Source organism: Maridesulfovibrio zosterae DSM 11974 (assembly GCF_000425265.1).
GTDB classification, from domain to species: domain Bacteria; phylum Desulfobacterota; class Desulfovibrionia; order Desulfovibrionales; family Desulfovibrionaceae; genus Maridesulfovibrio; species Maridesulfovibrio zosterae.
In genome coordinates, this window is record NZ_AUDC01000011.1 from 230,687 (window position 1) to 288,357 (window position 57,671).

Below are 57,671 nucleotides of genomic sequence, written 5' to 3' on the forward strand. Positions count from 1 at the left end.
TACGTGCAACATTATTCCCCATTCCCTTCTCCATGGGACCGCCGAAAAGAACAGGGCGCATTCCTCTACCTAACAGTTCAGAGCAAAGGCTGGCCCAGAAATCAATGGTCGGGCGTTTAGATTCTTCGCTTGCACCTAGAAACAATCCAATCCTATTATCTGTAGATTGCAGAGTCCTCGGCTGCGGCCAACGGGTCTTCCCTATACGGCTTAAAGGAATACAATCCAAAGCATTTAAATCAGCCCAGTGAAACCGGTTATGGCGATTATTCTCCACCACGCTTGCACGATAAAGCTGCCAATCTCCCAAAATATGAGTAACGCCGTTATCACTGGAAGCTGCCCCCAGTTTAGCCCCGGCTTCAAGCTCTCCGGCAAGCGCTGCGGCCTGGCTGCGAATACTGAGATTAATTATAAGTTCATACTTATGCTGTCTTAAAACGCCCAGACCTTCCCATGGAAAATATACTACTTTCGGGCTGACCGGCATAAGCGGCCTGAAAAACTTTTCTTCGGCCACAACCCATATAGGATGGCCCGGATAAGTTCTTTCCAGCCAGAGAAAAAGCGGAAATGAAAGAATTAAATCTCCCATACGCTGCATTTGAAGTACCAGAATCGGACGTTTTGACATGAACTGCACTCTACAGGAATATTATATGAAATTCTATGCTCGCACTTGACCAGTTATTCTTTTATGTTCACTATCATATACTTTAAAAAACCTAAGCAAAAATAATATGAAAAAACAATCTGCACAAATGACTTCTCCAAGGGCATGGATAGTATGGGCAATTGCTACAATGTACTTCTTTTACGACTACGTTCAGCAGGTTGCTCCCGGAGCAATGGAAAAAGAACTAACTATTCATTTTCACGCAAATGCAGCCAGTATCGGTTTTATTGCTTCAGTTTATTTCTACTCATATGCCTTAATGCAAATCCCAATTGGAATAATGGCAGACAGGTTCGGCCCGCACCGACCTCTTGCCATAGCAGCAATAATATCAAGTTGCGCAGGAGCCATTTTTACTTTCACTTCCACCCCTGTCGAAGCCATTACGATACGTATTCTCCTAGGTGCAGCCACAGGATTTTCTTTTGTCTCCTGCCTTAAACTGGTGGATAACTGGTTCCCTCCGCAAAAATTTGCCACCATGGTAGGGTTAACAAATATTGTAGGCATGAGCGGAGCTGTTATCGGCGAGGCCCCGTTGACTGAAGCTGTTTCTGTAATCGGCTGGAAATATACCATGTTAGGTATTGCGGGATTCGGTGCATTAATTGTTATATTAATTTTTACATTTATCAAAGACAGACCAGCTGGGATTAATCAAAAAAAAGATACAACCAAAAATATTTCAGGAATAAAGGAAACATTATCTGTCCTCAAAAATATTCTGCATAATCCTCACGCATGGTTTAATGCAGGCTATGCCGCAACAATTAATATGGTTTACACTGGATTTGGAGCTTTATGGGGCACGGTATACATTGCACAATTATATAAAATATCGACAACAGATGCTGCATTTGTAGTTTCTATGCTATTTATCGGAGCTATTCCTGGAAGTTTCTTCTTCGGCTGGTTCTCTGACAAAATAGGTAAAAGAGGTTTTCCTATGATCATAGCCTCAACCGGTGGACTGGCCTGTATGTCAGCCGTTGTATATATCCCAGAAATTCCAATGCCTGTCATGTACCCATTAATGTTTATCCTCGGATTTTCCTGTGCCGGAAATGTAGTCGCCTATGCATACGGAAATGATATCAGCCCAGAAGGAGCTGACGGAATCTCACTTGGATTTGTAAATACTTTCCTGATCGGAGGAAGCGCATTGGCACAACCGGTGATAGGATGGCTGCTTGAAAAGAGTTCACATGAAGCAATTTCATTCACCATCCCTGAATTCAGATACAGTTTCACAGTACTGGTGGCAGCAAAAGCTATCGCACTCATTGCGGCTGTGATAGTTACGAAAAAAGAATCTAAATAAAAGATACCACCTGTCGATGGCAGGTGGTATCTTTTATTAATTTAATCCTGAGGCTTATGATCACACTTGGTAACCGGATAATGAGCCGTTATACCGTCTGCTCTGAGATCATCGTCAGAACGGAGGAACAACTTTCTAAGCCCGAGTCTGATATCTTCAAATATAAGATAAAAGGCAGGCACCAGCAACAAAGTTATCATCGTAGCAAAAACAATCCCGAACCCGAGCGAAACGGCCATGGGGATAAGGAACTTAGCCTGCCGTGAAGTCTCCATAATCATTGGAGCCAGCCCACCGAATGTGGTCAGAGTTGTTAACAGGATCGGCCTGAAACGAGCTGTTCCAGCCTCTAAAACAGCATCATACGCGCAATGCCCCTTACGCCGTTGAATGTTGGTATAGTCAATAAAAACAAGAGAATCGTTAACAACAACCCCGCTAAGAGCAACAATACCAAACAGGCTCATCAGGCTTAAGCTGTAACCAAGCATAATATGACCTATAACAGCACCGACAATTCCGAATGGAATACAGATCATTACAATGATAGGCTGAAAATAGCTTTTAAACGGAATTGCCAGGAGAGCATAAATAACCAGCATTGCTATAAGCAAACCTGAGATAAGACTTTTTGTACTTTCCTGCAGATCAGACTGCTTACCCTCAAGAGAGTATCCCAAACCGGGATAATTAGCCTGAAGTTTAGGAATAATGTTCGCAACTACATCAGCTACTATTTTTGCAGTTTCTTTTCTGGGCGTAACATCAGCTGATACAGATACAACCCGGCGCCCGTCACGACGATCAATAGTAGTATATGCTCTGCCTTCCTTGATACGTACCACTTCCCGCAAAGGCACGTTAGTTCCATCAGGAGTACGAATCATCATCTCTTCAAAATCATATCTTGAGACACGCTCAGCTTCCGGAAGACGAACCATGACCTTAATTTCATTTCGTCCGCGCTGCTGCCTTACAACTTCTGCCCCGTAATATGAGTTACGAATCTGATTGGCCACACTACGAGAAGTCAACCCGAGACTTCTTCCTGCCGGTAATAATTCAAAGTCCAACTGACGCTTACCCGGAGAATAACCTGAATCAATATCTTTAACTTTGGGATATGAACGCAATGCCTCGGCAAGTTCTGCTGAAGCATGTTTCAAAATTTCAATATTGCTATGGCTGAGTTCTATTTCTATAGAACCACCTGAACCGGGGCCCCCTTTATCCGATTCGAATAAAACAGAATCGGCACCGGGAATAGGACCAAGATTTCTCCGCCACTGCTTAACAAATTCATCAGTTGAAATCGGACGTACATCAGCATCAGTTAAAAAGACCTGAACCTTAAGCACATGACTACCGCTGGTTCCACGCCTTCCAGACCCTCCTATACTTGAATGGATACCCTCTACAAGTTTATCACCACCATTTTCAGCAGCAACTTTATTTGCAGCTACAACAACCCTTTCCTGTACTCCCATGGTTACTTCTTTAGCTGTACCATATGGAAGATCAACAGTCAGATAAGCATAATCTGACTCAATTTTGGGAAATAGCGTGAATCCCAGACGACCACTTTTGATATAAGCAAACGAAATTATCAAACAGGCAAAGCCAAGAGACACAGTCAAATATTTCCAAGTTACTGCCCGATCAAGAAAAGGACGGTAGAACTTATTAATAAATACGAGCAGACCACTTGAAATCTTCTGCTGGTATTTCAAGATATAGCCCATAATTTTTCCAGGCTTACGTTCGCTTCCATGTCCAAGGTGTGCCGGAAGAACAAAAAGACTTTCTACCAATGAAATAAAGAATACACTTATTACAACCATCGGAATGATCTTGAAAATTTTCCCCATCACTCCCGGTATAAAAAATAAGGGCATAAATGCTACAATATTTGTCAACACACTGAAAACGACAGGCATGGCAATGGTCTTAGCCCCCTCACAGGCGGCATCTATCCAGCTCATCCCCTGTTGTCGCATGGTATAAACATTTTCTCCCACAACAATTGCATCATCTACAACAATACCAAGAGAAATGATAAAAGCGAACATTGATATCATATTCACACTTGCCCCTGCCGGAGCAAGAATCAACATTCCACCAAGAAAAGAAATAGGAATCCCCATGGCAACCCAGAATGCCAGACGGGGTTCAAGAAAAAGAGCCAAAACAATGAACACCAGCCCCAGTCCCATGTAGCCGTTTTTAAGGAGTAACTCCATACGCTGTCTGTAAATATCAGAAGAGTCATTACGAACCGCCACGTTAACCCCGTCAGGCAAAGCTGCATTTATAACTTTGAGCTTGGCATGAACGGCGTCAGAAACACTGATCGGTGTTTGATCTCCAATACGGAATACATTTAAACGAACTGCCGGATAACCATTATATAATGAGATGTAATCATCATCCTGAAAATCTTCTTTTACATTAGCAATATCTTCCAAAAGAACCTGAGTGCCGTCACTTCCAGTCACAATAGGAATACGCGCAAATTCCCGTGCATAGTCACGGCGTTCTTTAAAACGGACCAGAATCTCCCCACCTTCAGTTTTAATGCCACCACCGGGAAGTTCTACAGAAGTTTTAGCCAGTTCATCAGCGACATCAGAAAGCGTGAGCCCATAGGCTCTAAGTTTATCCTGCGGAATCTCAATTGAAACTTGCAATCCACTTACATCGGAAAGTTCTACCTGAGTAATGCCAGCAGTGTTGATCAGTTCTTCACGCACCTGCTCAGCTAATTTACGTAGTGTGAGAGTGGTTTCATCTCCATAAACCATTAAAGCCAGAACTTGGCGTTTACGTGAAGAAATACTGACTCTAGGGTCCTCAGCCTCTTCCGGAAATGAGGTAATCCTGTCCACTTCTGACTTAATATCCTGACTGAGACGCTGGAGGTCATACCCCTCTTCAGCTTCTACAACAACAGAACCGGAACCTTCAGATGCAGAACTGGTAACTTCTTTAACACCATCAAGGCCCATAACAGCATCTTCAATAGCCAGAACAATACCCTGCTCAACTTCTTCCGGACTGGCCCCGGAATAAGAAACACTCACGGTAACTGTATCCATTGTAAATTCAGGAAAAACCTCCTGCTTGATATTAAAGGCCATCACCAGACCACCTACAAGCAGAATGAACATCAACAAGTTGGAAGCTACTGGATTTCCGGCCATCCAAGCCATAGCACCAGTTTGTTTCTTATGATCAGCCATTGCTTTCCACCTTCTTTGCCGATCTTACATTTTCGCGCAGATTCATTCCCTGCAATGGAGCAGAAATATCTGTGATCACAAGCTTTTCACCAGCGGCAATTCCTTTTGCAAGATAAACGTAATCCTGATCACGCCATACAGGTTCAATTTTCCTGATATCCAAAGTTCCATTATCAAGCATAATCCAGATCGTATTATTATCGCGAACTGCACTTCGGGGGATGGCTACTGCGTTTTTCAGTATACCGGAATCAATGGAGACATTAACATAGCTGCCCAGCAGCAATGGATTAGCATTACCACCATGAAGGTTTAAAGGATCTTTAACAGAAATAATGACCCGAGCCATACGACCTTTGGATTCCAGTGAAGGTAATAAACGTAGCACCTGCCCTTCCCTTTCATGCGAATCTTCAGCAATCCCAGTAAAAATACGGGCCTTGGAGCCGATAAATCCATTTTTAGCAGTTGGAATTTTAATATGGGTTAACCTGTCGACCGGAACTGAAACCATAACCCAGAATTCGTCAGTGCCGACCAACGTTGCAATGGATTCGTTAAGACTCAATTGTGCGCCAAGATCAGCATCCTTGCTGACAACCATACATGCAAAAGGGGTCTTCACCCTTGTACGGGCAAGATCAGTACGGGCCTGCTTCAACTTAGCTTTGGCAGATGCAAGGTCTGCTTCAGCTTTTTGTAAGTGAGGCTTCCGCAAGGCAAGCTCAGCTTCCTGACTTGTCCCGCCTGATGATTTTTTAAGAAGCTTCCATTCTCGTCCGGCAACTCGCTGATGCCCGCTCTCTACTTTAAGATTATACTCAGCATCAGTGACAACAGCTGCCTGTTCCTTCACAGCCAGTTCATAATCAAGAGGATCGATGCGCAATATTTCGGCACCTTTTTCAAAATATCCACCGGGAATAAATGTGTCACTAACAGAAATAACCCGTCCACTTACTTGCGGCTCAAGGGATATTTCACGTGCAGCTTCAACTGTCCCCATAACCGGAGTCCAGATTTGATAATCACCGGTATTCAACTTCGCGACATTAATTAATGGAGCTGAAGCTACCGGGGCCTTTTTACGGGCTACTGGTTTGTTTTGAATAAGTGCTTTTGCGCCGATAACAGCCATAATAAGAATCAGCAAAGGCACAATGCCTTTAAGGCCTATCTGCTTTACGTAATACATAACTTTTTTTGTCATATCTAAATTCCCTCTTTTGCAGGAACAATTTTCTTTTCAAAGTTCCCAGCCGCTTCAATCACTTTCTCATCTTCACTTTCAGGCTTAAGTTCATCCGTAGCCACTAATGAATCAGTCCATGATCCTCCAAGAGCGCGATACAGAGAAACTCGATAGTCAAAAAGATTCATCTCATCTTCAGCAATGCTAATCTCAAGGGTCTGAACACTTACCAGTGCATTTAACACCGGAAGATAGTCATCTAGCCCCTGGATATAGCGGGAACCAGCTTCGCTTAAATTAATTTTTGCGGCCTCAAGCTGATTCTTGCGCGCCTTGATGTATTCACGCTGCCATTTTTCCTGCACCAGAGAATCCTGAACTTCCTTGAATGCAGTATATACGGCTTCTTTATAGTTAAGCAGCCGTTCATCAACCACCGCCCTGGTTCGTTCAACTTCCGCCTTGCGAGCAAAACCATCAAAAATAGGTCCAACAACTGATGCAGCAAGAGATGTCATCCATCCGGAAAAAATATTCGCAAGTTGAGCACTTGATAATGCAGCTTCAGCACTAAGACTTACGGTTGGAAGCCGGTCAGCACGGGCAGCTGTTACAGCCCAGTCAGAAGATTGCAGCTTAAGTCCTGCCGCACGCACATCCGGACGGTTGGCTAACAAATCAAGAGGGATACCTAATCCGGGCATTTTCGGCATTACTGGAAAATCTGCAGTAAGAACGGCTACGCTTCCAGCCGGACGCCCTAAAAGGTGGGCTAATTCATGAAGTAAAATCTGCTCTCTGGATTCAACAGGAGGGATCAAGGCTTTAGTACGGGCAACAGCCTCCCGCTGCTGATAAACATCAAGAGCGGTTGCAAGAGAGTTACGGAAGCGCAGCTCAATAAGTTCAAGATAAGTTTCGTTCGTCTCAAGCTGCTTTTGCAAAATTACTTTTTTACGACGCTGAAGCTGAATTTCCAGCCAGCGTTTTACAACTTCAGAAGCAACAGTCATTGCCGCAGTATTAACATCTTCACGGGAAACCAGAAAATCCAGCTCACCGGAAGCGGACTCGGCTTCAATCTTACCCCAGAAATCTATTTCATATGAAGCAGCAAGTCCCAACTTATGGACATCGGTTGAAGTAGACCCTTTTTTACCTTCAGTTCCGTCATTACCGGACATAGAATCTGTATATGAAGCTTTACCATCCAGTTTAGGATAAAGATCAGCTCTAGATTTAACGGCTGTGGCCCGTAACTGACGAAGCTTTGCCCAAGCTATACGCACATCGAAATCAGCGATAACAGCCTCTTCAACAAGCTTATTAAGCTCCCTGTTTTCAAAAGCTTCCCACCATTTTCCAAGTTCACGGGAATTTTTTGAGTACAACTTGTAGTTCAGAGGTACTCCCATGGTCATTCCATCACGTGGATCTGGTTTGAAAGGAGAACATGCTGACAAGCTGAACATGGCCAACAGGCATACAGATATAAATTTTATTTTTTTTGCAGACATATATTTGATCTCCATTGCATTCCTTTTTTTATTCTAATACCTACAACCATTAAAAAGAGTATGCTTATGATGCTAAAAATTGTTAACAATTGTAAAAACTGTGTTTGTAGACTTTTAAGAACAGCTCCTCATAGGTAGAAGAAGTAAATGAAACAACAACTCCCCATACTGATCGTTGATGATGACACAAAGCTTAGAGAACTGCTTACTCAATATCTTGAAGGATATGGGTATTCTGTTAATCTCCTGCCTTCAGGCGATAAGATACTGGAAACAATAAATGAAAATCCTCCGGCAATAATTATTCTGGATATTATGATGCCGGGAAAAGACGGTCTTGAGGTACTGCGCGAACTTCGCCCGCATTCCAACATTCCAGTTATTATGCTAACGGCCAAAGGGGAAGACACAGATAGAATTGTTGGATTAGAACTGGGTGCTGATGACTATATTTCCAAACCATTTAATCCACGGGAACTATTGGCCCGAATTAAAGCAGTGCTGCGCCGGGCACAAGATAGCAAAAGAACAGCTATCAATAATTCCGGGCAGATAACAGTAGCAGGGATAGTTTTGCACTTGGCCCATCAACGTCTTGAAATTGATGGAGAATCACTTGAACTATCTTCAACCGAATTCAAATTGATAAAAGCACTAATGGAAAATCCAGCCAAACCACTCACCCGTGACGATCTTATGACATCTGTTTGGGGCAAAGATTTTAATGCTTTTGACCGGTCAATTGACGTTCACATCAGTAAGCTTCGAGCCCTTTTAAAACCATATCCGATGCATGAATCACGCATCAAAACTGTATGGGGAACCGGATATATGTTCGTGAGCGAAATATGAGAATAAGCCGTCTGTATCTCAAAATATTTCTTTCTTTTATGTTAGTTCTTATAGTTTCAGAATTAGCCGTTTTTGCTTTTCTCCAAATGTCATGGGCACAAAGCCCTATTGTTAAGCACATAAATATACAGATTATGGCTATAAAAAACCTGACTGAAATGGAACTTGGAGCAAAATACATTTCTGCAGAATATGAGAGCAAAACTCTAACCACTTTGTTGCAAACACTTGGAAAATCATTCCATGCTCAAATATGGATCACCGGCCCATATGGTGAAATTGTAGCCTCCTCTGACAAAATAAATCCCAATATATCTGCATACACAAGTGAAGAAGCAACAAAATCTTCTGAAGGAATATATATTTATAAAAAAAAGAAAAAAGGGGTTAAAAATATATATGCAGTATATACAGCTAACTTACCAGAGGGGTATCCTTTTACCTATCACCTTGTACATTCTATTCATAAATTTACTGATGAAATGTGGTTCCTCCGGGCTCAAATTATTGTAACCATTATTGCGGCAATATTCCTTATTCCGGTTACCAGACGTATGATCAGACCGATTAAACTTATGACCCATACAGCCTCTAAAATAGAACAGGGGAATCTGAGGCAGCGTGTTGAAATAAAAGGTAAAGATGAAATATCAGAACTTGCAAGGGCTTTTAATAACATGGCTGAAGGGCTTGAAAAAAGAGTAAAATCAAGCCGGGAGCTGACGGCCAATGTATCCCACGAACTTCGCAGCCCTCTGACGCGGATGAGAATCTCACTTGAAATGCTCAAAGAAAAGATTGAAAACAACCAAACCTCTGGCTGCAAAACTTTTGTACATGGAATGCAACTGGAAATAAGCCACATGGATGAACTAATCGGCAAAATAATTGAATTCTCTAAACTAGATTTGGAAAAGTCTCCGGCGATGAATGAGACTGCTGACCTAAAAGCCCTGATCAAAGACCTGCTTTTTCAATATGAGCACAGTGCCAGCCGGAATAAATTAAAAATTAACGAAGAACTTTCAGAAATAAAAATTTCCAATTGCAACCGAAATGGGCTACGCGTTATAATAGATAACATTCTTGGTAATGCTTACAAATATACTGAAAATAAAGGAACTGTTTCGATCAAACTTTCTTATTCTAAAAACATAGCTAGAATTGAAGTAATCAACACCCACGCCCCATTACCAAAAGAAGATCTTGAAGAAATATTTAACCCCTTCCACCGCCTGAAAGGACATGAAATTCCAGGTTCAGGTTTAGGACTCGCTGCGGCTCAAAAAATAACATTGATTCATAATGGAGCAATAAGGGCCGAGAACTCTGTAGATGGATTTAAAATTATTGTAGAATTACCGACAAATACAGGGGTAGTTTAAAATAAAAGACAATATGGGTACCATGCGAATATTATTGTTTATTATCATAGCCACTTTAAGCTTCACATCATCAACTGAAGCCCGTGAGATTATATATGCTGCGGGACTGAAAGGTACAAAAACAGGCTATGATAAATTAGTAAAAGAAAAAGGAGGAGATCCTTTCGCTATAAAAGATTACACATCTCACATTGCATCCCGTCCGGTAACTTCACTACTTATCATTCAGCAGGCACTTAAAATGGGTGGTATGGATGCTGAAATACGTTTTGCAAGTTATCCAAATATAGCAAGAAGTCTTGCCGAAGTAAAAAAAGGTAAAGTTTCAATTCTGGCGACAGATATGTGGGAAATGGACTTTGATGATTCTGTTTACAAAACTGATCCTTTTATACGCAAAGGTGATTTTGAAAAAGGAATCTACACGTATAAAGACTCTCCCCTCCTGAAGTCCAAGCCTGATCTGAAACAACTTTTACAATACTGTCCTTTGACAGAATCTTCATGGACTATAGACATCGATCTTTTAAAAATGATGGGATTTAAAAGAATCCAGACTGCACCTAAATATGATCTACTATTTAAAATGCTCAATAAAAGAAGAGCTGATTTTTTACTTCTAGAATTAAGTAGAAGTCCAGATTTTATATACAAAAAAAATGATGCGCCTGTAAAAGTTATCAAGGGAGTAAAAATTATTTTCCCGTACAGTAGGCATTTCATGGTTTCAAAAAGACACCCGGATGGAAAAAAAATATTTACAGCATTACAATGCGGGCTAAAAAAACTTAGGGAAGACGGAACGCTGGAGCGGGCTTTATACCAATCAGGAATTAAAGACAAAAGAATTAAAGACTGGAAAGTTATATACCAGTAACCAGTATACGACCGACTGGCAGATAATTTTAGTAATACTCAAAAGGTTAATGAATTTAAAAGCGAAGAAGGGAAACTTTTTTGCACATAAAGTTCCCCTTCTTAATATATGTAGGAGTGTTAAAAACTCTTAACTTTATTTATTTCCAGACCTTCATAAACTCAGCACTGCTTTTACCTTCATCAATGTGACGGATAAGAGCGGACCCGAATACGGCGCCATCCACAAGTCCTTCCAGAGATTCCAGTTGTGATGGATTTTTAAGCCCGAATCCCAGAGCCACCGGAATATCAAATATTTCCTGAGCCTGTTTGAGCCCTGCTTTAATTTCTTCGGGCAAACTGTCACGGTCACCAGTGGTTCCCAGAACTGATACATAGTAGCAGAAACCATTGCCATCTTTCGCATAAAGGTCCATACGCTCAGGTTTTGTATTCAGCCCCACCAGAGGAATCAATGCGATATCATACTTAGCAAGCAATTCTCTGAATTCAACCCCTTCTTCATAAGGCAAATCTGCTATAATCAGGCCGTTGACTCCTGCTTCACGAGCATCTTTAGCAAATTTTTCCAGACCATACTGCAATACCGGGTTGTAATATCCCATAAGCAGGATTCCAGCCCTGATTTTTGCACGGTGATCAGAAAGACCAGCCAGAATCCATTTTAAATCTATTCCGTCGGCTAGACATTTAAGCGATGCAGCTTCAACAACAGGTCCATCAGCAACAGGATCAGAAAAAGGCATACCGATTTCAATTACATCTGCGCCATTTTCGTCCAGTTCAAGTATTTCTTTCCAGAATTGTTCACGGTCAGGATATCCACCTGGTAAAAACGGAATCAAAGCGGTACGGCCCTGTGCTTTAGCTTCATTAATTTTATCTGCAAGTTTGGTAATACTCATTTTATATGACTCCACTATTTTGCGTGATTCGCAAGGTAATCTTCCAGAATATCCATATCCTTGTCACCACGACCGGACAGGTTGACTATAACATTTGCTTCTTTGGGGATAGATTTCCTGTTTTCAAGCACCCAGGCTACAGCATGAGAGCTTTCAAGTGCAGGCAGGATTCCTTCCTTTTTGCACAGCATCTGAAAAGCATTCATCGCCTGATGGTCATTTACAGTGCCATACTGAGCACGTCCGATATCATGCAGATGAACATGTTCAGGACCTACACCGGGGTAATCCAGCCCGGCAGCAATTGAATGAGATGGCAGGATCTGACCTTCCTCACTTTGGAGCAGCAAAGTGTTCATACCATGCAGTACACCGGGAGTTCCCAGATTAATGGGGGCTGAATTTGTACATCCCGGTTCACCTGTTCCTGCAGCTTCAACCCCGACAATTTTAACTGATGTTTCCTGAACAAACTCATGAAACATACCAATAGCATTGGAACCGCCGCCGACACAGGCAACAACCATGTAAGGAAGCTCACCTGTTTTTTCCTTGAACTGAGCTTTTGCTTCACGCCCGATAACAGACTGAAACTCTCTAACCAGCAATGGAAAAGGATGAGGTCCGGCAGCAGTACCGAAGCAATAATGAGTTGTCTGCTGTGCAGATATCCACTTACGCAAAGCGGCATTAATTGCATCTTTGAGCGTTTGTGTTCCAGACTCGACAGGTACGCATTTCGCTCCCAAAAGTTCCATTCGGCGTACGTTATGTGACTGGCGTTTTACGTCCAACGCCCCCATATAGATTTCACAATCTAGATCAAGCAGAGCAGCGGCAGTTGCGGTTGCGACACCGTGCTGCCCTGCACCGGTTTCTGCCAGAAGCATTGGTTTACCCATCATCTTGGTGAGCAGAGCCTGACCGACAGTATTGTTAACTTTATGTGCTCCGGTATGAGCAAGATCTTCACGTTTGAGCCAGAGATTGAAACCCAGCTCACGGGAAATATTCGCGCAATGAGTCAATGCAGTTGGGCGACCTACGAAATCTTTCAATAAACGAGTGAATTCCTGCTGAAACTCATTTGATTTCATTATTTTTTCCATGGCCTCTTCAAGCTCAAGCAACGGAGGCATAAGCAATTCAGGCACAAACTGACCGCCAAATTTTCCAAAATATCCTTTTTTCATGACTATTTCCTCATCTTATCTGAGCGGATACACCCAAATGCTGCGCTCAATTTATTATTATCTTTAATACCGGGAGCCGATTCAACACCAGAATTTAAATCAACTCCATACGGCTTTGCTGTGGCAAGTGCTTGTGCGAGATTATCATCAGAAAGACCTCCGGCAAGAAGCCACGGCATAGGTACTGTCACATTCTTAAAAACATCAAAATTAATGGATACACCGTGCCCGCCTCCTGAACTACCTGCATCAAACAACATATAGGAACAATATGGTGCAAAGCGATCAATATCATCCTGAAACTCTTTGAACGACTCATACCGTTGAGGCCAAAGAACCTTAATGACTCTCTCTCTACCGATCGTCTTACAGAATTCTTCATTCTGAGCACCATGCAACTGAGCAAAATCAAGAGCACCGTTATCCATTATTCTGGCAACTTCAGCTGCGCTCTGCTTTACGAAGACTCCAACTTTTTTTGCTGATTCAGTTTTAATTGACCGGACAAACATTTCGTCCACATTGCGCGGGCTTGATTGGTGAAAAATGAATCCCAGAAAATCAACCCCCAACTTTTCGCAGGCGTTGACATCTTCTGCTCTGGTCATTCCGCACACCTTCACCAGCAGACTCATGACTTTGCCCCCGCCACAAGATCAGCAAGCTTAGCCTGTGGATCTGGACTGGACATAATAGAAGTTCCAACCAGCACAGTGTCGTAGCCAAGTTTATTCATTTGCATACAGTCTTCAGGCTCATTGATTCCGCTTGCACAAATCCATATTTCACCATCATCCTTCTGCCTGATGAAATCTATGGAGCGATTCATGTCTATGCCCAAGGTATCAAGATCACGGTTGTTAATCTGAATGATTTTAGCCCCGGCATTCTTAGCACGTTTAAGATCAAGTTCATCAAAGGCTTCAACAACAGCTGCAAGGCCGCACTCGTGAGCCTTGTCGATCATCTCTTTTAATTTTGCGTCATCAGCAAACATTCGCACGATGACCAGCAATGCAGATGCAGGAGTTGCCAAAGTCTGAGTCACTTGCAAAGGATCAACAAGAAAATCCTTACGCAGCATGGGCAAACCACAAGATTTTATTTCGTCGAGATAACTTAAATCACCTTTAAAATAATTCTCCTCAGTCAGCACGGAAATAGCAGAAGCTCCTCCGGCAGCATACATACTCGCAACATCCGCAGCGCTCAGCCCTAGATTAATATCACCTTTAGAAGGAGAGGCCCGCTTATATTCAGCAATCACGTTCATGCCTTCGGTGTTTCTACGTATGGCATCAGCAAATGAAGGACGGTCGCCAGTGTATGGAGCTGGAAGCCTGCCTTCAGATTCCAGCCTATGGAGCATATCCACTTCTGCTTGTTTTGATTTACGAAACTTATCAAGCATGGCTTAATATTCCTTATCAACGCCCTTGGCGACCTTAACTTTTGCTTTCTCAATACCATCTGCCAAAGAAATTCCGTCCATAAGTGAAATTGCTGCGCCAAGATTAAGGGCAACCATATCAAGCATAGCCTGCGGAGCATTCCCGGAAAGAACCTTACGGATAGTTTTCAAAGCTTCTGGACGGTTTTTAACAGCTACGTCTTCAGGAGTTGCCGGTGCAAAACCATAATCAGCAGGATTAATTTTAACCTCGGATAATTTACCATTCTCAACCAGAACCGCATCATTTATTCCGAACGGAGTAAGTTCATCAAAATTACCAGCTCCATGCACAACGTACGCTTTATCAACATTTGTCAAAGCCAGAACTTCTGCCATGAGATACATGATTTCAGGCCGTCCTACTCCAAGAATCTGATGAGTAGGACGGGCCGGATTAAGAAGCGGCCCCATCAAATTAAATAAAGTAGGGATACCTAGCTCCTTACGTATTGGAGCAATTTTACCAAATGCGGGGTGATAATTCGGAGCAAAAAGGAACACAAATTTATCCCGTTCCAAAACTTCACGAGCTTCACCTGCTGCAGTTCCTAGTGAAATGCCTAAATCTTCCAGGACATCGGCGCTGCCGCATGATGATGATACAGCTCGGTTACCATGCTTAACCACAGCATAGCCCATATCAGCTAGATAAAGTGCTACTGCCGTTGAACAGTTAAAGCTATTTGAGCCGTCACCGCCTGTACCGCAAGTGTCAATACGCGCACTGTTCAAGCCTTTGATAAGTTTAGCTTCACGAAGAGCTGCGCGAACTCCGGCCGCAACTTCAGTTGCGGTTTCACCTTTAATACGCAGCCCCATGAGCAGAGCTCCGGCCTGAGATGAAGTCATCTCTCCTGAAAAAAGACTCTCAAAAACACAATCGGCCTGCTCAGTTGTCAGGTCGCGCCCAAAAGTCAATTCAGTCAATGCGTCTGTTATACTCTGAGACATTTTCATTCACCTGCTTCTTTATATAATGATATTGCTAAATATTTCCGTCCAAAAAGTTTTTCAAAAGTTTAGGTCCATCTGGAGTCAAAATAGACTCAGGATGAAACTGAACTCCGACCCACGGACGATCTTTATACCTGAGTCCCATAACTTCCTGCTGGTCTGTCCAGGCGGTGAGCTCCAGTAAATCAGGTGCTTCATCGACATTTACGACCAATGAATGGTAGCGGCAGACCTCAAATGGATCATCAAGGCCACTAAAAAGACCTTCACCTTTATGATATATGTCTGAAGTCTTACCATGCATAATCCGTCCGGCCCTGACCACTGATGCCCCGGCAAAATGACCTAAAGTCTGATGTCCAAGGCACACTCCGAACACAGGAATATCTTTTGGAAGTCTGGATAAGAATTCCAATGACAACCCTGCATTTTCAGGATTACTTGGACCAGGGGAAAGGCATACTCTTTTAAGCTTACCGGATTCAGCCAGTTCAAGAATTTCTTCACGGTCATTACGTAACACAAGTGGTTCTGCACCCAGTTGCTGAAATGCCTGCACAAGATTAAAAGTAAACGAATCAAAATTATCTACGAGTAAAAACATCTCCACCCTCCGACTGCAAAATTTCCCTTAAAACTCTGGCCTTGTTGTTGCATTCCAACCATTCCATTTCAAGATCAGAATCATAAACGATTCCGGCTCCGGCCTGCCAATGGCATTTACCGTCACGAATCCACATGGAGCGTATAGTTATTCCTGTATCAAGATTCACAGAGTCTTTATCCAGACCGATGAAACCGATGCAGCCGCCGTAAGGGCCACGCGGTACATCTTCGATCTCAGAGATAATTTCCATGGCCCTTATTTTAGGAGCACCGGAAAGTGTCCCTGCCGGAAAAGTAGCCTGCAGAACATCTAATGCATCATGATCATCACGCAGATCGGCCTCAACATAAGAAGTTATATGCATAACGTGACTGAAATATTCAATCTGCATGAATTTTTCCACAGATACACTGCCGGGTTTAGCAATACGTCCGAGATCATTACGTCCAAGGTCTACAAGCATAACATGTTCAGCACGTTCTTTTGGATCGGCCATTAACTCTTCGGCATACTTGCGGTCTCCTGCTGCATCTTTACCGCGCGGACGAGTTCCGGCGATGGGACGGACTTCCAATCTGCCTTTTTCGCAGCGAGCCATCATCTCAGGGGAAGAACCAAGCAAAATCTCTTCTCGACTGAATTTCATGTAAAACATGAACGGAGAAGGATTGGCCTGTCTCAATCTGCGATAAAGATCAAAAGAATCACCACTGAACGGAGCAGAAAAACGGGTGGAAAGGACCACCTGAATACACTCACCGTCAGCAATCAAATCTTTAACTTTCCGAACTCCGGACATATATTTTTCTTTACCGGGAACAGCTACAGGCTCCCCTACTTTGGTAGGTTCGCACTCTGCTCCGAAAACAGGCGGTGTAAATTGAGGAGTTGCGTCCTTATCCAATGAAAGAAAACAGCAGCTGTGTTTAAGGTGATCAAATAATACCACCCTGCCCGGTAATGCTAAACGTACTTCTGCATCTTCCGCCGGAAGCTTATCCTTAAGTTTAGGTTCAAGCATACCGGCAATGCCATACCCCATAGTCCCGTAAAGCCCGCGGGTAAGAGATGGCAGTTCTCCAACTTCAGGTTGAGGATTTATATGCAAAGCCTTCATGACCGCACGCATACCATCCAGAAAATCCATTCCTGAATATGTAGCCAGACCGGCCAGCCTTGAATCAGCACATTCTACCGAAAGCTTACCGCTGACGGGTGAAAGCTTGAGTCTGAAATCCCATGCAATCAGACTGTATCTGCCAAGCCGCCCGTCAACCTCGGCACTCTCCAAAAGAATACCCGGCGCATCACCCACAAGCCCTAAATACAGACTGATCGGGGTCTGCGTATCAGCCGGCAACCATTTGCCATACTGAGTAAGTTCGATTTTCATTTTTCTCTCCATGTTAGATAATGAGCATTTGCCTGACTTTCACAGTCCTCAAAGACAAAGCTATGGTAGCCAAATAAATTCATTCTGATATTAATTCATAAAAAAAGCCGCATCCTCAGGGAGAATGCGGCTTAATATTGCGTCAGATACACTTCTCCCTAGGTATTGCTTTCACGCCACCACCAAGAAGCACGATCTGCAAGCAGATCCATATCACCCGCTGCTGCGAGGGACAGAAAAGAACGGAAAAGACGGATAGCTTCGAGGCTGTACTGATTAGCATCAGAAATAGTCACGAAAAGATCACTGTCCTGAGTTACCATCTTACGTGCAGACTCAAGCCTGCGCTTAAAAGACGGAGTTACAAATTTATCAATATTGGAAATTTCTCTGGAGCAAGCCAGAAAAGCAATTGTAGAACTGAAATTAAGAGCCTGAATCATAGCCATAGCCTTGTCATGCTCTTCCACTGTGGATTCAAAAGCACCGAAATCAAGTCGTTCAAAAAAATCTTTCACGGCCAGAAGTGCAGGCTTATCCTCTTCACGTTCAGTAACAAGCGCTACCGTTGGGTTAAAATCAGTAGGAATTACAGGGCCGAATAAAGGATGGGTCCCTACTACCGGGCCATCATAAACACGTAGCATCTGCTGCAAAGGACGTCCTTTTACAGAACCTACATCAGATAAAATTGCGCCTTCTTTCATATGCGGAATAACTAATGGCAAAACTTCATCCATTACTGTTACTGGAATGCACAAAAGGACAAAATCGGTATGCGGTAACTGGCGTGCCATTTCAGCCTCATCAAGAGGCTGGTCAAAACGGTGTACCAGCAGCCCGGCACGTTCAGCTTTGAGCGCGAGAAACCCACCCATCTGTCCGCGTGAACCGATGACGGCTATGCTGTGTATTTTATTAAACCCGCACTCCATCTTAACAACCGTTTCCTTTAGTTACTTTTGCCCACTCATCCCAGAAACCTGGAAAAGACTTTGCTACACATCCGGGCTCTTCTGGAATTGCTTCAATACCCGCCATTGAAAAAATAGCTGTGCTCATAGCAAGACGGTGATCATCGTAAGTACTGAATACAATCCGCTCGCCCTTTCTAAGAGGTGCAGGAATTATAGTGATAAAATCTTCACCTATTTCAGCTTTACCACCTGCTCTCATGACTTCTGCAGCACTTGCTTCAAGTCTATCACACTCTTTGATACGAAGATGTGCCACGTTAGTAATAGTGGTAGGACTATCTGCAAAAGCTGCAGCAACAGCTACTGTCGGGACCAGATCAGGACAAAGCCCCATGTCGACTTCTACTCCGTGCAGCTTTGAGGGATATACCGTTACACTGTGGTCATCACTTTCAATCTTTGCACCCATGGATTGCAGGATGCTCATAATTGCACGATCACCCTGAAGTGACTTAGTGGACATACCTTCAATTTTAACAGGTTTATTGCCTACCGCTCCTGCTGCAAGAAAATATGAGGCGTTAGACCAGTCACCTTCAACGTAATATTCATCACGTACAAATTTGGAAGGTTTGACTACAAAACGAATTTCACCGGGAACAACCTTTTCGACCTTTCTCCAGTCTACTTTTCTCCACCCTCCGTCATGTTTAACCTGGACCTCAAAAGAAATTCTGAAATCTTCCATAACATTGAGAGTCAGGGCAACGTAAGGCCATGAAACTGCTTTTTTACCTGTTACATTTATGGTTGTTACCTCTTTAGCTAATGGAGCAGCTAAAAGCAAGCCGGAAAGATACTGACTGGATTCTTCAAGGGAAATATTCATTTCCTTGCCACTAAACTCATGAGCCTCCAGAGTAACAGGAGGATAGCCTTTCTTATCAGAAAAAGTAACTTTCACTCCCTGCGATTCGAGAGCACAGGTCAATGCACCGATAGGCCGATCATGCATACGGGGAGTTCCCTGCACCCGGAAAAGGCCTTTTCCAGCGCCGGCAATAGCCGTGATTAAACGGCAGGTGGTACCGGAATCACGCATCTCAAGAACGGCAGGTTCTTTATCCCCGCCCTTAGGTCCGCTATTCATACCTGTGACAGAAGTTGCTCCGGCATCAACGTTGAACTCAGCCCCCATTGTACTAAGGCAATCCATTGTCCGATTGATATCATTACTGTCCAGAGGATCAAGAACAACTGTCGTCCCTTCTGAAAGAGCGCCCGCAATAAGAGCTCTGTGAGACAGAGATTTGGATGAAGGAGCCTTAACAATTATACAATTATCAGAAGTCATTATATTCTATCCTGACTATTTTCAGTCGGTAAAAAACTTTATTTAAGGAAAATACTGAGATGATCAACACATCTATATATAATTAGAACGTACTGCCGTTCTGTGATCCTCCGGGATAACTACCGAGAATCTTGAATGTTAGGCAGCGAGATTTAAGGTCTTCAATGAGACTTTCATATTCTTCAGCCCTGAGATCACCTTGTAAATCTACAAAAAACATGTATTTCCATTTTTCACCTAGAAAGGGACGAGATTCCAGCTTGGTCATATTAATATCTTTGCCGTACAACTCATTCAAAACTGAAACAAGAGCACCGGGTCTATCCGGAGTGGTGAAAAGTATGGTTGTCTTATCTCTTTTCCCTTCTTTACCTGGCTTTGGTCCTATAATAAGAAAACGAGTCCAGTTATCAGAAAGATCCTCTATAGCCTCAGCTACGACGTGCAAACCAAAAATATTTGCAAGTTTAACGTGTCCCAGTGCGGCTATGGGTTCATCACTGTCAGCAACCATCTGGGCTGCCTGAGCAGTAGAGTCCACAGGCACAAGAGGTACACCTGGCAGGTTGGCGCGAAGCCATCCGGTACATTGCTCTAGAGCCTTGGAATGTGAATAGACAGTTTTAATCTCATCAAGTCCAACACCCTTACTGATGAGCCCGTGACTGATACGATGGTATAGCTCGGCCTGAATATAAACCGGATATCGCATGAAAAGATCAACATTCTGTCCAACCGTACCCTTGAGCGAATTTTCAAGAGGAATGATACCTAAATCGGCTTCCCCCTTGGATACAGCCACAAAAATATCTTCAAAATTATTTTTGGGGATCATGTCGGCCTGACGCCCCATATGCTGTAGCCCTGCAAAATATGAAAAGGTTCCTTCCGGGCCGAGATAGACTACTCTTTCAGGTCGTTGCAGTCTGCGTGAAGATGAAATAATTTCACGATATATGGCTTCAAGGTGTTCTGAAGGAAGAGGTCCTGGATTACGTCCGGTCAGCCCTTGAAGAACTTCCTGCTCACGGAAAGGCTTAAAAATCTGATCAGAAGAGCCTGCTTTTATTGCGCCGACTGACAACGATGCAGCAGCGCGCTTGTTAAGAAGTTCTAAAATTTCACTATCGAGGGAATCTATTTCTTCTCTCAGACTGCCTAAATTATTTTTGCTGGACTCTGACATTTTTTATTATTCCTCTACAATCTCTTCGCTGATGCGCATACCGAAATGGCGTCCGGCTTCATCAATACGGCAAAGAATTTCATCACCCTTTTTCAGGGTTACAACACTTACAGGCTCACCTTTACCGCTGACCACTCGAATTGTCTCGGCGTTCTGCAAAAAGACTTTACCTGAAACAGGACCATTATCTGTAGCAACTTCTGCAGTTATGAGCAGCATAGGCCGTACTTCAACCTTACTTCTACCAACAACAGCTATGGAAGTGTTGCCCTGTGCGTCCACAATCAGAACTTCAGCACCTGAAGACAACTCTTCAAGATATGTAGTTTTATCACCCGGCATCTGTACATACGCATGAACAGCACCAGCATTTACTCGAAAAGGACGGGCTGCAACATATGGATTTGACTCAGTCTCAGCATGTACCAAAAATGTAAAAGCACTGGAATTCCCAGTAAGCATACCCTGCCCTTTCTTGAGCATTGAAATCGTATCAACACAGACCCGGTGTCCAAGACCTGCGGATTCAATATCAGTAATTACCGCCTTTTGTAATTCCATTTTACCCTGACTAAGTTTCAGTTCTGCAACAATTGTCTTCAGGTCCGCAGCTCCCTCGGGAGTGACCACTATGGTATCAGCACCGCGCTCAAGAACTCCTGCAGCAAGTCTTGCCCTGTCTAGGGATTCGGCCTCAAGAGCAAGACTCTCAACCTGAGCAAGAATATTTTCAACAGGAATGATTTCCCATCCGGCAGCAAGACAAACGTCTTTGCCTTTCTGAGCAAGGTTTACTGCAATTTCTTCATCCGACTTTTCATTGATGGCAACTGTTGGAATATCTTCCGGTGTGAGAACTGTAACACGTCCCAAAGACTCTATGTCCTTCTTACGATCTGGAGTGGTGAGGACAGCGTCAACACCGGACTCAAGCGCCAGAGTCACAAGGTTTTTATCAAATGGGATTGCTTTGTATATAATCTTTTTCATTACGATTTCCTGATTTTACTATTCGCCGATGTATTTGAGGGCATCATCTACGGATACATCTTCATGAACAATTTTGTGCAGAGCTTGAACAAGTCTTACACGATTTTTGTGTTGAAAAACATTTCGTCCAACAGAAAGGCCTGCTCCGCCAGCAGTAATGGAATCGGAAACCATCTGCAAAAAATCTCGAGTGGAATCAAGCTTAGGACCGCCGGCAATAACAACCGGAATGCAACATCCGTCAACAACTTCACCAAATGTCTCAACATTTCCAGTATAAGAGACTTTAACGATGTCAGCGCCCAACTCTTCTCCCATCCTGGCACAGTGAGCAACGACTTCAGGATCAAATTCATCTTTAATTTTAGGACCACGAGCATAAACCATAGCCAGAACAGGAACACCCCAGCTGGTAGCGGCAGAAGCGACTTCACCTAGATCGGAAAGCATCTTGGATTCAGTCTCATCACCAAGATTTACATGAACGGAAACGGCATCAGCACCAAGACGGAGACCATCTTCAACAGTGCCGACCAGAGTTTTTGCATTTGGAGTGGGAGAAAGGGAGGTTGAAGCTGAAAGATGGACAATTAATCCGACGTCTCCGCCTTCTTCACGGTGAGAGCAGCGAACAAGGCCCTTATGCATGAGCACCGCATTTGCTCCGCCTTTCACCATGTCATTAACCGCTCTGCGCATGTTACGCAATCCCTTGAGAGGCCCGACACTAACACCATGATCCATAGGGACAATGATTGTTCTGCCGGTATTACGATTGATTATCCGCTCTATTCGTACACTTTTACCAATCTGCATTTTATTTCTCCATCTGGTTAGCCTCTGCTTGAGAGCTCCGCTTTCCTGTGGCGGCCTGGATAAAAGAAAAGGGCCGCCGGCGAGTCTTCGCCTGCGGCCCTTCGTAGAGGTCGTTTGCTTTATTTCGTTTTCTACTTTTTAAACGAGCAAACCTCCACCTGACCACAAGCGTGGGTGCACCAAAAATAAAAAAAGTAGAAAAAATATGAGAGGCCGGTGCCCAAGGTGTTAAATGTCTGCATGGGTTTTAATTAACCAAACTCGAAAAAAACTGTCAACAACTTTCTTTATTTTTTTACCATCATTAATATAATGGCCGATATTTGTTATTTTGCATACTATGTTTACGACACTTAATTTTATAAATTTTACCTTTTTGTAATTTAATACTGAAAAATATACGACAAAAAAGTACAATAATACAATTTTGTAATCGTATTTTTTAAGTCTTCTTAAAAATATCCTGCAATTTAAACAACTTACAATATTGGCACAGTCCGTGCTTAGGAAAACTTATCCTTGAAGCAATCAACACCCCTAAGGAGGACTGTATGACTACTAAACTTTCACTGGCGGGCCGTAAAATTCCGGCCCTTGTAACTCTCTTGCTCCTGGCAGCACCTACCGCAGCATTCGCTGGCGAAGAGTTCATGACTCAGACCCACGCCAATATTCTTTGGACACTTCTGGCAGCAATTCTCGTTATGTTCATGCAGGCTGGCTTTGCTTGCGTAGAAGCAGGTTTTACCAGAGCAAAGAGTGCCGGTAACATCCTGATGAAAAACTTTCTTGATTTCGCCCTTGGATCAATCATCTTTTACCTGTTCGGTTTCGGACTGATGTTCGGCCTTGATGCCGGCGGGTTTGTAGGAACTTCAGGTTTCTCACTTGCAGGCGTCGGTCTTACCGACCCTGACTCACAGTGGACTTTGACATTCTGGTTCTTTCAGTCTGTATTTGCCGCTACAGCAGCAACAATCGTATCCGGTGGTATTGCAGAACGCACAAAATTCAGTGGATATATAATCGTCACCTGTATAGTAACAGGTCTGATCTATCCTATTTCAGGACACTGGGCATGGGGATCTCTCTGGCTCGGCGATTCAGGTGCAGGCTGGCTTGAAGGCCTTGGATTCATGGACTTTGCAGGCTCAACAGTTGTCCACTCTGTTGGTGGATGGGTTGCTCTTGCAGGCGCAATGATGCTTGGACCCCGCATCGGTAAATATACCGCAGACGGCAAAGCAAAAGCTATCCCCGGCCACAACATTCCTTTAGCATCCCTCGGCGTATTCATTCTTTGGTTCGGTTGGTTCGGTTTCAACCCTGGCTCAACTACAACAGCTGACGGCTCAATCGGTCTTATCGCAGTAACTACAAGTCTCTCTGCATGTGGGGGAACAGCCGCAGCAATGTTCACCTCATGGTTTAAATACGGCAAACCGGATATTTCCATGACCTGTAACGGTGCGCTGGCAGGACTGGTAGGTATCACCGCCGGCTGTGCAACAGTAACACCTTCAGCATCAATCATCATCGGAATTATTGCAGGTATCCTCGTAGTACTCTCAATCGAATTTATTGATAAAATTCTCAAGATTGATGACCCGGTTGGTGCAGTTTCCGTTCACGGTATATGCGGAGCATGGGGAACACTTGCTTGTGGCCTATTCACAGCTCCCGCACTTAATGACGGAGCAGGCGGCCTCTTTTACGGCGGCGGATTCTCTCTTGTAACTCCACAGCTTATCGGTATCGCAGTATGCTTTGTCTGGGCTTTCGGTGCAGGTCTGATCGCATTCTCCATCGCTAAGGCAATACTTGGAATCAGAGTAACAGCTGAAGAAGAAATGAAAGGTCTCGATATTGCTGAACATGGCATGGAGTCCTATAACGGTTTCCAGATCTTCTCCAACGAATAATCGAACCATCACATAGAGAGGAACAATATAATGAAACTTATCATCGCATATGTCCGCCCCGAGTGCCTGACTCCGGTTAAACAGGCTCTCTACACAAAAGGCATTTACTCAGTATCAGTAACCAACATACTCGGCTCAGGAAGACAGGCAGGATTCACCGAAACATACCGTGGCGTAGTTATGGAAGTAAACCTGCTCAAAAAAATCCGCATTGAAATTGGTCTCTGCGAAGAAAAACTGGACTCAGCGCTGGAAGCAATTAAAACTGGTGCCCAGACAGGTAAAGAAGGTGACGGTGTCATCTTTGTTCAGGATCTCAACAGGACCATCAGAATCAGAACTGGTGAAGAAACACTATAACCCCAATCAGTGTATAAATGGCCGGCCATATCATCGGCAGAAATAGCCGGCCAAGGTTTGATGACCACCTCCATCAAGCCTAGCTCGGCCGGAAGGGACTTCCCACCCTTCCGGCCGTATTAATAAAATAAATTAATTTGATCAGTTGAAAACGGTTGCTCATATGAATACATCTCCTACGATCGCTATCCATGAAATAATAGAACGTGAATGTTTAATAACGGTCCTGCAGCCACTTGTATCCATGAACCGTAAATCCCTGATTGGTTTTGAAGCTCTTTCCAGAGCAGTTAACCCTTATACAGGCGAACTGATCCCCCCTGTAGAACTTTTCTCCATGTGCAAAGACCTCTGGACTTTAACCAGACTCGACAGAGCCTGTCGCAAAAAAGCTCTTGAAACTTTTGCCCCCATTTCCAAAAAAGACCGTACCCTGCTTTTATCTATCAACATTGATGCAGCAATAATAAACAGTGATACGATAGACTACGGATTGACCGGTAAAATGGCTGCAGAATGCGAAGTCTCAGTAAGCAATCTTATTTTAGAGATAATTGAATCAAAGGCAGGCAGTGATCTGACCCTGGAAAAATTTGTTGAAAATTCACGAAAACGCGGTTTTCTCATAGCACTTGATGATATTGGGACGGGCCATTCCAACTTAGATCGAATTCCTAAACTAAAGCCTGATATAATCAAAATAGACCGCTCATTGATTACTGATATCAACGAAAAGTTTCACAACCTTGAAGTAACACGTTCATTGGTAAATCTGGCAAAAAGCATAGGCTCTCTGCCACTTGCTGAAGGAGTAGAGACAACACAAGAGGCCTTAACGCTCATGAGCCTTGGGATAGATGTTTTTCAGGGATACTATTTTGGTAAACCAGTGTCTGCAGACATAGCGCTCGATACTGACATAGCACCAATACATTCACTGGCTTCCCGATTTAAAACTCATATGCTTGAGAAGCTCAACAGACAGAAAATTATGGAAAATTCGTACAAAAGAATGACCAGAAAACTGCGTGAAGCACTAATCGACGGATCAGAATGTACTGCTGATTTTATCCTTTCATCTTTTATTACAGAAAACTCAACTATTGAATGTGCCTACATTATCGATACAAACGGAATTCAAAGATCTGAAACAATTTGCAATCCTTTCAGACTTAAAAAAAGCAGAAGACTGATTTACCAGCCTGCCCCCATAGGCGCTGACCATTCACTTAAAGAGTACTACCTGACAATCAAATCAGGCAAAACATGGCATACAACAGACCCGTACATATCTCTTGCCTCAGGAAATCAGTGTGTAACTGTCTCCACCAAGCTTTACGATAGTCCCAAATCACCTATAGTATGCATAGACATAAGTACTTAAAAAATTTAATAATTAGATAAAAATTACAACATAAGTTTGATTGCAAGTAGATCTTTATTGGCTTAATATTCCCGACTAAACAAACTATTATTACGGATTCGGGATAGATGAACAAAGATACTCATGATGGATTATTTTTCGCAGCAGGCGCTTTTGTCATGTGGGGCCTGCTGCCTGTTTACTGGAAATCTCTAGAATCAGTTCCCCCTCTGGAACTTCTATGCAACAGGATCGTCTGGTCCATGTTTTTTGTAGCTGCACTGATCACATTCAAAACTCGCTGGTCAGAAGTAAGAACAGCGCTTAATGACAATAAAGGTAAATTACTCCTTGTAATCAGCAGCTGCCTGATTGGATGCAATTGGTATATTTACATTTGGGCAGTAAACAACGGACATGTGGTGGACACAAGCATGGGCTATTATATGACACCGCTCATGAATGCTCTTCTTGGCTGCATCTTCATGCGAGAAAAACTTAATAGAATACAAGTTATTGCTATATTAATCGCAGCATGCGGAGTTGCCTTTTCTATTTTTGATTATGGTAAAATTCCGACTATAGCGCTTACACTGGCAATATCTTTCGGACTGTACGGACTTGTTCGCAAAGTTATGAAAGTAGAATCCCTGCCGGGACTATTCGTGGAAACAGCAGTGCTGTTTCCACTTGCTGCAGGATATCTTATCTGGCTCGCAATTACAGGAGAGATCAGCTACCCTAAAGTCGGGCTCAATGAAAATATACTTCTCATAGGTGCCGGAGCTGCGACTTCACTGCCTCTTATTTTCTTTGCAAGCGGGGCGCGTAAACTCAGGTTGGTAACATTGGGAATGATGCAATATATTGCGCCAAGCCTTGCACTAATACTAGGAGTTTTTGTCTATGGAGAATCATTTAGCTGCACTAGATTTATAACGTTTGTTTTTATCTGGAGTGGTATTGCAATTTATATTGTCGATGGACTTCGAAGCAATGCCCAAATAAAGCATAACTTAAAACACTCTACTTAAACATTTATAATTTCTTTTTGAACAGGCATTAAATATCGAGCGTGAATACAAACAATACTTGGTTGGTTTATTCATCGGAGCCTCTCATGCATCACACAAAGCACGATTTTTTTTTCCTGACTAACTGGCTTCCATTTAAATTGGTGCTAGTAATACTGACAATTCTCATTGTAGCAGGAATTGCAGGCCATTTTCTCGACAGCGCAGCTATAAGTGATCAGAAAAAGATCTATAATCAGCAACAGGCTGATAACGCAAAGCTCGCAGCTACAGCCATAAGCGATAGGCTTATGACTATTTCTAAGATATCACAGGTTTTATCACAGTACTCACTGAAGGATTATATTGAAAACAACCGCTCATCCAGTTCGATTAATAAGCTGTTCAGAGTCACACAGGTTGAAGAAAAGTCCATAATTCTTCTAAGCCTCCATACAAGTCCTTTTACAGAAAAACTGACCTCCGACACCAGCTCTTCCAAGCTTTCGATTGCCCATAATATGGCAAAAGAATGGACCGCTAAATATTATTCAATATTATCGGGTATGCGCGAAGGTTTTATAACTCCTCCACCTAACATTACTGAGGAAACCAAGCTTATTGGTATGCTCATACCAATATGGATCGGCAAAAATTTTTCCGGTGTTCTGACCGTAGTAATAGACCTGGGACAACTTATCGATAGATACATGACTCCCATGCAGATAGGTAAATATGGTTCAAGTTTTATAGTTGATGGCTCAGGTACTGTTGTTTTTGACCAGGATGAAAAAATACTGGGAAAAAATGTGTTCGATCTACACCAAAACTTTCCTGACCTAATTCAACTCGATTCGTGGATGCTCCATGAAGGTTCTGGAAAAAGTAATTATACATATTATTCAGAGCACAAAGAGCAAATACTTAAAAAACTAATTGCGTGGGATACAATCAGACTCGGCACATTAAAACTTGTCGTTGCCATTTGTACACCTGAAGCAAAAATAACCAAAACAACCACATATGCACGTTCAGCCCAAATAGGTATAATGGTATTAATGGGTTTTACGATTTTTACTGCAATTTTCTTATTCTATTACTACCACTCGAAACAAATTTTAATTTCACAGAATAAAAAACTTAGCCTTAAAGACCAGATTTTTGAAGCAATAGCAGCAAATGTACCGGGAATAATTTATAAATATGAACTGACACCTCCTCATACATTACAATATGTAAGCCCTAAAATTAAACAAATCACCGGTATTGATCAGCAGGAATTTATTTCTGGAGGATTGCTCAAATACATTTCAATGGTCCACCCGGAAGACCGTAACAAGATAAAATCTAACATTGAAAAATCACTCAGCAAAAATGAATCTTTTACTGTTGAGTACCGACTTATGCAAAAAGATGGTTCAATTAGGTGGATATTTGAAAAAGGTACAAAACTTGTTGATCAAGACAGTGTTGTTGGTTTCATACTTGACATTACTGAACGTAAAAAAAGAGAATATGCATTATTCGATGCTGAAAATAAATACCGGAGTATTGTCAACAACGCCCCGTTAGGAATTTTCCAATCGACCCCAGAGGGTAAATTCATTAGCGCCAATCCACAAATGGCTTCTTATTACGGATATATATCTCCAGAAGAATTAATTTCCGAAGTATCAGATATTTCAAAGCAATGCTATGTTTCACCTGAAAGCAGAAAAAGACTTGATACAATTATTAATAAATTCGGACGCACTGATAGATTTGAGGCAGAACATATAAACAGTAAAGGATTCACTTTCTGGGCTTCTGAAACCATCACTGCTGTTTATGACGATGATGGTAAAATAATTCGTTATGAAGGTTTTTTAATCGACATATCAGAAAGCAAAGAACACGAAGAAACCCTGCGACGTCTGGCCATGTATGACAATCTAACAGGGCTCCCTAACAGAGTTCTATTTGATGACCGTATTAAACAGGCAATTGCACATGCAAAACGCACAAAACTGAAAGTAGCAATACTCTATGCGGACCTTGACAACTTTAAGCCTGTTAATGATGAGCTTGGTCATATTGCAGGAGATGCGGTATTAAAGGAGGTTGTTGGAAGATTTAAAAACTGTCTGCGTACAAGTGACACTGTTTCGCGCATAGGCGGCGATGAATTTATTTTTATTCTGCAAGATATTGCTTTAAATAATCAAATTGAGGCTGTAGCACACCGCATTATTGAATCCATGCGTTCTCCATTTTATCTGGCAGACAAAAACTACAGACTAGGAGTAAGTATAGGCATTACTGTTTTCCCTGACACCTGTAATGAAAAAGACGACCTGATTCGTATTGCGGATGAAGCAATGTACAGAGCTAAAGCAAATGGTAAAAATCAGTTTTCATACTGAAATGAACAAAATTTGATACCTTTCTAAATAATATTTTTTACTGCCTAAACTCTGTGCAGTGAAGCCTCAACAAGTTGTATTGACCCCCAGCGTTAATATGATAAAAATGATTATGGGTATAAATTTTAATTAATCTCAATTTCACTGTACTCTTGTGTATTATGGACAAGTATTTTTCAGCAATTCAGGAACATACACTTAAACCTTTCTTTTACTCACAATGTTGGAGAAAAAAAATGAATTTTCGTAAAGAACACGATTGCATCGGACCTAAACAAGTTCCCGAAGAAGCATTCTACGGAGCTCAGACCCAAAGGGCTTTTGAGAATTTTCATATTACCGGAATCCCCATTTCACACTATCCGCATATTATCTATGCACTTGCCAATATCAAAAAGGCTGCAGCAATTACCAATCAGGCTCTCGGTAAACTCGATGATAAAAAGACGGAAGCTATTATTTTCGCATGTGACGAACTTTTGGCCGGCAAATATCATGACCAATTCATTGTCGACATAATTCAAGGCGGCGCAGGAACATCCACTAATATGAATGCCAACGAAGTTATTGCCAACATTGGTCTTGAGAAAATGGGTTTCAAAAAAGGTGAATACGACAACCTGCACCCCAATATTCATGTAAATATGGCTCAGTCCACTAATGATGTTTATCCAACATGCCTGAGGTTGACCCTGATTTCAAAAATGAATCAACTGATTGATTCCATGGAATATTTACAAAAAAGTTTTGCCTCAAAAGGTGAAGAATTCAGTCATATACTGAAAATGGGTCGTACACAGCTTCAAGATGCTGTGCCAATGACACTGGGACAGGAATTCATTTCATACTCAGTTATGATAGGTGAAGATATTGAAAGAGTACGTGAGGCAAAAGAACTTATCTGCGAAATAAACATGGGGGGAACAGCTATTGGGACAGGTCTCAACGCCCCTCCCAGGTATGCACAGATGGTAACTGAAAAGCTTAAAGAAATTACTGGGTTAAACCTTATACTGGCACCTGACTTAGTTGAAGCAACTCAGGACACAGGAGCTTATGTTCAGCTTTCCGGAGTACTTAAGCGTGTTGCTGTTAAAATATCTAAAATATGTAATGACCTGCGCCTACTTTCATCAGGGCCACGCTGCGGACTGAATGAAATTAATTTACCACCCATGGCTCCCGGATCATCCATTATGCCAGGTAAAGTCAACCCGATAATTCCTGAAGTGGTCAACCAGATTGCTTTCACAGTTATAGGTAGTGACGTAACTGTCAGCATGGCAGCTGAGGCCGGACAACTTGAACTTAATGTCATGGAGCCTGTCATTGCAGCAAGCCTGCTCAATTCCCTGACCATTATGCAACGAGGTTTTCGAACCCTAGCTGACCGCTGTATTTCCGGAATTACTGCCAACGAAGATATATGCCGTGGCTATGTCGAAAATAGCATCGGCCTTGTTACTGCACTCAATCCATATATTGGATATGAAAAGTCAACACAAGTAGCGAACGAAGCTTTAAGAACCGGAGGTTCCGTTTACGACATAGTAATCGAGAAAGGATACATGTCTAAAGAAGAACTTGAGAAAGCTCTATCACCAGAAAACATGATACATTGTCACCCACTCAATCTTGGTGCCACATTGAAATAATTGCTAAGTTTAAAATATGTCCCTCCTAAAGCGACAATCAATAGTCATTAGGGGGGACATAGTCCAAGCAGAGTTAATCACGCATAGATATATTTTACTGAATAGAACTTTCATTCTCAAAAAGACCTTCCGTGTTATTTTAACAGGAGACGCTTATGACTCAGGAAAAATCAGCTTCTGCCATGTCTATGATGTTTGTAGTGGTTGGAAATATGCTTGGTGCAGGAATTCTTGCCTTGCCTGTTAATCTGTGTGCAGCAGGATTTTACCCATCTGTTGCTGCCACACTGCTCATGTGGGTACTTATGACTTACACTGCACTTATTTATTCAGAGCAGAAGAGTCTAACCACGAATGAACATGCCGACCTTCCAACCTTTTTCCAACAGGAACTGGGCGATGCATGGAAATGGGTAACCATCATCGCAAACATGATCATCCTTTATGGAGTTCTTGTCGCTTACCTGTGCGGTATCTCAACGATTATCATGAGCCTGCAGTCGGCTGTATCAAAACCGATAGTTACAATTATCTATTTTGCCATTGTGACTGGTATAACCGCATTCGGCATGAAGATGATGAATAAGTGTACTCCATACATGGTAACCATAATGTGGATTACTTTTGGAGCACTGGTCTTCATGGTTGTACCGGATGTCTCTGCAACAAATATTGATAATTTTGACTGGGCATATATCCCTTCTGGATTACCTGTTCTTCTTATGGCCTTTCATTTTCACAACATAATTCCCAGCATATGCCGTACACTCAACCATGATCGAAAAAAAATTCGTACTGCGATCATCGGTGGAACAACCATTGGTATGGTAATGAATATTGCATGGCTGCTGGTTGTCCTGGGAGCTCTTCCATTATCAGCTCCGGACACACATATAGATCTGATTACAGCTTTCGGAAGAAATGATCCGGCAACCATCCCTCTTGGAAAACTGCTCCAAACACCGGTATTCACGTATATTGCGTTAATTTTCGCATTAGTCGCTATGTCTACAGCTTTTATGGCTAACGGAACTGCACTTATGAGCTTTATACGCGACCTGACAGCAACGTATCTTGGAACCAAAAATAAACAACTGGTATGGTTATTCTCTTTCATTCCACCACTTTTGGTTGGGCTGATCTATCCAGATATATTCCTTGTTGCAATCAATCTAGTCGGTGGTGTCGGAGAGTGCATTATATTCGGTATTCTTCCCGGATTTATTGTCTGGAAATACTCTCCCAAAGGGTCTTTTCGACAGATGACAGGTATGATCCTCATTGTCTGCTTTGCATCTGTGCTGTTCATCGAGATGGGGCAGGAACTAGGACTACTGCACATCAGCCCAGATGTAGAATACTGGACTCACTATACTAAATAATTAGTTTTAATCTTCCCGCAGAAACAAAACCAATCAACTGCAAATAAAAATGGCGTCTACTTCGATCTTATAGATCAAAGCAGACGCCATCATTTTAATTTATATACACCGATAAATTAGTCATAGACTGTATAATGACAGACGTATTAATACTCAAGTTTGTTATTAACCTTCCACTCTCCGTATTCTTTTTTAAGATGAAAAAGTGCATTCTCGTGAACGTTAGTGGTACGCATATCATAAATGACTGTGTAATCCCCTTTCACCCAGAGTTCTACATCTGTAGGGGTTAATGTTCTAATACTGTAGCGAAGGCCTGCAGTAGAGACTACCGCATCATGATACTTCTGAAGCACCCCGCGAGTTTCCAGCAATGACCTGAAACTTTCAAACATAGCACTTTCACGCAAAAAATGTTCTGGAACAAACATCCGAGGATACTCTTCATTGATAGTAACAAAATTTCTATAAAATTTATCAAAGAAAACTTTTAACTCATTCAGAACAGCTTTCTTATGTTCAAGTTTGCTCATTTTTTCACTGAGAAACTTCTTTTCCTCAGCACTGAGCTTGCGTGGTATGTGATACTCAATCGATATGTCAGAAATCCCGACATTACGGGCAGTTCCATCAGAATAGACAGACCGAACAGATAAATTAATGCTGGTTGTTGGATATTCTTTTATCCGCAAGCCTTGTTTTTTTTCAATATCCTGAAGCTTAAATCCCTGCTGCTGCCCCCCAGAATATGAAATAGCAATATCTTTAGCACGATTATTAATCTTGAAATCTTTTCCGGTACCAATTCCATTTCTAATAACTAAAGAATCAATAATTACTTTTGCAGGAAAAGAAAATTTAATCCACTCGCCACGCCCGCCGTGATCACCATGATCAATCCATCCGGTAGTGTAATTACCGTCAGTCAACACACTTGAATTAAATGTTGCTGAGTTTGTCTGTGTTTGAAATGATGAAGTGCTAACATGAATAGTTTGAGCAAATGCTACTGCAGGAACAATCAAAAAAATAAAAATGATGAATATAAATTTTCTAAACATACTTTCTCCGACATACCTTTTTAATATAACCCTGTTTTAATCACGTAAGGACATAAACGGCAAGTGACGTTATCGTGCTGGAGAAACCTAAAAAAAGAATGCCCGCTTCCTTTATAGGAAACGGGCAAAAATGCAATAAAGACAGTCAGTCTTTTTACCAAGTCCTGTATAAGGACCTAATAGGTTAACTGACTACCAGCGGGGACGCGGAGCGCGGGGCTTCGCTTCGTTAACCTTAAGGTTACGACCGCCGAAATCTTTACCGTCCAGATTGTCGATAGCATCCATTGCGCCATTGTCTTCCATTTCAACAAAACCGAATCCGCGAGGACGACCGGTTTCTCTATCTTCGATGAGTTTAACAGAAATAACTTCACCGTAGGCTTCAAAAGCAGCGCGTACGTCTTCTTCAGAAGCAGACCAGGGCAGGTTACCGACATAGATGTTCTTGGACATTAAAATTCTCCTAATAATGTAATCTTCAGGCCGTTCATAATGAGTAAGACCCGATAAGGCTTTGGCACACATGCGCCAGGTATAAAAAAAAGGAGCAGTGTACAAGATGCACACAAAGCTCCTTGATAAACCTAATCTTAACCCAGCTCCTTCCCAGAGGCCGCTGGCGTAATGAAAGATACATTCCATCATTACGGGATTATTGTCAATAGAAATATTATAAAAATAAAAATATTTCTTTGAATCTCTACTCTATTGGTTAAGCGGACTTTACGACACTCCGTCTTCTGGATGAAGGCTTGCTTGATCTGCTTTTCTTATTATCAGAGCCACGACCTTTCGGGCCGCCAAAAGAACGTCTCTGCCCACTGCGGGGAGTAGACGGCTTACGCGCCGGTATTCCTTTTTTGGGAGCAGGAGTTCTATTAGGCTGATTGTAATTAAAGTCATCAAGTTCACGGTGCTCAACAACACTGCCAACTATTTTTTCAATTTCGCGCATAAGACGAATATCATCGCGGGTGACAAAACTGAAAGCACTTCCACTACGCCCAGCACGACCAGTACGGCCTATACGATGGGTATAAGTTTCAGCGGTATCAGGAACATCAAAATTAATGACATGAGTAATTCGATCACAGTCAATGCCTCTAGCAGCTATATCAGTTGCAACCATTACTTTAAAAGATCCGTCACGAAAGCCGTCCAGAGCTCTCTGACGCTGATTCTGACTCATATTACCCTGTAAGAAAGTTGCTTTATGACCGCGAAAATCCAGCTTGCGGGCAAGATTTTTAGCTTTATGCTTAGTACGGGTAAAAATAAGCACACTGTCATAATCAGTCTTATCCAGAACCTTTTCCAGCAAATCATTTTTCAGATGCTGTGCAACCGGATAAAAAACATGCTCAACACTTTTAGCAGGAGCAGTATTTGCAACTTGCACGGTGGTCGGATTGGATAAAATATTGTCTGCAAGTCTACGGATATCATCAGGCATAGTAGCAGAAAAAAGCAGATTCTGACGTCTTTTAGGCAAGCGAGACATAATTTTCCGGATATCAGGCAAAAAGCCCATATCCAACATACGGTCAGCTTCATCAAGAACCAGTGTATCAAGCTTATCAAACTTGATAACTCCTTGATTAAGCAAGTCAAGCAATCTGCCAGGGCAGGCAACAACTACAGATGAATGCTTTACAGCCCTGATCTGCGGAGTAGCACCTACGCCGCCAAAAACGGCAGCACAGCGAATCCCTGCTTCAACACCGAGAGACATAAAATTATCATGGATCTGTATAGCAAGTTCACGAGTTGGAGCAAGGACCAGAGTACGTACGGGACCCTGCCCTGAATATTTGCGCTCGAGCATACGCTGCATGATTGGTAGAGCAAATGCAGCAGTCTTGCCAGTTCCTGTCTGTGCAAGGCCCATTACATCATGGCCTTTCAATACTTCCGGGATGGCCTGAACTTGAATTGGAGTGGGCGTAGTATAGCCGCACGATTTGATTCCGGCCATTATGCGCCGATCAAAAGAAAATGTGTTAAAACTCACAAGATTTCCTATAGTATAAAGGGACAATATCTGACGGATGCGCGTGACGGCTACCGTGCTTCTCCGAACAGGATTCGGTACTTAAATAAATCTCTGGAACGAAATGATATGTCCAATCAACTAAAATAGGATTCTCGTGCGTCCAGTCACGCTGAGGTGGGGGTTAATTACTCATTAAATAATAAAAGTAAAGCAATAAATACAAAAAAAGGTCTATTTTGCTTTAACAAAATAGACCTTTTTTAACACTTCATAATCAAATCAGGCAGCCATATACACTAAAACATCATATTTCTAGATAGCTTAAGATCTATGACAAAGAAGAAGTTTAAATCAAAATGTATTTATCATACTTACCAATTCAAACTTGCATCACATACTTGATGTATATGCGTCATACGTCCAGCAAGACTAATAGCGATAGTGATTAGCTTTGTAGGGACCGTCAACATCAACACTGATATAATCAGCCTGTTCCTTAGAAAGAACATCAAGTTCAACGCCGAGACGCTCAAGGTGGAGTCTTGCAACTTCTTCATCAAGCTTCTTGGAAAGAATCATGACCTTAGGCTCGTAATCGTTTAAAGCAAGGTCGATCTGAGCAAGAGCCTGGTTAGTAAAACTGTTACTCATAACAAAACTTGGATGCCCGGTTGCGCAACCAAGGTTAACCAGACGACCTTCAGCAAGAACGATAACGGACTTGCCTGATTCCAGAACCCATTTATCAACCTGAGGTTTGATTTCGATTTTCTGAGCTTTAGGATTATCTTCAAGGTATCCCATTTCAATTTCATTATCAAAATGGCCAATGTTGCAGATAATTGCTTCATTTTTCATTCTTGAAATGTGCTGTCCTGCAATAACATGATAGTTACCGGTGCAGGTAACAAAAACATCACCACGTTCTACGGCGTTATCCATTGTGGTCACTTCAAAACCTTCCATCGCAGCCTGAAGAGCGCAGATAGGGTCAATTTCAGTAACGATAACACGAGCACCAAAACCACGCATGGACTGAGCACAACCTTTACCCACATCACCGTAACCGATAACTACAACAACTTTACCGGCGATCATTACGTCAGTTGCACGCTTGATACCGTCAGCAAGTGACTCACGGCAGCCGTAAAGGTTGTCAAACTTGGATTTGGTAACAGAGTCGTTAACGTTGATGGCGGGAAAGAGAAGCTCTCCGGCATCCTGCATCTGGTATAAACGATGTACACCGGTTGTTGTTTCTTCGGAAACACCACGTACTTTCTTGGCTATTTCAGTCCATTTATTAGGAGCTTCAGCAACAGAAAGTTTCAAACGATCAAGAACGCACTGAAATTCTTTGTTGTCAGTTTTTTCATCAAGAATGGAAGCATCAGCTTCGGCTTTTACACCATGATGAATAAGCAATGTAGCATCTCCACCATCATCAACAATAAGATCTGGGCCGGAACCGTCAGGCCATGTCAGAGCCTGCTCGGTGCACCACCAGTATTCCTCAAGAGACTCACCCTTCCATGCAAAAACCTTGGCAGATCCATTTTCAGCAATTGCTGCGGCGGCATGATCCTGAGTAGAAAAAATGTTACATGAAGCCCAGCGGATATCTGCACCCAGAGCGGACAGTGTTTCGATAAGCATTGCAGTCTGAATAGTCATGTGCAAAGAGCCCATAACTTTAAGACCCTTCAGGGGTTTTTCTTTACCGTATTTTTCACGGATAGCCATAAGACCTGGCATTTCACGCTCGGAAAGCTGCATTTCTTTATTACCCCAATCGGCAAGAGAAATATCAGCAACTTTGTAATCGAGTTTAGGATCTACTTTAAGCATTTAATCCTCCATTTTATGGACATCTGCCCACTATTTTTTTTCTGATATACATACAAGGACAGTCAGTCCTTCATTAACAGGAAAACTACGTATTTCGACGGCGCCGAGTCCGGCATCATCAATCCACCCGCGAAGCTCTTCTTCGGTAAAGCCAAGACGGCGGTCACCGTATTCAGTACGCATTTTTTCATTTGAATGCATGAGAAAGTCGGCAATAACGAGCTTCCCACCACTAGAAAGAGTCCTTGCAGCTTCTGCCACGGCCTTTTCAGGGCTTGGCAGATGATGCAGAACCATTGAAATTACAGCAAAGTCTGCTTCCCAATCCCGCAAAGGCAAATGAGTAAGCTCACCTATACGCAAGCTCACATCAGGATTACTACCGATGCGGCTTCCGGCAAGCTCCAGCATTTTGGGGGAACTGTCCACGCCGATCACGGATTTACATTTGCCAAGCATTTCGCCGATCAGAGAACCATTTCCACACCCTAGGTCAACACCGATACTGCACTTACCCACCGGATCGAGAAGAACTTCATTAAGATTAAAATTACCGAAAACATCACTTTGCAAACGTTCCCAGTCTTCAGCAATTTCATCAAAAAACTTACGAGTCTCAATATTTCGTTCGGCCAGTACTTCGGCGACTCTGCGCTTATCAGCATTAATCTCAGGTTCACTTTCTATGAGCCAGCTTATTGCTTCTGCAAAACGATTTCCGCTGCCAGAAACGGCTAAACGGTAAAAGTTCCAAAGTCCTTCACGACGAGATTCAAGCAATCCGCTTTCATGCAAAATTTTTAAATGTCGGGAAACTCGCGGCTGGGACATCCCCAAAACCTGCACAACTTCGCCAACATTAAGTTCGTTGTCACGGAGCATGGCAAGCAGCCTGATCCGAATCTCATCTGACAACGCCTTACTGAACTTTAAAATTTCCATCTAAAACCTCACCGACAAAACATAACGACATCTTTATATAACAATAAAAAAGACCTACCCACCATCCGTAAAACCGTCAAGCACTAACTATATTTTTGCTTACACATAGAAGTGAGATATAATACACAAGAATAGAAAAATTGATGTCGAAAAACTTTGCCAACCTGAAATTTAATGTATAGATTGTTTCGATCAAGATTGCGACAACTACATAATATTATATGGCAAGAAAACAAAAATATAATGGCCCTAAAAAAAGGGTCTTCCATCCCAGACAGAGAAAAGTACGCTCACTGAACGAAGCAATGGGCCAGTTTGTATCGGTTATGGATGGAGAGTATAAACTAATGATTCCAAGACTTTGGAAAGCATGGCCAGACCTTATGGGAGAACTTGCAGAGTTTGCAAAACCCCTTGGTCACCGTAAGACTACTCTCATTCTTGCTGCCGAAGATTCAGTGGCTGCTCAGGAGCTTTCATACTTTGCTCCAGAGATACTTGAAAGAATAAATTCCTTTTTTGGTAAAGAAGTCTTTGACAAGGTGCTATTTGAGCTGTTAAACGGCAGGGTTCCTTTGGACGGGTACGAATTAAACCGTACTGAGTTCAAAAGAGCCAAGATCAAAAAGCCCGGAAAACTGGGCGGGTTGAAAGACAAATTTGATCCAGAATCGGCGGTCGGCAGATGTTATCTGAAGTACGTCCGTCTGTTTGAAAAATCATAAAATTTCAAGGCCAAACGGCCCCAGGAGGATAACATGAGCGAAGAAAAAATTACACTTGAAGGTCTGCAACTGAAGAAGCCTCTCGACAAACTGACTGTCAAAGAGCTCCGCGATCTGTGCATCAACAAAATGCCCCTGATTTCAGGTGTATCCGGCATGGATAAAGAGACAATCATCTCCAACATCAAGGAATTCCTTGGAATTGAAGAAGAAGAAGGTGCAGTATCTCCTTACAAAGATCAGATTCTGACCATCAAAAAAAGCATCAAAGACATGCGTGTTGAAAAAGCAGCAATCGAGTCCCGCAAGGATCGCTCCATCATGCGCCGTAAAATCAACAAGCTGAAAAAACGCTCTCGTGCAATGGCAAAAGCTCTGTAATAACTTTATTTTTAAAATACTTAAAAATAGTTGTTGACAGAATGAGTCATTCCAAATAAACACTCTCTTCGTTGCTGGGACATCGTTCAATTGGCAGGACGACGGGTTCTGGTTCCGTTAATCAAGGTTCGAGTCCTTGTGTCCCAGCCAACAACAATATTTGAGAAGTGTCCCCATCGTCTAGCCTGGCCTAGGACACCTGCCTTTCACGCAGGCGACAGGGGTTCAAATCCCCTTGGGGACGCCACCAGCAAAATTAAGATTTAAAGTAACCAGCTTAAATCTTCTAATAACCGGCTTAGCCAACAGTGATTCAGGCCACTGAAGCAGGTTTCATATTAAAGATATTTTGATGCGTCCCCATCGTCTAGCCTGGCCCAGGACACCTGCCTTTCACGCAGGCGACAGGGGTTCAAATCCCCTTGGGGACGCCACGAAATTTCAAAGCCCGATTCGTAAGAATCGGGCTTTTTCGTTTTAGATGTAGCAATATAAATTTTAATATAGCAAAAAGACTGCAACTGCTTAACAATAGCTCTACCCCATCCCTTCAAAACAAAATCCCAGCATAGTAAGTGCAAATAACTGACGTGAACAATCTCTGTTTCCGCTTTGGTGCAGCTGCCATATCTGCTCTACCCCTTGACGGTTGAGAACTGACAGATACTTTGCATTTCGATCCAGCAATACAGAATGCAAATAATCCTTCCAATCAGTTCTTGCCAACGAACCGAATGGAATCTGAAATCCTTTTTTCGGCCTGTTCACTATAGATGAAGGTAAATACCGCAGGGCCATTTCCTTATGCACAATTTTTCGATGCCCAAGCTTTACACGATAATGCAGCGGCAGAGAATTAACAAACTTCATAAGCTGTAAATCCAACATAGGCACCCTTGCTTCAAGACTGACGGCCATGGTTATTTTATCTCCGTAAAGAAGCAGGTCGTCAGGAAGATTCATACGTGTATCAACCCGCATCATTCTTTCGGCTGAACTGATATTAAGTCCCTTCATAAAATCAAGCCAATATTGTATCCCTGACACAGCCAATCCCGAATCACTTTTCCCGACCAAGTTCATCCTTTCACTGGCAGTGAATAATGCTCTGGCCTCGCAAAAACGCCCGGCTTCATCAGCTATGCCCAGCATATTAGCACCACGATAAATAGAATCAGATAGCTTAGGAATATAATGTGCCAGCTTTGCTAACTTTCCGAGTTGGCCGGCAAATGGGATCTTATTACGCAGCAGCTCCGACTGATACAATAAATAGCCACCCCAAGGTTCATCGCTTCCCTGTCCGGTTAGAACAACGGTCACATCACGCCTTGCAAGTGCCGATAAATGCCACATTGCAAGCATAGATGTAGTGCCTAAAGGTTCTTCAACGCTACGAGCCACGGACTTCATGCAGTTCATAAGATTATTAGCACCCACACGAATATATTTATGATCAAGTCCTAACACTCTGGCAGTTTCAGCGGCATCATCTATCTCACACTCGGATACATTATTTTCAAAACCGACAGTAAACCCCTTAATACCGGGTTTATGCTGTACCGCCATTGCAGCAACCAGTGCAGAATCGATACCTCCAGATAATAATACACCTACCGGAACATCAGACAAAAGCTGACTTTTAACTGATCTTTCAAGGGTTTCTCTATATGCATCACAAGCATCACTCAGTGTTCCTTGAAAAAGTTCCTGCTGCTGCCGCAGATAACAGGAAATATCAGTTTTACAACTGCTGACATCATGAATCAGCACATGTCCGGGCTGCAATCTCATGATATTTTTATAAATAGTATTGGGCGACGGAACAAAACGCAGGGTCAAAAATGTTTGCAGTCCCTGCATATCAGGTTCAATTTTAAGTCCTGAAACGGCTGCCAGAGCTTTGATCTCTGAAGAAAAAGCTAAACCACCCTGCTCATGATAATAAACGGGTTTAACGCCATAAGGATCACGTACCAGATAGAGCTTACCTTCAACTTTATCTAATGCGGCAAAGGCAAACATGCCATCCAGTTGATCAAGAGTCTTCTGAACGCCAAAGCAGGCCAGACTTTCCACCAATGTTTCAGTATCAGAAGAACCTCTAAAATCGCCAGATAACTTTTTACGGAGGTCAAGATGATTGTATATTTCGCCGTTAAAGGTAAGCAACCAGCGACCATCACGACTGTACATGGGCTGAGCTCCGGCTGGAGATAAATCAAGAATTGAAAGACGGGTATGCCCGAGTTCAATAACTTTACCGTCAACCGAAACCGTTTCCAGTCCGTGCCCGTCCGGTCCTCGATGAGAAAGCAGATCTAAAGCAGAAGTTTCACGTACTGAACTTTTGCCAATTAAACCGATAATTCCGCACATGTTCTTACCTTACGTCCTTGCATAAATTATCAAGCCGTTTGCTCTGATACTGAAAAGGCATAATTCCCCAGCGTAGAAAATTCTTCCCCCAGCGGCGTCCCAGCGGATCAATACGACACCACCAGTTTTTCCCATCTGAAAATTTACAGCTGACGCTTTCTCTAAAAAGAACCGCCTCTTTTACACGCCCTTGATCAACCAGAATTCCTAAATACTCAGCCTGATCATAAATATCCCAGCGATAAAGGTCACGACGGACCTTATTCACAAAACGGCGACAAAGAAGTTTATCTTTATCTAGAAAATAATCATCAAGAAAATTAATTGCCCTCTCCAGACTGTCACCCAAAACAGTTTTCATTGAAGGGACAAGTTCAGCTGCCTTGGAAAGATTTTTGATAATAAAACAGGAATGAAAACAATCTAAAAAATTACCGGATTTGCTGTCGGCATAATAAAGCCAGCTTCCATCATCACGTTGCTGAGAAAGTACCCACGCTGCGAGCTGCCGGCAACGGTCTTCAGCTCGTGAAGCATGATCAGGATCGCCATAAGCATAGTGCATGGCATAGGCATACGCAGCATAAGTCTGAGCATTATTCACGATCCGTACTTCTTCTTCTGACGAATATGACAAAGCAAGCCGCTGGCCATCTGAAAACATTACCCTCAGAGACTCCATAAAAGACCAAGTCTTCAAGAACATACCCTCAGCCTTTTCCGACACAGTATCATCACAGGTAAGCTGTAGCAAAGCTTCCATTACATAAGGGGTATGAGTGATATACGGAATTTTATCACTGTACACAGCATGCTTGGAATACCAGCGAAACGGCAATCCCCATGCGCAGCCTCTCTCAAGAACATTCATCTGCTCAAACAGATGCAAGACATCTTCACATTCATTGCTTGTGAACTGTCCATTCTTAGATAAACAATGCAGCGCAAGAACATGTGGCGAAATAGTTCTGGGACAACCGAGCGCTTTGCGAGTCAACACTGGAAACAAAAAATCAGCAAGATAGCACATCACCAGCAAAGGTCGGCTGGTTAGTTTTCCATTATTATAGTCCATTTTGAGCTTACCAAAAAGCGGCATGGCCCATACATCATAAGGATCATAGGTGGTCAAATTTTCAAACATGAAAATCCCGGTTAGCAAAAAATTATTATAAGCATTAAACTGATTATTCACTTTACTTTGTAATGGCTTAGAATGCCAGAACCTTAAGCAGCATATAGCAGAAACTGGAAAACCAGCATGAATCAAAAGAAAGGCCTTGACCCAATCATATTTCGATGCTTAAGAGTCGTGTCGTCCGTCCATATCCGGTTGTTTTGAGCCCAAAGTGGTTCAAGTTTTTATTACAAGGGCAGTGTACTTGCTTCGTACTCCGTCCTTATGTGACGATTCTCTGAAACCTAATTATTAGATTGGGACCAGTTATGCAGGCAGTTCGCCTTGCTGTTTCAGAGAAAGTACGATCTGCCCTTGATGAGTTTTACCCCTCCTTAAGTAGATCGAGATAACCGGACGGTCCCTCCAAAATACCGGACATTTATTACGGTACGAAAAGTCCTCCCTTTTTTTCATGGGGTGGTCTTTTACTTTGTTATCACCCCTAGTTCCGCCGAACCGGAGACGATCATATTTTAGATGATCGGTGCTTTGCTATTGCTGTTTTTTAAGCAGCAATTGCGGATATACGGCCTATAAAAATTAATAAATCCGGATTAGCTGAAACGGGACTTAAACACGTGACCCCTGATGAGTACAGGTGTCCGGTGTATTGTTTTTTGCCCTTTCATATAAAACTTTTTTTTAAACACCTCTTATAAACAAATATAGAGAATAGAGATATCATGGAAAAATTTAGAAATTTAGGTCTTTCAGATGTAGTTATTGATGCACTTGCTAAAAAAGGCTTCACCGCTCCTACCCCTATTCAGGAACAGACAATTCCCCTGCTTCTTTCCGGTGAAAAAGACATTGTCGGTCAGGCTCAGACCGGTACTGGTAAAACAGCTGCATTCGGCCTTCCTATTATTGAAAATGTTCGTGAAGGAGCTGGTCACGTTCAGGCTATTATTTTAACACCTACCCGTGAACTTGCTATGCAGGTTGCTGACGAAATCACTTCTTTTCGCGGCAAACGCCGTATCTCAATCACCTGTGTATATGGTGGACAGGCAATGCTTCCTCAGCTCAAAGCGCTCAAACGCGGTGCTGATATCGTAGTTGGAACTCCTGGTCGTGTGCTGGACCATATTCGCAGAAGAACTCTTAATCTGTCCAAAATCAGCCACTTCGTTCTCGATGAAGCAGACGAAATGTGCAACATGGGCTTCCTTGATGATGTTTCCGATATCATGGAAAACGCTGGCGAAGAACATCGCACATTGCTTTTCTCCGCGACCATGCCTCCTGAAGTTATGCGTATTGCCCGCAAATTCATGGGCGACTATGACGTTATTTCTGTTAAACGTGAAAAGGATGAAACTCCTCTTACTGAACAGATTTTCCACGAAGTAAATGAACGTGACCGTTTTGAAGCGCTCTGCCGCGTTGTTGATGCACAGGAAGAATTTTACGGCCTTGTTTTCTGCCGTACCCGTGCAGATGCTGACCGTGTGGCTGGAGCTCTTGGCGAACGTGGATATCCTGCTGAACCTATTCACGGTGATCTTTCTCAGTCACGCCGTGAAGATATTCTCATGCGCTTTCGCAAGCGTAAATGCAAAATTCTGGTTGCTACCGATGTTGCTGCCCGTGGTATCGACGTTCCAGACCTCAGCCACGTTGTTAACTTTGCACTTCCACAGGATCCGCAGAGTTACGTACACCGCATAGGTCGTACCGGACGTGCAGGTAAAAGCGGTATAGCCGTTACTCTGATCACTCCGCGTGAATTCGGTAAACTGCGTTTTATATCTAAAGTTACCAAGGTTGTAGTTAACAAAAAACCTCTGCCTACCATCGATGAAGTTATTGAAGTCAAAAAATCACGCATGGGTGCAGAGCTCAGCGAGATAGTAGATAACGGCAAACATCTTTCCTACCTTGACCTTGCTAATGAACTTCTTGAAGGAACAGATCCTGTTGAAGTCGTCGCCGCACTGCTTAAGCAGTCTCAGGGTGGAGTACTCGACAAACGCAGCTACCGCAAAATCGAAGAATGCGGCGGTCCCGGAGGAAGCTCAAACCGTACCCGCGTTCGCTTCACAGCGTATGTCGGTCGTTCACACGGCATGACTCCACGTAAGCTTGTTGATATGATCTGCCGCCGTTCAAGCATCAACCCTGTACGCATCCAGCACGTTAAGATTCAGGGTCGCCAGTCCACTTTCACAGTTCCTGCAGGTGATTCCGACAACGTAATGCGCTCAGTAAACAGAGCATCCAAAAGCGAAAGACCACTTCTTAAACGTGGCTAAAACTTGCTGATTTTAAAAAGATAGATATGTTATCACTATTTGATAACATATAGATTCATCACAAAAATTAAAAAGGTTGATCCTGATATATCAGGATCAACCTTTTTTTCATATCTATTCTTATACTTAGCTTGAATGTAACAGAGCATTGACAGCTCAATAAGAAGCCAGCCCAAAACTCAGGAAGAGCTGTTAATCTTCCAGCCCCATACCGGGATGATGTGCTGGATAGCCCATATCTTCTTCATGACAAACAGTGCAGGTTCCGCCTGACCCTATAGGCTTTGCTTCTCCCATGTATTGCATAGCCCGCAGATTATCACGCTCATCGGATGCAGGAAAGACTGCGTGAGGAGAGCTGTGACATGCTGCGCACATAACAGCGTCCATTTCATCTTTACGATTGCGGAACAAACCGGAGCGGTCTTTAGTCCACTTGTTAAAAGCAGAATCTGATTCCGGATCTGCAAATTCAACATGGCAGGTCAGACAATCCGGTTGCTGTGACCATGGCACACGAGCATTGATTTCACTTAATTCATATTCAGAAGGTATTATGAGAGCCATCAATTGCTTTGCAGCAGGCTTATCTTTTTCAGACTTCAGCAGTGCCAAAGCATGATTCTCCATCACGCCATGGCAATTACTACACTCCATTCCGACATCCAGATGCACACCACGCAGGCTCTCCTTAGGGTGGCACATCATACAGGCATCATTTCCGCGTCCTGACAGATATACAGCATGAAAACCATGTAATGCAGTAGAAAGATCAAGCTGGATATCACCATCATGACAAGCCATACAATCAATAGCTTCGCCCTCTTTAATACGTTTGCTAAAATCAGTATTGTTATCCCGATCATGTATAGAAATTATATCTGCTGCAGTTTTTGCAGCAAGACCGCCCTGCTGCGGAACATCCCAATTGCCACCATGGCAATTGTTACATCCGGGACGGGTGGATACAGGAATGACAATTGTTGTCGCAGCAATCACATTGCCGGATGCATCAAGAGCTTTAACTTCTACCGGCGGCAGTGGCTGGTAGGCTTCTTTTGTATACGGGTCTATCTCCAGCGCAGGAGACTGAAAAAATCCATCCTCAGCTTTAAATTCAAAAGTTTTATCCAGTCCTTTTGGGCTGCAGACAATTTTGACGTCATCAGTAACTACCTCTGGCGGATCGCCACGCAGTAGAAGCTGCGCTCTTATTATACTGCCCTTTTCAGAAATAATCATAGTGCGATCTTTTTCTGCAATAAGATGCAATCCCTCCAGAGACCATGCCATAAGGACATATTCCTGACCGGAATCAAAAGGAGCAGGAGTAATTTCAGATTCAGCCACATCAGGCAGTTCAGGATTTTTTTCCGGACTGAGTCCATCGATATATTCAGCCAAAACCATACGTTCAGTATAAGTCCCGATAAACTGGGGCATATATTTATTAATCTTACCCATACCGGATATAAAAGCATCAAGTCCGGCTGCTGTATACTTCGCAGTGCGAGGCACAATATCATTCATAGGTCCATCAATAGCGTGGCAAGGCGCACACTGCATCTGATAAAGCCATTCACCTGCTAACGCTCTATTATCCGCTGTAATTTCACGCAGATTATCAGGAATCCATTTTGAATTCTCAAGAATAGATTTCCCGACAAGTTCTTTTGCCCGCTCCGCTGTGATATTTGTGGAATAGACTTCCCCCCAGACCACATACGGTTTTCTGCCGGCTTCACGCATAAACTCAAACGATCCGTAAAAAATAAGCGAAACCATCAATAAAATCAGTGCTGAAGCAAAGTTTACTTTGCGTGGAGCACAGATTGCCATAAATAGTCCACCCAAAAGCACTATGGGTGCGCTGTACTGGAATATCTTCATGAAATGGGCAACACGGTGAGACTTATACATTACCAGCATAGCCTGCTCAGGTGGCAGGGCCACCAGATACCAGTATCCTAGCGGCAGTACCAGCAACAGACCGACTAAAGTCCATAAACCGCAGAAACGGACCATGAGACAGCGTATTTCTTCACCTTTCAAAAATGATGCTGTTACAAAGCCGAACAACCCCGCCAGCATTCCGCAAAGTGCAGTCCTGAAAAACAGTGAGGGCCAGAAAGTCGGATTAAAAATGCCATCCCAGAAACTTCTTGTTTCAACCCAATCTCCGGGAGTGAGCATGAAAGAAATAACGCCATTGATGGTGAAAAGTGAAAGCCACGCAAATAGAAAATAAAACCAACCGATCTTAAGGTGATCCTCCCGTTTCATCTTGTCCCAATAATAGTAATAGATGAGCAGGGCCACAATTTCGCCGACAAACCAAACCCACTCTGTTGCCCAGGCAAAAAGGAATTCTCGCACCAGAACAAGTGCTCCCTCTGGACTCAAAAGAGCCATGGTAAACCAGAGAGCGACTCCTGTTACGCCTCCGAAAACCATAGTCAGAAGCATAAAAAATCTGGAATGTTTTTTTACATAATCAAGAAGCTCATTTGAACCGGTCCGATAAGCCATTTTTTCAGCAACAACTAGAAACAGCCCTCCTCCCACAGCAAACTGAGCCACAAAAACATGAATTGTTGCAACAAGCGCAATCCAGAAACCACCGCCAAAGGTTGTCAGGTGCCAGATTGGATATTCCATCATTAACTCCTTTCAGCCTTAAGCATGAGTTTTAACATATAAGCAATGCCCAATCCGCCGAGAATAATAGACACTATAAACAAAACCAGTGGCTGCAACTGCTCTGAAACAGGAGCAGTATTCAATGTAAAGTATGGGGCAAGGTATTCCTGGCGTACAAGATGCCGCATGGTTGCCATGACAGGAACAATTAAAACTGTTGCAGCGGTCGCGAGAACAACATTTTTAGTAAATCCGGCATGAAGCATTCCAAATGTTAAGACAAATCCTGCGACGAGCAATATCGTCGCAAGCATATTTTGACCCATAAAAATAAGCATTACATCACGGGGAAGTGCCATGAAAAACCAGATACCCATTAGAATATTCACCAGCGTTGAGCGGGAAAACCATTTCATTCCACTATCAATAAAATCCTGATCTCCTCTGCTTCTACCGATCAGAGCCACAAAAAGTCCCCCCACAGCAAGTGCAGAAACTACAAAATGAAAAAATCGAGGGATGAGGACAGGGTCCCCCAAGTTAAGTATAAAACCGGCCTGATCTGAAAAATATTCAGGCCAGACATCAGGGCGCAACATAAGAGTCATTTTATTGGAAAGCATAAAACCGATATATGAGATCATACATAGTACAGCCAGCATCAAAAATTTACGTGCAGAGCTACTTAGTTTATTATAACGGTAGTTGTGGAAGTATAACCCGTAATATCCTGTAATTAAAACGCCTATCACAGCCAGCCAGAAAACAGCCATAAGAATTGAAGAAACATAGCTGAACTGACCATAGACTGCCTGTAGAAAAAGAAGCGGCGGAACTCCGGCATTAATTGCCAGAGCCAGCACAGTAGGAAGTTTTTTTGAGACACTGCGCGATATTTCAGTCCCACCCGATATAGAATGAAAAAACACAATTGCTGTCCCGCCAAAGACTGCATTCATGAGCAGCAGATGTACGGAAAAGGTGATAATTGAAAGCACAATCAGCCAGATAGGCTGCACTGAAATACCGATAGCTTCCGGTATCAAAGATGACGGGTCCATATATTTCCCCCTGAATTTACGCCGTTTTATTTTATATAACAGGAGAATATCCTATTCACAATTAGAAACAAATTATCCACACATCGACACTTTTTTTTCATAAATTACAAGCTTCAGCCAACTATTTTCTCACCCTTGAGTTACAAAAGAGTTAATTTATATACAATTTAATTAAAAAAGTTCTTGCCAAACATTCATGAAACACATAAACACCTCTCTACCGAGTGCCGAAGTGGTGGAATTGGTAGACACGCTAGGTTCAGGGTCTAGTGGGGGTTCCCCCGTGGAAGTTCGAGTCTTCTCTTCGGCACCACTCGATAATAAGAAAGCCGCAACAATTGTTGCGGCTTTTTTGTTTTTTATAACAAATTGAATTTTATATAAAAACAGCTTAGATGTAGAAGTTTCCAGCTTATTTAGAACACGACCACACGCTGTTATTAATATTTTTAAACATTATAATTGAAGAAAAATTTAAGAATACATAAAAGCTTCTTCACACAACGCATTTATGCGTCACTTAACACGCTTAAATATATTGCGGAGCCGTAGTTAAGTTGGTTATAACGCCGGCCTGTCACGCCGGAGGCCGAGGGTTCGAGTCCCTTCGGCTCCGCCACTTTTCAGATAAGGATATCAATCTATTAGATTGGTATCCTTTTCTTTTGGGAGATTGAACTCAAAAACAAATTCCCTCATAACTTGCTGATCCCATTGCGCCCTTAATAATTCTCAGCAATGAGAGCTGTCTCCTCTTTTCTCCCACAAATTTAATTCCCTCACAGCTTCTCAAACCGATAGAAATGAAATAGCTATAAATTGACATCTACTAACTCATTATTTATACCTCCCCAAAAGATATTATTAATAATATCAGATAAAAACCAAAATACTAATTTTAAATTATAGTGAAATAAAAGAATTGGTAACTTGCTGCTTCTTTTCCACTTAGGTAACACTATGCATACATTTACAATCTCGCGACGCTATACTCTAATCTTATTGCTCATACTCATTTTCCCAGTCCTTAGTCATGCAAATACTGAAGACGTAATCTCGATAAAAGCTCCAAAATCTGTAGGGGTAGGACAACCTTTTTTGATCAAAATATCTTCACCGGAAAAATTGAATAATTTAAAAATATTCTGGAATAACAAAACAATCACTCCTTCTATTTCCACAAAAAAGGCCATGTCCTGTGCCCTTGTCATACTAGGAACGAACTTGCGAACCACCCCAGCGGGCCTCCCTCTTGTGGTTCAAGCAGATAGTCATGGCAAAATACATCGTTTACACAAAACAATTCAGGTTGTTCACCACGAATACCAGCAGGAATCTCTGACTGTTGCACCAAAAATGATTACCCCTCCCCCAAATATTCTGAAACGCACTAAAGCCGAGCGTGAATTAGCACTCAAAAAAATCAGAACATTTTCTCCTAACCGTTTATGGCAATTACCTTTCTCCTTACCAGTAAAAGGTAAAATGCTTAGCCGGTTTGGATTGCACAGAATATTTAACGGTAAATCAAAAAGACGCCACAAAGGCTTGGATTTTAGGGCATATCTCGGAACACCTATCAAATCCATAGCCGCAGGTAAGGTCTCTTTGGTCGGGAACTTCTATTATGCGGGGAATTGTGTGCATATTGATCACGGAAACGGTGTTACTTCAGCTTATGTGCACATGTCTAAGGTCTTCGTCAAAGAGGGTGATACGGTAAGAAAAGGAGATAAAATTGGACTTTCCGGTGCTACAGGCAGAGCTACCGGAGCACATCTGCATTTAAGTGTTTTCGTGCAAGGAATTTCTGTAGACCCTGAACCGCTCTTCAAAATGAGCGAGCCATAATCAAATCACAGGGTGATGTTCCATCACAAATGATTTCTTTAGCTGCGTCTATAGTGAATATTCAAGAAATTATAACCAATGTAACATTTATTCACTTTCTCAAACGCATACACTCTCCTTAACATCAAGCCAAGTTAGATTCGTAACCAATTAAAAAAGCCAGCCTCAAACGAGACTGGCTACAAACATGACAGAGCTAAAAGCCCATGCGAGAGGAAGATGACCTCTAACTATCTTGCATTTATGCAAAAAGAAGCCAAAACCAATTCTCCCACTAGCAATCTATAGAATATTTAGCACAATACTCCCTACTAAAAACGATATGGCAAGCAAACATTAAAAATCCAAGCACTGAGACAGCACACGCAAGGGAGGTGCTGTTTGATTCAAGAAAAGCTGCATAGCCATAGCTTATCAACGAACCGGAACAAAAAAGAAGAAATCCGTACATGGAACTCGCTATACCTGCGAGATCAGGAAAAGGCCCCAGGCTTGCTGAAAGCGCATTCGCAAAGACTAGGCCTAGCGAAAGATAAATACTGAACAGTACGCAGATAAGAGTATATGCCGACCCAAACCCGAAAAACTCAATAACCAAATCAATCAAGCAAGTTACAAAAATAATTATGGTACCAACCCCAATAATATGTACAGAACGTAAATAGATTAACAACCTGGTATTAAGAAAAGAACCTACAAGATACCCAAACGCAACTATAAGCATTGTAAAGCCGTATGCGACTGTTGAAAAATGATACTGATGCTGAAAAACTATAGGGCCAGCAACATTTACAATGCTGAAAATGCCAAAAAGAAATGACAACAACACCATATTATTTCTGAATTCAGCCTTTGTGAACAAGCTGGCATAACTTTGCATAATTTCGTTGACTGACAGCGTTGAAGTTTTATGCATATTTGTTTCCCCTATCCCCATAATCAACCAACAGGTAAGGCCAATTCCAAGTACACCAAGCAGCAAAAAGGAATAGGACCAACCAAAATGTATCTGAATTGTCCCCCCAAGCGTTGGAGCCAAAATGGGAACAAGGGCCCACCCCATCGACATGTAAGAAGATGCAACAGGCAATTCGTCTGCTTCAAATACATCTCGCAGAATAGCTCTGGCACAAACACTTGCAGCACCAACCGAGATTCCCTGTACAAACCGCAAGAAAAGAACCCAGTATATGGACGGTGCCCACATCATAGCCACACTTGCCACAGAAAAGAATGGGAGCCCGACCAGTAAAACAGGAAGCCTTCCGAAACGATCAGTAAAAGGACCATAAAAAATTTGTGAAGCTCCGAATCCCAATAAGTAGATTGACATGGTCATCTGCACTTGCTCAACAGGAGCCGCAAACAAACTGATCATTCGTGGAATTGACGGCAGATAGATATCTATAGACATTTGACAGATTGCGACAAGACATAGCAAAAATGCCAGTACACAACCTTTTTCTTTTTCCTTCATTTGATTCTCCTAGGCTAAAAACTAAGGCCCACCGAAGTCTTAGAACTCTTTCGGACCATGAGGAGAGCAAACTAGTGGAAAATCTTATGTCGTGTCGAACGGATAAAGGAAAAAGAATACGCCAAACCGGACAGGACTATTTAACTCTGCAAAAACTCGCGCGGAGCCTTGCCAATTAAACGGCGAAACATAGCGGAAAACGCACTTGGAGTTTCATATCCAACAGCCAAGGAAGCTTCAAGGACAGACATTCCGGAAAGCAACATCGGCAGTGCTGCCAGAATACGGGACTGCTGTCGCCATTCGCTAAATGATATGCCGGTTTCCAGTCGAAAAAGTCTTGAGAGAGTTCTATTTGAAACTCCAATTTCACTTCCCCATTCTTCAAGCGTACGGCAATCATCAGGATATGTTTTAAGATGCTGACACACATGAAGAAGCCGCTCATCCATAGGCCAGCTTAAGCTGAACAGATCAGGTTCAGACCAATCTATCTCTTCATTAATCAGATTCATTATGAGTCCGTCACGCCCTTCTTTATCATAATCTATGGCAATTAGAGCAGACCTGACCAGAAGCTCACGTAAAAGAGGAGAAATGCGGACAGCCTGTGGTGAATTTGGAGAATCATCTCGACATGCAGCTGGATCAATAAAAATTGTTCGCAACGCGACTCGTCCGTGAGTGCGCATGGAATGAGGTTCATAAGAAGGCAACCAAAGTGCACGTTGAGGAGGGATAAACCAGCATCTTTGCCGAGCATATGTTTCCATAATACCTTGCTCTGCAAAAAGAAGCTGCGCCCGATAATGGCTGTGTTCAGCGATTACATGTCCGCTTGGAAATTCATTCGCCATTGCCGAAAACGGGTTAGAAACATGCTGGTAGTCGTCGCGATTAACGCTTTTTTTAGGCAAAGAAGAATCTCCGAAAGATTAACTGAGAAAATTATTTAAGTTGATCTATGAAAGTTGCAGGTAATCTAAAAACCATACAACTTCAACGTCCTCAACAATTCTGACGTTCACCCAAGTCTGAAATTTTCCGACACCCCAAATACCCCCTGCCCAATAACCTCAGTTCTACAGGGTTGACGAATATTTAAATAGTCTTAATACTCACTCTAAAGACTAGATCAAAAAATGGGATTATTGGCGATCACGAGCCATACACATACAAAATATACAGAACCCATTACAATATTAAAAATTAAATTAATTACAAAAATATAATATATTCAGTCGATACAGACCGGATATAGTTATTACACATACACTATATTTTCATAAAAGTACGTTAAGAGGTGATCATATGCATAAACACATAGTTATTCTAGCAACACTTATATTTCTATCAGTACCGTCGGTTCAAGCTCAAGCCGGTGAAATAAAACTTGGAAAAAATTTGGCAATTGAACAGGATTCTGATTCAAAAAAATCTAGCCTTCAAAATGAGTTTGATATGCATGCAAAACCATATGATGACGTTAAGATATCAGATGGAGTCAGCGCAGGAATAATAACTGAACAAGAAGATTTTACAATGGAGAACAAGCAGAGAACTCCAGCCAGAGATAAAGGGCGTGAAGTAGGAGTTGGATTAAGCCTTAGTTTTTAATAATTCCTGCCTTATGGATTTTGAGCTTGTGCTTTAAGGTAAATCAATGTCCTGCCCCAACTTAATTAATCCATGGCCTGATAGCCGGACATACACAATGGGGAGACACTATTACAATATTATCGGGAATCGGTAGTATTTAAGTTCAAAGCATAGTTTTCGGGGGAACTATGAATTTCAAACACTATATTATCACCAGATTCAATGTGAATATCTGGCCAATGCCTTTCGAGAAGCGTTTAGAAGACACATGGCTCTCACAGAGATTCGACCTGTTCCAGAAATTCTGTTTTCCAACTCTACAAGCCCAGACAAATCAGGAATTCACATGGCTGGTTCTTTTTGATCGGAGGACTCCCCTTCCGTATCAAAGAATAATACAAGCATATTCTAAATATCCAAACTTTGTAGCCTTGCTTTGTGATGAATGGGATACGGTTATGCCTACAGCAAAGGCGTATATAAAAGAAAATTCTCCCGAAGCAGACTGGATTTTAACTACCCGACTGGACAATGACGATGCCCTTTCATGCAAATACGTAGACAGCCTGCACCGTTTAGTTGCAACCCTTACCACACAGCAATTCGGCCCAGACAAAACTCTCTATATTAATTTCACTAAGGGACTCCAATACTGTCAGGAAAAATTTTATGATTTCGCTGATGTGACCAACGCTTTTGTCAGCCTGATCGAGCCAAAAGATTTTTTGAAAACAGTTTTCTGGGTAGATCATCCTGCTATTTACAGTGTCTCTCCTGTACTTCAGGCACAAACTCCACCGCTATGGCTTCAAGTCATCCATGATATAAATGTATATAATTACATCAGAGGTGAAGAAGTAGATGCATCAGCTCTGCTAAGTAATTTTAAATGTGATTTTAATTAAAATAACTAATAAAATATGACTGTTATAACAACTAAAATTTGCGTTTGCATATTTAATATTTCTTAGCTAGGATTCTTTTCGGTCGGCAGTTCACCTAGGCGTCGTCGCCCTTAACGGGAGCTAAACCTGCCTTCTTTATATTCCACCCGTCACCTTGTTTACGTGCCGAGTCGGAAGTCGACGACCACCGGCAATCCTTTGTTATGGTAGGCACGATAGCGAGGATAACTTATGTCCAAATCATCCATTCCATTTTATACTGGCGATGTATCTTCACTGGCTCGCAATCTGCGTCAGCAACTAGATGGTATTGAAAAACTGCCCAGCCACCTTGAAATGCTGAACCTACTCGTCAAAGCGAGCGGATATCGCAATTTTCAACATTTTAAAGCGCAGCATACAGCTCTTAAAGAAATCAACACGCCAGCTACCCAACAAGCTGAGATCAACTATAAATTGATCAAACGCATTCTCCGTCTATTTGATGAAGAAGGATATTTAACTCACTGGCCTAAAAAATACAGTGAACGGGTTATTTGTCTATGGGTCATGTGGTCCAGAATAGCTGCTCAAAAAACTTATAATGAATGCGAAATAAGTGAACTTCTTGAACAGCAGCACCTCTTTGAAGATCATGCTTTGCTGCGTCGCCAGCTAGTTGACCACAACATGGTCACCAGAACTGCAGACGGGCGGCAATACCAGCGTATCGAAGTCCGTCCTCCGGCAGAAGCTCTTGAAATATTCAGACTTCTACGCACCCGCTGACAAGCATGAAGATTCTTTAAATGCTTTAGACTACAACTAATATCTGACATTAAAAAAGACCGGAGCAGCAGCTCCGGTCAATACCGACTATTTATCCCTAGTATTCCTCATAATAGGCAGGATTTTGATCCTTACGCCGTCCATCAGGCCGACCAAGAGCACTGATTGAGTCCATATCTTCTACTGAAAGCTCAAAATCAAAGATTGAAAGATTCTCGATTTGCCGCTCTGCCGAGGTTGATTTGGGAAGCGGAACAGCTCCCAGCTGCACATGCCAACGCAGAATAACCTGTGCAATAGTCTTACCATGCTTTTGAGCGGCCGACTTGATAGCAGGTTCATCAAAAATTTCATTAGCCCTACCGAGAGGACTCCACGACTGGGTTACAATGCCATACCTCTGATGCCACTCCCGCTGCTCCTGCTGAGGAAAATATGGATGCAGTTCAATTTGATTAAGCGAAGGGGATACACCTGTTTCATCAATTAATTTCTGCAAATGGACCGGTAAGAAATTACAAACCCCGATACTGCGAACTAAACCGCGTTTACGAGCCTCAATCAATGCCTGCCATGCTTCAACATAAAGATCCTGACTGGGATTAGGCCAGTGAATAAGATAGTGGTCGTAATAATCAAGCCCGGCCCGGTAAAGAGATTCTTCAATTGAATACAGCGCTTCATTGTAACTATGTCTTAGTCCGGGGATTTTGGATGTAATAAAAAGCTGTTCACGGGATACACCACATTGACGGACAGCTTCCCCCACAGCACCTTCATTTTCATACTTAAAAGCTGAATCAATCAATCTGTAACCAGACCGGATAGCACTGACTATGGAAGCGACACCAGCCACCCCATTAAGCTTGTACGTTCCAAACCCCAGAATAGGCAAAAGAGTCTGATCATTTAAAGTAATAGAGGGAACTGCTGTGCTTTGCATAATTTAAATACCTCGTTTTTTTGCCATCTACCACGCATAAAAGGCATACTAGATTATCTAGGACTCATGATGATAATATCTAAAAATAATAAACTCAATCAGATTAGAGGCCAAGCGGACATTTCTTAACTACAAGCTATCTAAGGCAAACAATATTTTAGCCTACTGAGTCTGGACTATCCACTGCTTTCAAAGACAATATTCACTAATTTATCAAAAAACTATTATTTGTTGTTGACAGCCACATCAAATACACATAAAAGGTTCTCTCGCTGCTGGGACATCGTTCAATTGGCAGGACGACGGGTTCTGGTTCCGTTAATCAAGGTTCGAGTCCTTGTGTCCCAGCCAGCAAAATTTCTACCCGCTTCCTTATGGTGGTTCAGGTCACCGAAACGGGTATTTTTATGATGCGTTCCCATCGTCTAGCCTGGCCTAGGACACCTGCCTTTCACGCAGGCGACAGGGGTTCAAATCCCCTTGGGAACGCCATCAGCAAAATTAAGATTTAAAGTAACCAGCTTAAATCTTCTAATAACCGGCTTAGCCAACAGTGATTCAGGCCACTGAAGCAGGTTTCATATTAAAGATATTTTGATGCGTCCCCATCGTCTAGCCTGGCCCAGGACACCTGCCTTTCACGCAGGCGACAGGGGTTCAAATCCCCTTGGGGACGCCACTTTTCATAAAAAAAGCGTTGAATCGAAAGATTCAACGCTTTTTTTATAATCGGT

Annotated in this window: 46 protein-coding genes and 8 tRNA genes (1 of these 54 cut by a window edge); 26 read left to right on the forward strand and 28 right to left on the reverse strand. The window is 42.5% G+C overall.

Annotated elements, in window-relative coordinates:
- On the reverse strand, positions 1-634 hold the 5' end (the start) of the coding sequence (locus H589_RS0105250; RefSeq protein WP_027721068.1) for a glycosyltransferase family 9 protein. Its footprint begins 779 nt before the window's first position; the window shows 634 of its 1,413 coding nt (coding positions 1-634); it begins with the start codon at positions 632-634; its stop codon lies off the left edge, out of view.
- Between the two features lie 106 nt (positions 635-740).
- Here H589_RS0105250 and H589_RS0105255 point away from each other — a divergent pair, with 106 nt between their 5' ends.
- Positions 741-1,997 carry an MFS transporter gene (locus H589_RS0105255; protein WP_027721069.1) on the forward strand — a complete coding sequence of 419 codons (1,257 nt, stop codon included), beginning with the start codon at positions 741-743 and terminating at the stop codon, positions 1,995-1,997.
- A 41-nt stretch (positions 1,998-2,038) separates the two neighbouring features.
- On the opposite strand, the gene H589_RS0105260 is transcribed toward H589_RS0105255, so the two are convergent.
- Genes H589_RS0105260 through H589_RS0105270 form a run of 3 tightly spaced genes read right to left on the reverse strand, consistent with a single transcriptional unit; the run spans position 2,039 to position 7,945 of the window.
- A complete protein-coding gene (locus tag H589_RS0105260; RefSeq protein WP_027721070.1) occupies positions 2,039-5,236 on the reverse strand; it encodes an efflux RND transporter permease subunit in 3,198 nt (1,065 codons plus the stop codon).
- Positions 5,229-6,446 carry an efflux RND transporter periplasmic adaptor subunit gene (locus H589_RS0105265; RefSeq protein WP_027721071.1) on the reverse strand — a complete coding sequence of 406 codons (1,218 nt, stop codon included), beginning with the start codon at positions 6,444-6,446 and terminating at the stop codon, positions 5,229-5,231. The genes H589_RS0105260 and H589_RS0105265 overlap by 8 nt, the downstream gene beginning before the upstream one ends.
- 2 nt (positions 6,447-6,448) lie before the next feature.
- Positions 6,449-7,945, reverse strand: a complete 1,497-nt coding sequence (locus tag H589_RS0105270; protein ID WP_027721072.1) for an efflux transporter outer membrane subunit — start codon at positions 7,943-7,945, stop codon at positions 6,449-6,451.
- A 147-nt stretch (positions 7,946-8,092) separates the two neighbouring features.
- On the opposite strand from H589_RS0105270, the gene H589_RS0105275 reads away from it, so the two are divergent.
- Genes H589_RS0105275 through H589_RS0105285 form a run of 3 tightly spaced genes read left to right on the forward strand, consistent with a single transcriptional unit; the run spans position 8,093 to position 11,059 of the window.
- A complete protein-coding gene (locus tag H589_RS0105275) occupies positions 8,093-8,797 on the forward strand; it encodes a response regulator (RefSeq protein WP_027721073.1) in 705 nt (234 codons plus the stop codon).
- A complete protein-coding gene (locus tag H589_RS0105280) occupies positions 8,794-10,182 on the forward strand; it encodes a sensor histidine kinase (protein WP_027721074.1) in 1,389 nt (462 codons plus the stop codon). Before H589_RS0105275 ends, H589_RS0105280 begins: the two co-directional genes overlap by 4 nt.
- Positions 10,183-10,195: 13 nt before the next feature.
- Positions 10,196-11,059 (forward strand): type 2 periplasmic-binding domain-containing protein, encoded by an 864-nt coding sequence (locus H589_RS0105285; protein ID WP_027721075.1) that lies wholly within the window; start codon positions 10,196-10,198, stop codon positions 11,057-11,059.
- A 139-nt stretch (positions 11,060-11,198) separates the two neighbouring features.
- Here the strand turns inward: H589_RS0105285 and trpA are convergent, their stop codons facing one another.
- The 12 genes from trpA to H589_RS0105345 all read right to left on the reverse strand — a co-directional run bounded on the left by trpA (position 11,199) and on the right by H589_RS0105345 (position 22,829).
- Complete coding sequence (trpA, locus tag H589_RS0105290) at positions 11,199-11,966, reverse strand: tryptophan synthase subunit alpha (RefSeq protein ID WP_027721076.1); 768 nt, start codon at positions 11,964-11,966, stop codon at positions 11,199-11,201.
- A gap of 14 nt (positions 11,967-11,980) precedes the next feature.
- The gene (trpB, locus tag H589_RS0105295) at positions 11,981-13,159 is read right to left on the reverse strand and encodes a tryptophan synthase subunit beta (RefSeq protein WP_027721077.1); all 1,179 of its coding nucleotides are present in this window, start codon (positions 13,157-13,159) and stop codon (positions 11,981-11,983) included.
- Between the two features lie 2 nt (positions 13,160-13,161).
- Positions 13,162-13,794, reverse strand: a complete 633-nt coding sequence (locus tag H589_RS0105300; protein WP_027721078.1) for a phosphoribosylanthranilate isomerase — start codon at positions 13,792-13,794, stop codon at positions 13,162-13,164.
- Entirely contained in the window at positions 13,791-14,570 is a 780-nt protein-coding gene (locus H589_RS0105305) for an indole-3-glycerol phosphate synthase TrpC (protein WP_027721079.1), read from the reverse strand. Before H589_RS0105305 ends, H589_RS0105300 begins: the two co-directional genes overlap by 4 nt.
- A 3-nt stretch (positions 14,571-14,573) precedes the next feature.
- Complete coding sequence (gene trpD / locus H589_RS0105310) at positions 14,574-15,563, reverse strand: anthranilate phosphoribosyltransferase (RefSeq protein ID WP_027721080.1); 990 nt, start codon at positions 15,561-15,563, stop codon at positions 14,574-14,576.
- A 34-nt stretch (positions 15,564-15,597) separates the two neighbouring features.
- Positions 15,598-16,170 (reverse strand): anthranilate synthase component II, encoded by a 573-nt coding sequence (locus tag H589_RS0105315; RefSeq protein WP_027721081.1) that lies wholly within the window; start codon positions 16,168-16,170, stop codon positions 15,598-15,600.
- The gene (locus H589_RS0105320) at positions 16,151-17,566 is read right to left on the reverse strand and encodes an anthranilate synthase component I family protein (RefSeq protein ID WP_027721082.1); all 1,416 of its coding nucleotides are present in this window, start codon (positions 17,564-17,566) and stop codon (positions 16,151-16,153) included. The genes H589_RS0105315 and H589_RS0105320 overlap by 20 nt, the downstream gene beginning before the upstream one ends.
- A 158-nt stretch (positions 17,567-17,724) precedes the next feature.
- Entirely contained in the window at positions 17,725-18,501 is a 777-nt protein-coding gene (locus H589_RS0105325; protein ID WP_027721083.1) for a prephenate dehydrogenase, read from the reverse strand.
- A gap of 1 nt (position 18,502) precedes the next feature.
- Positions 18,503-19,837, reverse strand: a complete 1,335-nt coding sequence (aroA, locus tag H589_RS0105330; protein ID WP_027721084.1) for a 3-phosphoshikimate 1-carboxyvinyltransferase — start codon at positions 19,835-19,837, stop codon at positions 18,503-18,505.
- 82 nt (positions 19,838-19,919) lie between these two features.
- Complete coding sequence (gene pheA, locus H589_RS0105335; RefSeq protein ID WP_027721085.1) at positions 19,920-21,023, reverse strand: prephenate dehydratase; 1,104 nt, start codon at positions 21,021-21,023, stop codon at positions 19,920-19,922.
- 6 nt (positions 21,024-21,029) lie between these two features.
- The gene (locus tag H589_RS0105340; RefSeq protein WP_027721086.1) at positions 21,030-22,013 is read right to left on the reverse strand and encodes a 3-dehydroquinate synthase II family protein; all 984 of its coding nucleotides are present in this window, start codon (positions 22,011-22,013) and stop codon (positions 21,030-21,032) included.
- Positions 22,014-22,031: 18 nt separating this feature from the next.
- The gene (locus H589_RS0105345; protein WP_027721087.1) at positions 22,032-22,829 is read right to left on the reverse strand and encodes a 2-amino-3,7-dideoxy-D-threo-hept-6-ulosonate synthase; all 798 of its coding nucleotides are present in this window, start codon (positions 22,827-22,829) and stop codon (positions 22,032-22,034) included.
- A gap of 551 nt (positions 22,830-23,380) precedes the next feature.
- On the opposite strand from H589_RS0105345, the gene H589_RS0105350 reads away from it, so the two are divergent.
- From H589_RS0105350 to H589_RS0105380, 7 genes are all read left to right on the forward strand, one after another.
- Entirely contained in the window at positions 23,381-24,751 is a 1,371-nt protein-coding gene (locus H589_RS0105350; protein ID WP_051249632.1) for an ammonium transporter, read from the forward strand.
- A gap of 30 nt (positions 24,752-24,781) precedes the next feature.
- A complete protein-coding gene (locus tag H589_RS0105355) occupies positions 24,782-25,111 on the forward strand; it encodes a P-II family nitrogen regulator (RefSeq protein WP_027721089.1) in 330 nt (109 codons plus the stop codon).
- A gap of 163 nt (positions 25,112-25,274) precedes the next feature.
- Positions 25,275-26,495 carry an EAL domain-containing protein gene (locus tag H589_RS0105360; RefSeq protein WP_027721090.1) on the forward strand — a complete coding sequence of 407 codons (1,221 nt, stop codon included), beginning with the start codon at positions 25,275-25,277 and terminating at the stop codon, positions 26,493-26,495.
- Positions 26,496-26,602: 107 nt separating this feature from the next.
- Complete coding sequence (gene rarD / locus H589_RS0105365; RefSeq protein ID WP_027721091.1) at positions 26,603-27,508, forward strand: EamA family transporter RarD; 906 nt, start codon at positions 26,603-26,605, stop codon at positions 27,506-27,508.
- Between the two features lie 86 nt (positions 27,509-27,594).
- Positions 27,595-29,889 carry a sensor domain-containing diguanylate cyclase gene (locus H589_RS0105370; RefSeq protein ID WP_027721092.1) on the forward strand — a complete coding sequence of 765 codons (2,295 nt, stop codon included), beginning with the start codon at positions 27,595-27,597 and terminating at the stop codon, positions 29,887-29,889.
- Between the two features lie 236 nt (positions 29,890-30,125).
- Positions 30,126-31,544: an aspartate ammonia-lyase gene (aspA, locus tag H589_RS0105375; RefSeq protein WP_027721093.1), complete on the forward strand. Its 1,419-nt coding sequence runs from the start codon at positions 30,126-30,128 to the stop codon at positions 31,542-31,544.
- Positions 31,545-31,699: 155 nt separating this feature from the next.
- On the forward strand, positions 31,700-32,926 hold the full coding sequence (locus H589_RS0105380) for an amino acid permease (protein ID WP_027721094.1): 1,227 nt from the start codon (positions 31,700-31,702) through the stop codon (positions 32,924-32,926).
- 146 nt (positions 32,927-33,072) lie between these two features.
- Here the strand turns inward: H589_RS0105380 and H589_RS0105385 are convergent, their stop codons facing one another.
- The 5 genes from H589_RS0105385 to H589_RS0105405 all read right to left on the reverse strand — a co-directional run bounded on the left by H589_RS0105385 (position 33,073) and on the right by H589_RS0105405 (position 38,773).
- Positions 33,073-33,987, reverse strand: coding sequence for a discoidin domain-containing protein (locus tag H589_RS0105385; RefSeq protein ID WP_027721095.1), 915 nt, complete (start codon positions 33,985-33,987; stop codon positions 33,073-33,075).
- 192 nt (positions 33,988-34,179) lie between these two features.
- A complete protein-coding gene (locus H589_RS0105390) occupies positions 34,180-34,443 on the reverse strand; it encodes an RNA recognition motif domain-containing protein (RefSeq protein ID WP_027721096.1) in 264 nt (87 codons plus the stop codon).
- A gap of 259 nt (positions 34,444-34,702) precedes the next feature.
- Positions 34,703-36,001 (reverse strand): DEAD/DEAH box helicase, encoded by a 1,299-nt coding sequence (locus H589_RS0105395; protein ID WP_027721097.1) that lies wholly within the window; start codon positions 35,999-36,001, stop codon positions 34,703-34,705.
- A gap of 411 nt (positions 36,002-36,412) precedes the next feature.
- A complete protein-coding gene (ahcY, locus tag H589_RS0105400) occupies positions 36,413-37,831 on the reverse strand; it encodes an adenosylhomocysteinase (protein WP_027721098.1) in 1,419 nt (472 codons plus the stop codon).
- Positions 37,832-37,861: 30 nt separating this feature from the next.
- The gene (locus tag H589_RS0105405; RefSeq protein WP_027721099.1) at positions 37,862-38,773 is read right to left on the reverse strand and encodes an ArsR/SmtB family transcription factor; all 912 of its coding nucleotides are present in this window, start codon (positions 38,771-38,773) and stop codon (positions 37,862-37,864) included.
- 221 nt (positions 38,774-38,994) lie between these two features.
- Between H589_RS0105405 and H589_RS0105410 the strand changes: the two genes are divergently transcribed.
- From H589_RS0105410 to H589_RS0105430, 5 genes are all read left to right on the forward strand, one after another.
- Positions 38,995-39,498 (forward strand): DciA family protein, encoded by a 504-nt coding sequence (locus H589_RS0105410; RefSeq protein WP_027721100.1) that lies wholly within the window; start codon positions 38,995-38,997, stop codon positions 39,496-39,498.
- A 33-nt stretch (positions 39,499-39,531) separates the two neighbouring features.
- Positions 39,532-39,879 carry a hypothetical protein gene (locus H589_RS0105415; RefSeq protein WP_027721101.1) on the forward strand — a complete coding sequence of 116 codons (348 nt, stop codon included), beginning with the start codon at positions 39,532-39,534 and terminating at the stop codon, positions 39,877-39,879.
- A gap of 75 nt (positions 39,880-39,954) precedes the next feature.
- Positions 39,955-40,029: transfer RNA gene (locus H589_RS0105420), tRNA-Gln, on the forward strand.
- A 19-nt stretch (positions 40,030-40,048) separates the two neighbouring features.
- Positions 40,049-40,126, forward strand: a tRNA-Glu gene (locus tag H589_RS0105425).
- Positions 40,127-40,235: 109 nt separating this feature from the next.
- Positions 40,236-40,313, forward strand: a tRNA-Glu gene (locus H589_RS0105430).
- 103 nt (positions 40,314-40,416) lie between these two features.
- Here the strand turns inward: H589_RS0105430 and asnB are convergent.
- The gene (asnB, locus tag H589_RS0105435; protein ID WP_027721102.1) at positions 40,417-42,258 is read right to left on the reverse strand and encodes an asparagine synthase (glutamine-hydrolyzing); all 1,842 of its coding nucleotides are present in this window, start codon (positions 42,256-42,258) and stop codon (positions 40,417-40,419) included.
- Positions 42,259-42,262: 4 nt separating this feature from the next.
- Positions 42,263-43,402 (reverse strand): hypothetical protein, encoded by a 1,140-nt coding sequence (locus H589_RS0105440; protein WP_027721103.1) that lies wholly within the window; start codon positions 43,400-43,402, stop codon positions 42,263-42,265.
- A gap of 719 nt (positions 43,403-44,121) precedes the next feature.
- Between H589_RS0105440 and H589_RS0105445 the strand changes: the two genes are divergently transcribed.
- Positions 44,122-45,693, forward strand: a complete 1,572-nt coding sequence (locus H589_RS0105445; protein WP_027721104.1) for a DEAD/DEAH box helicase — start codon at positions 44,122-44,124, stop codon at positions 45,691-45,693.
- Positions 45,694-45,885: 192 nt separating this feature from the next.
- On the opposite strand, the gene H589_RS0105455 is transcribed toward H589_RS0105445, so the two are convergent.
- Together H589_RS0105455 and H589_RS0105460 are read right to left on the reverse strand one after the other, a co-directional pair.
- Entirely contained in the window at positions 45,886-48,351 is a 2,466-nt protein-coding gene (locus tag H589_RS0105455; RefSeq protein ID WP_027721105.1) for a multiheme c-type cytochrome, read from the reverse strand.
- Positions 48,352-48,353: 2 nt separating this feature from the next.
- A complete protein-coding gene (locus H589_RS0105460; protein WP_027721106.1) occupies positions 48,354-49,394 on the reverse strand; it encodes a hypothetical protein in 1,041 nt (346 codons plus the stop codon).
- A gap of 226 nt (positions 49,395-49,620) precedes the next feature.
- Here H589_RS0105460 and H589_RS0105465 point away from each other — a divergent pair.
- The 3 genes from H589_RS0105465 to H589_RS0105475 all read left to right on the forward strand — a co-directional run bounded on the left by H589_RS0105465 (position 49,621) and on the right by H589_RS0105475 (position 51,245).
- Positions 49,621-49,707, forward strand: a tRNA-Leu gene (locus H589_RS0105465).
- Positions 49,708-49,936: 229 nt separating this feature from the next.
- Positions 49,937-50,013 (forward strand) — tRNA-Asp (locus H589_RS0105470).
- 341 nt (positions 50,014-50,354) lie between these two features.
- Entirely contained in the window at positions 50,355-51,245 is an 891-nt protein-coding gene (locus H589_RS0105475) for a M23 family metallopeptidase (RefSeq protein ID WP_027721107.1), read from the forward strand.
- A gap of 274 nt (positions 51,246-51,519) precedes the next feature.
- On the opposite strand, the gene H589_RS0105480 is transcribed toward H589_RS0105475, so the two are convergent.
- Positions 51,520-52,722: a multidrug effflux MFS transporter gene (locus H589_RS0105480; RefSeq protein ID WP_027721108.1), complete on the reverse strand. Its 1,203-nt coding sequence runs from the start codon at positions 52,720-52,722 to the stop codon at positions 51,520-51,522.
- A gap of 140 nt (positions 52,723-52,862) precedes the next feature.
- The gene (locus tag H589_RS0105485) at positions 52,863-53,639 is read right to left on the reverse strand and encodes an AraC family transcriptional regulator (RefSeq protein ID WP_027721109.1); all 777 of its coding nucleotides are present in this window, start codon (positions 53,637-53,639) and stop codon (positions 52,863-52,865) included.
- A gap of 394 nt (positions 53,640-54,033) precedes the next feature.
- Here H589_RS0105485 and H589_RS0105490 point away from each other — a divergent pair, with 394 nt between their 5' ends.
- From H589_RS0105490 to H589_RS0105500, 3 genes are all read left to right on the forward strand, one after another.
- Entirely contained in the window at positions 54,034-54,339 is a 306-nt protein-coding gene (locus H589_RS0105490; protein ID WP_027721110.1) for a hypothetical protein, read from the forward strand.
- Between the two features lie 170 nt (positions 54,340-54,509).
- Positions 54,510-55,226, forward strand: coding sequence for a glycosyltransferase (locus tag H589_RS0105495; RefSeq protein WP_027721111.1), 717 nt, complete (start codon positions 54,510-54,512; stop codon positions 55,224-55,226).
- Between the two features lie 231 nt (positions 55,227-55,457).
- Positions 55,458-55,994, forward strand: a complete 537-nt coding sequence (locus H589_RS0105500) for a DUF2087 domain-containing protein (protein WP_027721112.1) — start codon at positions 55,458-55,460, stop codon at positions 55,992-55,994.
- 97 nt (positions 55,995-56,091) lie between these two features.
- Here H589_RS0105500 and H589_RS0105505 read toward each other — a convergent pair whose 3' ends face one another.
- Positions 56,092-56,937: an aldo/keto reductase gene (locus H589_RS0105505; RefSeq protein ID WP_027721113.1), complete on the reverse strand. Its 846-nt coding sequence runs from the start codon at positions 56,935-56,937 to the stop codon at positions 56,092-56,094.
- A 276-nt stretch (positions 56,938-57,213) separates the two neighbouring features.
- Between H589_RS0105505 and H589_RS0105510 the strand changes: the two genes are divergently transcribed.
- The 3 genes from H589_RS0105510 (at position 57,214) to H589_RS0105520 (ending at position 57,616) form a co-directional block, all read left to right on the forward strand.
- Positions 57,214-57,288, forward strand: a tRNA-Gln gene (locus tag H589_RS0105510).
- Between the two features lie 63 nt (positions 57,289-57,351).
- Positions 57,352-57,429, forward strand: a tRNA-Glu gene (locus tag H589_RS0105515).
- Between the two features lie 109 nt (positions 57,430-57,538).
- Positions 57,539-57,616 (forward strand) — tRNA-Glu (locus H589_RS0105520).
- Positions 57,617-57,671 lie beyond the last annotated feature (55 nt).

Coding starts and splice junctions, on each gene's coding strand:
- H589_RS0105255 (WP_027721069.1), top strand. CDS start 741: ATGAAAAAACAATCTGCACAAATGACTTCTCCAAGGGCATGGATAGTA.
- H589_RS0105260 (WP_027721070.1), bottom strand. CDS start 5,236: ATGGCTGATCATAAGAAACAAACTGGTGCTATGGCTTGGATGGCCGGA.
- H589_RS0105265 (WP_027721071.1), bottom strand. CDS start 6,446: ATGACAAAAAAAGTTATGTATTACGTAAAGCAGATAGGCCTTAAAGGC.
- H589_RS0105270 (WP_027721072.1), bottom strand. CDS start 7,945: ATGTCTGCAAAAAAAATAAAATTTATATCTGTATGCCTGTTGGCCATG.
- H589_RS0105275 (WP_027721073.1), top strand. CDS start 8,093: ATGAAACAACAACTCCCCATACTGATCGTTGATGATGACACAAAGCTT.
- H589_RS0105280 (WP_027721074.1), top strand. CDS start 8,794: ATGAGAATAAGCCGTCTGTATCTCAAAATATTTCTTTCTTTTATGTTA.
- H589_RS0105285 (WP_027721075.1), top strand. CDS start 10,196: ATGGGTACCATGCGAATATTATTGTTTATTATCATAGCCACTTTAAGC.
- trpA (WP_027721076.1), bottom strand. CDS start 11,966: ATGAGTATTACCAAACTTGCAGATAAAATTAATGAAGCTAAAGCACAG.
- trpB (WP_027721077.1), bottom strand. CDS start 13,159: ATGAAAAAAGGATATTTTGGAAAATTTGGCGGTCAGTTTGTGCCTGAA.
- H589_RS0105300 (WP_027721078.1), bottom strand. CDS start 13,794: ATGAGTCTGCTGGTGAAGGTGTGCGGAATGACCAGAGCAGAAGATGTC.
- H589_RS0105305 (WP_027721079.1), bottom strand. CDS start 14,570: ATGCTTGATAAGTTTCGTAAATCAAAACAAGCAGAAGTGGATATGCTC.
- trpD (WP_027721080.1), bottom strand. CDS start 15,563: ATGTCTCAGAGTATAACAGACGCATTGACTGAATTGACTTTTGGGCGC.
- H589_RS0105315 (WP_027721081.1), bottom strand. CDS start 16,170: ATGTTTTTACTCGTAGATAATTTTGATTCGTTTACTTTTAATCTTGTG.
- H589_RS0105320 (WP_027721082.1), bottom strand. CDS start 17,566: ATGAAAATCGAACTTACTCAGTATGGCAAATGGTTGCCGGCTGATACG.
- H589_RS0105325 (WP_027721083.1), bottom strand. CDS start 18,501: ATGGAGTGCGGGTTTAATAAAATACACAGCATAGCCGTCATCGGTTCA.
- aroA (WP_027721084.1), bottom strand. CDS start 19,837: ATGACTTCTGATAATTGTATAATTGTTAAGGCTCCTTCATCCAAATCT.
- pheA (WP_027721085.1), bottom strand. CDS start 21,023: ATGTCAGAGTCCAGCAAAAATAATTTAGGCAGTCTGAGAGAAGAAATA.
- H589_RS0105340 (WP_027721086.1), bottom strand. CDS start 22,013: ATGAAAAAGATTATATACAAAGCAATCCCATTTGATAAAAACCTTGTG.
- H589_RS0105345 (WP_027721087.1), bottom strand. CDS start 22,829: ATGCAGATTGGTAAAAGTGTACGAATAGAGCGGATAATCAATCGTAAT.
- H589_RS0105350 (WP_051249632.1), top strand. CDS start 23,381: ATGACTACTAAACTTTCACTGGCGGGCCGTAAAATTCCGGCCCTTGTA.
- H589_RS0105355 (WP_027721089.1), top strand. CDS start 24,782: ATGAAACTTATCATCGCATATGTCCGCCCCGAGTGCCTGACTCCGGTT.
- H589_RS0105360 (WP_027721090.1), top strand. CDS start 25,275: ATGAATACATCTCCTACGATCGCTATCCATGAAATAATAGAACGTGAA.
- rarD (WP_027721091.1), top strand. CDS start 26,603: ATGAACAAAGATACTCATGATGGATTATTTTTCGCAGCAGGCGCTTTT.
- H589_RS0105370 (WP_027721092.1), top strand. CDS start 27,595: ATGCATCACACAAAGCACGATTTTTTTTTCCTGACTAACTGGCTTCCA.
- aspA (WP_027721093.1), top strand. CDS start 30,126: ATGAATTTTCGTAAAGAACACGATTGCATCGGACCTAAACAAGTTCCC.
- H589_RS0105380 (WP_027721094.1), top strand. CDS start 31,700: ATGACTCAGGAAAAATCAGCTTCTGCCATGTCTATGATGTTTGTAGTG.
- H589_RS0105385 (WP_027721095.1), bottom strand. CDS start 33,987: ATGTTTAGAAAATTTATATTCATCATTTTTATTTTTTTGATTGTTCCT.
- H589_RS0105390 (WP_027721096.1), bottom strand. CDS start 34,443: ATGTCCAAGAACATCTATGTCGGTAACCTGCCCTGGTCTGCTTCTGAA.
- ahcY (WP_027721098.1), bottom strand. CDS start 37,831: ATGCTTAAAGTAGATCCTAAACTCGATTACAAAGTTGCTGATATTTCT.
- H589_RS0105405 (WP_027721099.1), bottom strand. CDS start 38,773: ATGGAAATTTTAAAGTTCAGTAAGGCGTTGTCAGATGAGATTCGGATC.
- H589_RS0105410 (WP_027721100.1), top strand. CDS start 38,995: ATGGCAAGAAAACAAAAATATAATGGCCCTAAAAAAAGGGTCTTCCAT.
- H589_RS0105415 (WP_027721101.1), top strand. CDS start 39,532: ATGAGCGAAGAAAAAATTACACTTGAAGGTCTGCAACTGAAGAAGCCT.
- asnB (WP_027721102.1), bottom strand. CDS start 42,258: ATGTGCGGAATTATCGGTTTAATTGGCAAAAGTTCAGTACGTGAAACT.
- H589_RS0105440 (WP_027721103.1), bottom strand. CDS start 43,402: ATGTTTGAAAATTTGACCACCTATGATCCTTATGATGTATGGGCCATG.
- H589_RS0105445 (WP_027721104.1), top strand. CDS start 44,122: ATGGAAAAATTTAGAAATTTAGGTCTTTCAGATGTAGTTATTGATGCA.
- H589_RS0105455 (WP_027721105.1), bottom strand. CDS start 48,351: ATGGAATATCCAATCTGGCACCTGACAACCTTTGGCGGTGGTTTCTGG.
- H589_RS0105460 (WP_027721106.1), bottom strand. CDS start 49,394: ATGGACCCGTCATCTTTGATACCGGAAGCTATCGGTATTTCAGTGCAG.
- H589_RS0105475 (WP_027721107.1), top strand. CDS start 50,355: ATGCATACATTTACAATCTCGCGACGCTATACTCTAATCTTATTGCTC.
- H589_RS0105480 (WP_027721108.1), bottom strand. CDS start 52,722: ATGAAGGAAAAAGAAAAAGGTTGTGTACTGGCATTTTTGCTATGTCTT.
- H589_RS0105490 (WP_027721110.1), top strand. CDS start 54,034: ATGCATAAACACATAGTTATTCTAGCAACACTTATATTTCTATCAGTA.
- H589_RS0105495 (WP_027721111.1), top strand. CDS start 54,510: ATGAATTTCAAACACTATATTATCACCAGATTCAATGTGAATATCTGG.
- H589_RS0105500 (WP_027721112.1), top strand. CDS start 55,458: ATGTCCAAATCATCCATTCCATTTTATACTGGCGATGTATCTTCACTG.
- H589_RS0105505 (WP_027721113.1), bottom strand. CDS start 56,937: ATGCAAAGCACAGCAGTTCCCTCTATTACTTTAAATGATCAGACTCTT.